The organism is Nonomuraea dietziae (assembly GCF_014195505.1).
In the GTDB taxonomy this organism is placed as follows: Bacteria; Actinomycetota; Actinomycetes; order Streptosporangiales; family Streptosporangiaceae; genus Nonomuraea; species Nonomuraea roseola.
On record NZ_JACIBV010000001.1, the window covers coordinates 2,403,249 to 2,459,397 of the forward strand.

Here is a 56,149-nt window from a genome sequence, read left to right on the forward strand (position 1 = left end):
CTTCGGCGGCGAGCCGTGCGTCATCCTCGACGAGGACGACGACGGCCTGCACATCGCCTACACCGGCCACAGCGGCATGAAGGCCGAGGCCCTCGGCTACTGGATGGTCGACCACGGCGCCTACGAGGTCGTCGTGCCACGCGAAGAGGTCTTCTCGATCAGGGTCGAGCGCCTGCCCGTCACGTAGAAAAATCTCGGCGCCGCCGTCAACCGGCCGTCCCCTCAGGGGTCTCTCAGATGTGATGGAAACACCCACCATGACGCCCGCGCCCCCGGGCCACGCGGAGCTGTTCGCCGCCCACTACGGCTCGCTCGTACGGCTGGCGGGTCTGCTGGGCGCGGACGACCCCGAGGACATCGCCCAGGAGGCGTTCGCCAGGCTGCACACCCGCCGCCTGCGTGACGAGGGGGCCGCACTCGGCTACCTGCGCTCGATCGTCTGCAACCTGACCCGCAACCGGCTGCGGCACCTGCGCATCACGCGGCTGCGCCGTCCCGAGCCGCCCGAGCACGCCCGCAGCAGCGAGCACGCCGTCCTGGTGGCGGAGGAGCACCGTGAGCTGCTGGCCGCCCTCGACGCGCTGCCGCGCCGTCAGCGCGAGGCGCTGATCCTGCGCTACTGGCTCGACCTGTCCGAACGAGAGATCGCCGAGGCCATGGGCGTGACGCCCGGCTCGGTGAAGACGCACGCCAGCCGCGGCCTCGCCGCCCTGAGGGGGAAGCTGTGAACGACCTCGAAGAGCGCCTGCGCGCCGCCCTCGACGCCAGGGCCCAGACCTACGAGACCAGCCCGACCGCCTGGCTGCGCGTGCAGGAGCGCAGGCGCGGGCCGCTGCGCCGGTGGGGGGTTGTCCTGGTCGCGCTGCCCGTCGCGCTGGTCGCTCTGCTCGTGCCCGTCCTGCTCGGCGGGTTCCAGGGGGGTCAGGTGATGACGGGACCGCCACCCAAGCCGACCCCCGTCGGCCAGGCGCTGGTCATCGACAACCCGGCCGAGAACCGGCCGATGCGGCTGTGGCTGGCCAGGGACCATGAGGGCGCACTGGTCTTCTGCAGGGCCGTCCAGTACGCGGGCGGTGCCAGCAGCGACGGGTGTGGATCCACTTTCGTCAACCGCGAGAGTGAAGCCGCCTGGCTCGAAGGGTCCACGGAGTCGGTGCCGCCGCGCGAGAAGGTCCTCGCCTACGGCGCGGCGCGCGCGAACGTCGCGAAGGTGACGGCGGTGACCAAGAACGGCAAGCGGCTCGACGGCGCACTGTACCGGCCCTCGGGGGCGCCGCTGCAGATCTGGACCGTCGCCTACCCCTCCACCGAGCGGATCGGCCGCTACGAGTTCGCCGCCGCCGACGGCGCCGTCCTCGCGCGGGAGGAGCCGAGGGCGATGCTGCCGGCGTCCGACCAGGGCGAGCCCGCCGGTCCCGCCGTGGAGATGAAGGGGATGAGCGTACGGCCCTACCTCACGCCCGACAGGACACTCATCTGGACCAGGGGCGGCCGCGAGGTCGGACTCAACTTCGTCAGGGCCAAGGACCTGATGACCGACATGGGCGGCAGGCGCTACCCGGTGGAGCTGAGGGTCAACGGCGACCGCTGGTTCGGCATCGCCCGCGCGGGCGCGGCGAAGGTCACGCTGACCCGCAGGGGCGGCGCGTCCCTGGAGGCCACGGTCAGGACCGACCCGTGGAAGGTGGGAGTCAGCCTGTTCGCCGGCGAGCTGCCCGGCTCCGGCGACCCCTACCTGGAGGGCTTCGAGCTGGTCGGCCACGACGCCTCCGGCAAGGTGCTCTGGCGGGAGGACCACCCCGCCGACAAGCCAGCCTGGGACCCGCACCCGCCGATCGGCGAGGTCGTCACCCTCGGCGAGGCGAAGGTGTGGTTCAGCAAGGTGACGCTCGCCGACGGCAGGACCTGGGACGGCCTGTGCCGCTCGATGCCCGGCAAGAAGACCACCTGCAACGCCTTCGAGCCGGTCGCCACCCACTACGCCCGCCGCCTGCCCGACCTCGGCACGATCGCGATCGGTGTGGCGGGGACCGGCATCACCCAGGTGACGGCGCAGAAGTCCGAGACCAAGGGGACGATCCACGCCCCCGCGGGCGCGCCGCTGAAGATCTGGACCGTCCCCTACCCGGGCGGTACGGAGACGTTCGACCTGCGCGACGCCAGGGGTGAACTCGGCATGGCGATCGGCGGCGAGCCGCCCTCAGGCTGCTCGGTCTCCCCTCCGGTCGGCAGGGCCGCCACGCTGGCGGGCGGGGTCACCGTCACCCACCAGGACGGCTGCCTGATCATGTGGCGGGATGGGCGGCAGTTCACCGTCGAGATGCGGGACTTCGAGGACGCCACCTACACCTACGGCGACGAGATCTTCACCGGCATCGCGATCAAGGGCACGGCCCGGGTCGAGATGGTCTACGACGACGGATCGCGTCTGGTCGCGGCGGGGACCACGCCCGACCCGTGGGGCCTCGGCCTCGTGCTGTTCTCCACGCCGGCCAAGAAGGCCGAGGGGGGAGCTCTCGTGATCGGCTACGACGCCGCCGGCAAGGAGCTCTGGCGACTGGACTAGATCCCGAGCGAGCGGTAGCGCGCGAGGCGGGCAGGCAACCTGTCCGCCTTCGGCGTCTCCAGCAGTCGCGCGATCTCGAACTCCAGCGCCCTGGCCACCCGCTCGCAGAAGGCCCTCGGCTCGTAGGCGGCGTCGGGCTCCTCGGGGATGATCCTGTCCACGATGCCGTCACGCCGCAGGTCGGTGGCGCGCACCCCCTGCGCCTGAGCGATCTCGGGGGCGAAGTCCACGCTGCGGTAGAGGATCGCCGAGGCGCCCTCCGGCGGGAGCGGCGACAGCCAGGCGTGCTGGGCGGCCAGCACCCTGTCGGCCGGCAGCAGGGCCAGCGCCCCTCCGCCCGCGCCCTCGCCGAGCAGCAGGCAGACGGTCGGGGCGTCGAGCATGACGAGGTCGGCGAGGGAGCGGGCGATCTCGGCGGCCAGACCGCCCTCCTCCGCCGCCTTCGACATCGCGGCCCCTGCCGTGTCGATCACGGTGACGAGCGGGAGGCCCAGCTCGGCGGCCAGCCGCATGCCGCGTCTGGCCACCCGGAGCCCGGCGGGGCCGAGCGGAGCTATCGCGCGCTGCCTGCGCCGGTCCTGGCCGAGCACGACGGCGGGCGCGGCGCCGAACCTGGCCAGGGCGAGCAGCAGCCCTGGATCGGCCTCGCCCTCGCCGGTGCCGTTCAGCGGGGTGACGTCGGTGGCGGCGAGCTTGAGCAGGGTCCTGATGCCCGGCCTGTCGTCGCGGCGCGAGCGGGTGATGGCGTCCCACGCCTCGACGGGGCGCAGCGCCTCCTCCGGCGCCTGCCCCGCGACCAGGCCCTCCTTCTCGGCCGCGAGGACGGTCAGCGCCCTGATCGCCACCTCGCGGGCGTCCTCGGCCGAGACGACGGCGTCGACCAGGCCGTGCGCGAACAGGTTCTCCGCCACCTGGACGCCCTCGGGGAAGGCGTAGCCGTGCAGCGACTCGAACACCCTGGGCCCGAGGAAGCCGATCAGCGCGCCCGGCTCGGCCGCGGTCACATGGCCCAGCGAGCCCCAGCTGGCGAAGACGCCGCCGGTCGTGGGATGGCGCAGGTAGACGATGTACGGCAGGCCCGCGTCGCGGTGCCGCTGCACCGCCACCGTGATCTTGACCATCTGCGCGAAGGCGAGGGCGCCCTCCTGCATGCGCGTGCCTCCCGAGGCGGGCGAGGCCAGCAGCGGCAGCCTCTCGCGGGTGGCGCGCTCGACCGCCAGCACCAGCCGCTCGGCCGCGGCGACGCCGATGGAGCCGGCCATGAAGGCGAACTCGCAGGCCACGATGGCCACCCTGCGACCGCCGAGGAAGCCCTCACCGGTGATCACCGACTCGTCGAACCCGGTCTTGGCGCGCGCGGCGGCCAGCTCGTCGGCGTAGGAGGAGCCGGACACGGCGGGGTCGGCGGGCGGCGTGTCCCATGACTTCCACGACCCCTTGTCGAGGACCGTCTCGATGAGAGTGCGCGCATCCGGCCGGCTCACCACTGCTCCCCTGCTGTCGACGAGTGCTGCAATGTTGACGCGCGGATCACCGTTCCCGTTCCGCCAACCACGAAAGCACGGCCTCGCCGTCCTGGCCGAGGGCCGGAGGGGCGGTGTGCCGCGCCCGCGGGGCGCCGTCGAAGCGCAGGGGCGGTCCCGGCAGCTCGATCGTGCCGAGCACGGGGTGCTCCACCTCCACGACCAGCCCCTGGGAACGGGTCTGCTCCCATGTGTACACCTCATCCAGCGTGCGGATGGCGCCCGCGGGCACGCCCAGGTCGGCCAGCGCGGTCAGCCAGTCCTCCCTGTCGCGACGGGCGAGAGACTTCTCCATCTGTGCGATCAGCTCGTCCCTGTGCGCGAGTCTCTGCCTGTTCGTCGCATACTTCGCGTCATCGGGGTCGATGTCCAGCAAGGTGGCCACCTTGCGCCACTGGCCGTCATTGGCGGCGGCGATCTGCAGCATGCCGTCGGCGCAGCGGAAGGCGCCGTAGGGGGCGATGGAGGCGTGGTGGTTGCCGCCAGCGACCGGGACCGTGCCGCCGACCGTCCAGGCCGTGCCGTGGTAGGAGTGCACGCCCGCCACCGCGGCCAGCAGGGAGGTGCGCACGACCTCTCCCCTGCCGGTGCGCTCACGCGCGTAGAGGGCGGCGACCACGCCGTAGGCGCCGTGGATGCCGGCCAGCAGGTCGGCGATGGAGGCGCCCACCCGGTACGGCTCGTCCTTGGAGGGCCCCGTGAGCGACATGAGCCCCGCCTCGCCCTGGGCGATCTGGTCGTAGCCCGGCCTGCCGCCCTCGGGGCCGTCGTGGCCGAAGCCGGTGATGGACAGGATCACCAGGCGCGGGTTGAGCTCGTGCAGCCGCTCGACAGGAAAGCCCAGGCGGTCGAGCACGCCGGTGCGGAAGTTCTCGATCAGGACGTCGCTCTGCCGTACCAGCCGCTCGACGAGCCGTCTGCCCTCGTCCGACTTCAGGTCGACGGCGATGGACTGCTTGTTGCGGTTGGCCGCCAGGAAGTAGGTGGAGATGTCGTGGTCAGGGCCGACGAAGGGCGGGCCCCACCCGCGCGACTCGTCGCCACCGCCCGGATGCTCGACCTTGATCACCTTGGCGCCCAGGTCGCCGAGCATCTGGGCGGCGTGCGGCCCGGCCAGGGCCCTGGACAGGTCGAGGACGACGATGTCGCCGAGGGGTCCGCGCAAGATCAACCTCCTGTGATGGTCGCCGAGCCTACGGCTTTCTAGCCTTTCAGGCGAGAGCCCCCACTCGACAGTCAGGTCCCCGTTCCGGCGTGGCAGGATCTGGTGCGTGGACCACCTGGTGAAACGCGTCATGGACCGGCCGCCCTCCTGCGGCGGGACCAGGGTGGTCGCCGTCGACGGGCCGGCGGGTTCGGGCAAGACCACGTTCGCGGCGCGGCTGGGGCGGGCGCTCGGCGCGCAGGTCGTGCACAGCGACGATTTCCCCGTGCCGTGGCAGGAGGGCCCTGGGCCCTGGTTCGCCGCGCTGGAGGAGCAGGTGCTGCGCCCCCTCGCCTCGGGCAGGGCGGGCGCCTTCCGCCGCTACGACTGGGCGCGCGGGGCCTACGCCGAGCTCGTGAGCGTGCCCGTCGCGCCCGTGCTCGTCATCGAGGGCGTCGGGACCGCCCGCCGTAGCCCCCTGGTGGCCTTCAGGGTGTGGGTGGAGGCGCCGAGGGCCGTGCGCCTGGCCAGGGTGCTGGAGCGGGACGGGCCCGAGCTGGAGCGGCGGTGGCTGGCGTGGTTCGAGGCGGAGGAGCGGTGGTTCGCCGAGGACGGCACCAGGCAGGGGGCCGATGCCGTCCTCGACGGCACGCGTCACTGACCGGCCAGCCCCGTGTGCGCGACGCCGCGGATGATCTGACGCTGGAACAGCACGAAGACCACCAGCAGCGGCAGACCGGCCAGCACGACCGAGGCCATGATCTGCGCGTAGCGCAGACCGAAGGTGCCCTGCACGACGTTGGCCAGGCCGACGGGCAGCGTCATGGTGTTCGGGTCGGTGGAGACCAGGAACGGCCACAGGAAGTTGTTCCACGTCGTGATGAAGGTGAAGATCGCCACCGCGCCCAGCACGGGCCGCGACAGCGGCAGCACGATGGTGAAGAACACCCGCCAGCGGCCCGCCCCGTCGACGAAGGCGGCCTGCTCCAGCTCGGGCGGCACCTCCTGGAAGAACTTGTAGAGGATGTAGACGATCAGCGGCGCGGCGATCTGCGGCAGGATGATCCCCCACCAGGTGTCGACCAGGCCGAGCGCGACCATCTCGGCGAACAGCGGGGCGATGAGCACCTGCGGCGGCACCATGATCCCGGCCAGGATCAGCCCCAGCAGGACCCGCCGGCCGCGGAAGCTCGTGCGGGCGAACCCGTAGGCGGCCATCGCCGACAGCAGCACGGTCATGAAGGTGACCACCAGCGTCGTGACCGCCGAGTTGATCGCCCACTTCACGATGCCGCCGGTGCCGAGCACCAGGGCGTAGGCGTCGAGGGTGATCTCGCTGCCGATCCACGTCGAGGGCACCGCCGTGGTCTCGCCCTCGGGCTTGAGCGAGGTGGCCACCGCCCACGCCATCGGCGCCAGCCACGCGGCGGCCAGCAGAACAGCCAGCACCAGCAACACCAGTTGGCCGCGCCTCATGACAGGCCCTCCTCACGCTTGCGGAACAGCCTGAGCTGGACCAGGGAGATGACGACGATGATGGCGAACAGGATGTAGGAGACGGCCGAGGCGTAGCCGATGCGATAGCCGGTGAACCCGACGTCGTAGGCGTACTCGATGATCGACCTGGTGGAGTCCTCGGGCCCGCCGCCGGTCATCAGGTAGATCTGGTCGAAGACCTTCAGCGACGCGAGCAGCTGCAACACGATGATCAGCCCGGTCGTACGGCGCAGCATCGGCAGCGTGATCGCGCGCAGCCTGACCCAGGCGTTGGCCCCGTCGATCGCGGCCGCCTCGTACAGCGGCTGAGGGATGCTCTGCAGCGCGGCCAGGTAGAGCAGGAAGTTGAAGCCCACCGTCCACCAGACGGTGGTCAGCACCACCGACCACATGGCCACGCCCGGATCGCCCAGCCACAGCACGTCGGTGCCGAGCGTGCCGTTGAGCAGGCCGAAGCTCGGCTGGTAGATCATGTCGCGCCACAGCAGCGCGACCACGGCGGACGGCAGCAGGAAGGGGGCGAAGAACGACAGCCGCCACAGCCAGCGCACGAAGCGCAGGTTGTGCACGAGCAGGGCCAGCAGCAGGCCGAGCAGGACCAGCGGGACGGTGCTGAGCGCGGTGAAGACGATCGTGTTCCAGAGCGAACGCCACATGCGGGGGTCGCCGAACGCCTCGGCGTAGTTGGCCAGTCCGACCAGCTCGTCGTTCGAGCCCGCGATGTTGACGCTCGACAGGCTCATGCGCAGGCCGTCCAGCAGGGGCCAGACCAGGAAGGCCAGGTAGACCAGCAGGAAGGGGCCGACGAACAGCAGCCCGTGCTGCGTCCACCTGCGCGCGACCTTGACCTCGGCGACGGGCTGGGTGGCGGCCGGAGCCGCGACGGTGGTGGTCATCGGCCTGCCTCCGGGAAGGGGTTGGGCGCTGACATCAGCCTGCCCAGCGCGGCCTTGGCCTCGGCCAGGCCCTGCTCGGGGGTGCGACTGCCGGCGATCACGGTGGAGAAGCAGGCCCCGAAGTCGATCCAGAGCCTGGAGGCCGAGCCGGCGAACCAGACCTGCGGGTCGAGGGCCACCTCGGTGATCACCGAGCGGTACTCCGACTGCGGCTGCAGCGCGAGGTACTCGGGCCGCTCAAGGGTTGGCAGGTAGGCGGGCACGTGCCCCGCCACTGCCCAGTCCGCGCTGTTCTTGACCAGCGCCGCGATGAACCTGTAGGTCGCCTTCTCCGCCTCGGGGTCGCGTTCGCGCTGGTGCGGCAGGACGAAGACGTGACAGTCGGCCTGCGCCGACCCGCTGCCGAACACGGCGGGAAAGCGCGCCATGCTGAACGGCATCTTGGCCAGCTTGAACGTCGTGGTCTCCCAGTCACCGTTCCACAGGAAGGCCGCCTCGCCGTTCTGGAAGGCGGCGACCGAGGCGCCGTAGTCGGTGTTCGGGTCGCACAGGCCCTCCTCGCCGAGCCTGCGCATGAAGCGCAGCGCCTGGAGCGCCTTGTCGTCGTCGATGGTGATCTGGGAGCCGTCCCGCGACAGCAGCGTGCCGCCGCTCTGCGGGTAGAGCGACCACCACACCCGCCAGGGGCCGACCGTGCCGAGCCCGAGGGCGTCGAAGACGAGCGGAGGCCTGCCTCCCGTCACCTCCTTGGCCTTGCGCAACGCCTCGACCAGGCCCTCCTCGCCCTCGGTGGGCGCGAGCCTGCCGTCGGTGCCCAGCAGGCCCGCCTTCTCGGTCAGGTCGGTGTTGTAGTACTGCACCATCGGGTGGGCGTCGAACGGCACCGCGTACAGCACGCCGTCGATGTGGGCGCGTTCCCAGATGGGCGGGCTGAAGTCCTCGGGCCTCAGCCCGTTCTCGGCCAGCAGGTCGACGTTGATCGGGTCGAGGATCTGGCCGGGGCCGATCCCCGGCAGGCGGGCGAGGTGGAAGGTGGCGACATCGGGAGAGCGACCGCCGGATCCGGCCATCGCGATCTTGGTGTAGTACGGCTCACCCCAGGCCAGGACGTTCTCCTCGACGAACAGGTCGGGATTGGCCTTGGCGAAGGCGCCCACCATCTCGTTCATGATGATGCCGTCGCTGGCGCCGAGGAAGTGCCAGTACTTCACCCTGGTCCGGGTGGAGCCCAGGTCGGTGGGATAGGAGCAACCGCCGAGGACGCCCATGGCGAGCGCGCCGCCGAGCAGTCCTCTCCGGGTCATCAGATGGTCCACTGCTTGTCTCCAGGGGACTTCGGCCGCGCCCCCCGATGGCGCGGGATCACTGGCGGGCGAGGCGGATGACGTTCCAGGAGACGGCGGGCAGCGTGATCTCGAGCGTGCCGTCGGTCAGGCGGGCGTCGGGGTTGGCGCGCGGCGCCACCGCGTCAGGGGTGTCGGCGCTGTTGCGGGCGTAGGGGTCGGGGCCCGACAGGGTGGTGACCTCCTCCAGCCGGAGCGCGCCGAGAGAGCGCAGGTCGGCGGTGAGGGTCAGCGGCTGGTCCACCGAGCGGTTGACCGCGAACACGGTGGTGAACTCGCCGTCATGGGTGGCGACGGCGTCGAGCGCGGCGACCTCGCCGAACCTGCTGGTCTCGTGGACGGGCGAGGTGGTCTCGACCCGCAGGACGTCGCCCTTGGCGTAGGCGGCGGCCTGGGCGAAGGGGTGGAAGGTGGTCTGCTTCCACGCGCGCCCGCCCGGCTCGGTCATGATCGGGGCGATCACGTTGACGAGCTGGGCCAGGCAGGCGGAGGTGACACGGTCGCTGTGGCGCAGCAGCGAGATCAGCAGACCGCCGAGCGTCACCGCGTCGGCCAGGTGGTAGTGGTCCTCGAGCAGCGGAGGGGCGACCGGCCATCCGGTCATGGGCTCGGCGTTCTGGTAGCGCGACAGGTACCAGACGTTCCACTCGTCGAAGGAGATGTTGATCTTCTTCTTGCTCTTGAGCCTGGCGCCGACGCTGTCGGCGGTGGCCACCACGGAGTCGATGAAGTGGTCCATGTCCATGGCCGAGGCCAGGAAGCTGGCCAGATCGCCGTCGTGCTCCTCGTAGTAGGCGTGACAGGAGATGAAGTCGACGACGTCGTAGGTCTCCTCCAGCACGGTGGCCTCCCACGCGCCGAAGGTCGGCATGCTGGAGCCCGAGCTGCCGCAGGCCACCAGTTCGAGGCCAGGGTCGAGCATGCGCATCGCCCTGCCGGTCTCGGCGGCGAGCCTGCCGTACTCCCTGGCGCTCTTGTGGCCGATCTGCCAGGGGCCGTCCATCTCGTTGCCGAGACACCACATGCGGACGGCGTGCGGCTCCTTGGCGCCGTTGGCGACCCGCAGGTCCGACAGGTGCGTGCCGGCGTCGATGTTGCAGTACTCCAGCAGGTCGAGGGCGGACTCGATGCCCCTGGTGCCGAGGTTGACCGCCATCATCGGCTCGACGCCCGCCTTGCGGCACCAGGTCATGAACTCGTCCAGGCCGAACTCGTTGGTCTCGGTGGAGTGCCAGGCGAGGTCCAGCCTGGTGGGACGCTGCTCGCGCGGGCCCGTGCCGTCCTCCCACCGGTAGCCGGAGACGAAGTTGCCACCGGGGTAGCGGACGCTCGTCGCCCCCAGCTGCCTGGTCAGGTCGAGCACGTCCTGGCGGAAGCCGTCCTGGTCGGCGGTGGGGTGCGTCGGCTCGTAGATCCCCGTGTAGACACAGCGGCCGAGGTGCTCGACGAAGGCGCCGAAGGTGCGGCGGTGCACGGGGGCCACCCGGAAGGCGGGATCCAGAGTGAGGTGCGCGGTCAGCACTGAGCTTCTCCTAGAGGAACGTGTGTTAGCGTTAACATTTCGTACTGTTAACGCTCACTTGGAGACGAGTGTTAACGCTGTGCCCTCGTGGGTCAACCCCCTGTTCAGTCGAGGTGGCCCACCTCGTTGAACGACACCAGCTCGAGGCGCCCGTCCGGCGCGGCCCACGTCGAGACCGAGGCGTTCCTGATCGGGGCGTGGACGTCGACGGCCGCCAGGTCGGTGTCGTGCGCCTGCTCGATGACGTGGCGCAGGACCAGCACCACCGAGTCGTGGGCGACGATCAGCACGCGCCGCCCCTCGGCCTTCGAGGCCAGGTCGGCCAGGAAGTCCCTGAGCCTGACCGCCACGTCGCCGAACGACTCGCCGCCGGGCGGGCGGTAGCCGTACTCCCCTTGGGCCAGCATCCGCGCCACCTCGTCAGGGAAGCGCTGCCCCAGCGCGGCCAGGTTGTAGTAGCGCAGCTCGCCCCACTCCCTGTCGCGCAGCCGCGCGTCGACGCCGACAGGAAGCGAGGGGGCGCCCCATGCCCGCTGGGCGAGCCTCCAGGTCTCCTTGGCCCGCAGGTACGGCGAGCACCACACGACCTCAGGCGCCTCCTGCGGGGCAAGCGCCGCCAGGTACCTGCCCAGGGACGCGGCCTGCGCGCGCCCCAGCGCGGTCAGCGCGATCTCGTCGTCGCCAGGCTCGTAGAACAGCGGGACGCCGATCGCCTCCTGGAAGGCGAGGTTGGCCTCGCTCTGGCCGTGTCGTACCGCGATGATCCGCCGGGGCCCGGTCATATGATCATTCTGCCCCCGTCGGCACCCGCACACCCGAAAGCGGTGAAAGCAGTTCAATTCGCTGAGCGCCGCCCGGGTCCGGAAGCCGACCGGTGAGACGCCGAACACACGGGTGAGCGTCCCCTGCGCGGGAGAAGCGGTCGGGACGCCGGGCGGGCGCGAGTCGCCCCCGCCCTCTCGAGGGGCGGGGTGCTTCCGTGGCGGGGAGGGAGCTGGCAGAATTACGGCCATGACCGTATCTTGGCGGGCGGCGGCTCTGGCCCTCTTACTCGCCCTCACCCCCGCAGTCCCGGCCCAGGCCGAAACCGCCGTCGCACCGCCCACCGGGTGCGGTTTCAAGAACCTCGGCACGATGCCGCTCACCGGTGCCACCACGGCGGGCACCGCGCTCGACGCGACCCACCCCGACGGCCCTCGCATCTACTCGGTGACCTCCAGCGCCTCGGGCCCCGCGATGCTCGGCATCAGGAAGGCGGGCGACGGCAGTCTCATCGCCGAGCGCCCCCTCCCCCTCGCCCTCGGCTCATGGGCGGTGACCGTCGCCCCCGACCACGCCGTCTACGTCGGCAGCTACAACGCCACGGCCGGCGCGATGGGCCGGCTGTTCCGCTACGACCCCGCCGCCGACCAGGTCAGGGAGCTCGGCATGGCCGCGCAGGGCGAGTCGTTCGTGTGGACCGTCGCGGCCTCCCCCGACGGCAGGTCCGTCTACGCGGGAACCTCGCCCAACGGCAAGCTCGTCCGCTACGACACCGCGACGGGCCAGATCACCGACCTGGGCAGCCCGGTCCCCGGCGAGCAGTATCTCAGGGACCTGGCCGTCGCCGAGGACGGCACGGTCTACGCCGGCGTCGGCGCGCAGAACATGAAGGTCGCCGTCATCGGCCAGGACGGCACCACCCTGCGCGTCATCGACCCGCCCATCGAGGGCCACGGCTACGCCTACGACGTGGACGTCATCGGCCGCCACCTGCTCGTGAGGTTCTCGACCTCCACCAACACCAACCCGATGGGCGTCTACGACCTGGAGACCGGCGCCTGGAAGGACGTCGTGGAGGACGTCGACAGCCTCACCGTCGCCGGCGGCAGACACGGCCACCAGGTCCACCTCTTCCAGAACGAGGAGCTCGTCGCCTACGACCTGAAGTCGGGCCAGGTCGTCACCAGGACCGGGTTCACCGACTACGGCGGCGGCGCGGCCAGGCCCCTCGGCTGGATCGGCAACACGCTGGTGGGCACCGGCTCCACCGGGCGGATCTGGCGCTACGACCGCAGGAGCGGCAAGGGCGAGCTGCTGGAGGGCACCCTCACGGGGCAGCCGGTCAGCGTCCGATCGATGGCCGTCGGCCCCGACGGCCGCGTCTACGGCGGCGGCTTCTTCACCGGCGGGCTGGCCGCCTACGACCCCCGCACCGGCCAGTCGCAGTTCTGGCCCAACGTCGGCCAGAGCGAGGGCATGGTCACCCACCAGGGCAAGCTCTACCTCGGCGTCTACCCGTGGGCCAGGATCTACGAGTGGACGGGCAGCGAGCCCAAGCTCCTGCTCAACCTCGCCGAGCACGAGCAGGACCGCCCCTTCGCGATGATCTCGGCAGGCGACTGGCTGGCGTTCGGCACCGTCCCGAAGGCGGGCACGGTCGGCGGCGCGCTCGGCCTGTACGACCCGGCCACCGGCAGGAGCGTCCTCAGGCGCAACCTCATCCCCGGCCACAGCATCATCGGACTGGCCTACCGCGACGGCGTCGTCTACGGCACGACCTCCGCCTTCGGCGGCATCAGCACCCCGCAGGACGACGCGGCCGTCGCCTTCGCCTACGACATCGCCACCGACTCGCTGAAGTGGCGGACCAAGCCCGTGGCGGGCGACCTGGCGCTCGGCTCGATCACCTTCGACGGCGAAGGCAGGCTGTGGGGCCTGTCCCCCGACGCCCTCTACGAGCTCGACCCCGCCACCGGCGCGACCCTGCGCTCGGTCAAGCACCAGACCTACCCGTGGGCCACCGCCACCCAGGTCTGGCTCGACACCAACATCGAGCTCGGCTCCGACGGCAGGCTGTACGGCAAGGTGCAGGGCAAGGCCTACCGCATCGACAGGGCGACGATGGCGCTGACCCTCATCGCCCGCCCGATCTCGATCCTGCTCAAGGGGCCCGACGGGCACATGTACCTGTCGCGCTTCGAGAACTTCTACACCTACAGGATCTGCTGAGTCATCCCGCCACCCGCTCCAGGTAGCGCCCTGAGTGGAACACCAGCGGCTCGCCGCACGTGCGGTCGAACTGCTCCACCGCGCCGACGAAGATCAGGTGGTCGCCGCCCTCGTGCACGGTCACCGTACGGCAGGCGAAGCTGGCCAGCGTGCCCTCCAGGACGGGCAGCCCGCCCGCCGCCGAGCTGGTCGCCACCCCCGCGAACTTGTCCTCCGCCGGGGTGGCGAACCGGCGCGACAGCTCGTCCTGGCCCGCGGCCAGCACGTTCACCACGAACCTGCCCGCCCGCAGGAACAGGTCCGCACTGGGCGCCCGCCTCGACAGGCACCACAGCACCAGCGGCGGGTCGAGGGAGACGGAGGTGAAGGAGTTGACCGTCACCCCCGCCCTGCGCCCGTCCTCCAGGGCGGTGGTCACCACCGCCACCCCCGTGGCGTACATGCCGAGCGCCTCCCTCAGCGACCTCATGACAGCGCCGCCAGGTAGGCGTGGGCCTTGGCCGGGTCCATGAACCACTCGGCGAAGTCGGAGGGGTCGTCGAAGCCGTTGACGAAGCGGGAGGCCACCTGCGGCAGAGCGCCAGCCGCGCCCAGCAGTTCGAGCACGTGCGGCGGCGGGGGCGCCAGCAGCGCGTTGGTCCAGGCGGTCGCGTGGCGGGCGCCCTGCCAGTAACGCTCGAAGGCGGCCGTCATCCACGCCGCGTCGAAGGGCCTGCCGCCGTGCTCCAGCACGCTGCCGAGGTAGGAGGCGGCGCACTTGGCCGCGTTGTTGGCGCCCTGCCCGGTGATCGGGTCGTTGAGCACCACCACGTCGGCCACGCCGAGCACCCGCGCGCCGGAGGGCAGGGTCGCCACGGGCCGCCGCACGACGGGGGCGAAGCGGCCCGACAGCACGCCGAGGTCGTCGGTCAGCTCCACCTCCGCGCACCGCTCGGCCTCCCACGGCAGGAAGGTCTCCAGCACCCACCGGCTCCTGGCCAGGTGCTCGGCGGGGGTGCGCACGTCGGCCCAGCAGTCCATGGGCCCGCCTGGCACGCCCTCGAAGACCATGATCTCGCACGGCCCCGACAGGGTCAGCGCGGGGAAGACGAAGTACTCCCCGACCCCCGGGACGAGGTTGAAGCAGACCGCCGAATGATCGGGCCGCGGCGCGAGCCCGTGCACGTAGGTGAGCGCCAGCGCCCGCTGCGGCCTGTCGTACGGCGAGCGCGCCGCGTCACGCTCGAACAGCGAGGCGATCGCCCCCTTGCCCGCGGCCACCATCACCAGGTCGTACTGCGCGGCGTAGGTCTCCAGGTCGGCGACCGTCGCCTCATGCACGACGAGCTTGCCGCCCAGCCGCTCGAACTCGGCCATCCACGCGGGAATCTTGACCCGCTGGTCGACCGAGCGCGCCGCCACGTCCAGCCTGGCGGCCCAGTCGATCACGGGACCCTCCGGGCCCGGCACGGTGAAGGAGATGCCCTCGATCGGCGGGCAGGACCCGGCCCACAGGTCGAGGCCGAGCTCGCGCTCATGGCCGAGGGCGGTTCCGAACATGGCCTGGCTGGAGGTCACCCGCCCGTCGCGGATCTCCTCCGGTGAGCGATCGGTGACGACGGTGACGTCGTAGCCGTTCTTCAGCAGTCCGACGGCCAGGTGGAGGCCGGCCTGCCCGGCGCCGACGATCAGGATTCCGCGCATGGTGAGGCTTCCCTTCGGGGGATGGATTGGGATGAGGTGGATCGGTCAGGCGCCTGGTGAAACCGTACGGGTGAGGGGCAGGCTCGGGCCATCCGCTCAGCGCGGATCCCGTCCGCCTGGCGCACGATCTCCGCGCAACGTGGCCGACGGCGGCTGCCCGAAGCGCTGCCGGTAGGCCGCGGCGAATCTCCCCTGATGGGTGAAGCCCCAGCCGGCGGCCACCGCCGTGACTGTACGGCGCGCGGGGTCACAGGCGAGCAGTTCCTCGTGCACTCTGACCAGCCGCACCTCTCGCAGGTACGACATGGGGGTGTGGCCGAGGTGGCGGCGGAAGCCTTCCTGCAGCGAACGCCCGCTGACGGCCACGGCGCGCGCCACCTGCTCGGTCGTCAGCGGCTCGTGGGCGTGCTCCCTGATGAACTGCGCCGCCCTTCCCACCACCTTGGGCAGCGCGGGCGGGCAGGGGGCGAGCAGCCGTTCCCTGTAGGTGGAGGGCTGCATGGTCAGCAGCGAGGTGAGCATGGCGCTCTCGAGATGCGCGACGGCCAGCGGCTGGGCGGCCAGGCCGTCGTCGTGCTCGGCCTCGGCGACGATCAGGTCCACCATGCCGCGCCAGGCCCGCGCCCAGCCCGCCGTCAGGTCGAGGCCGAGGTCGAAGACGAGCGGCCGGTCCATCGGCGCGCCGAGCAGCTGCTCCAGCGCCTTCTCCACCGCGGCCCGCTCGAACTTGACGATGAGCTGCGGGCAGCCCGCCGCCCACCGCATGTCCAGGTACTCCGTCGGCGAGGGCAGCGAGGCCAGCGCGGGCGTGGAGACGATCTCCTGGCCGCCGCAGCGGATGAGGCTGCGGCCCGCGAGCGGGATCTGGACCAGGAAGAACGACTCCAGCTCGCCCGGCTCGATCCGCACGTCCGCGGCGTAGTCGAGGTAGCTGATCCGCACCGCGCCCAGCTGCGCCGAGTTGAACCTGGCGTTCAGCAGGGCCAAGTCGCCCGTCAGGTCGAGGCGATGCGGGCAGAACACCCGCGCCACCTGCTCGCGTACCTCGTCCAGGTCGGCGCTGGCGAACAGCGGCCTGTTTCCCAGCAGGACCTTCTCCCGCATCTGTGACGCTCCCGCGCTCCGGTACCGGTGTCGCGGCGATCATGACGGCAGGCGCGGGAGGTGGTCCACGTACTTGTGCACACAGGCGGACGCCTTTACAAAGTAAGACTCACCCCTGCAGAACCTTGGCGAGGGCCTCGGTGATGTCGCTCGCGCGGGCGGGGTCGTCCATGAGCATCGACTGGCGGACCCAGACGACGCTCTCCGAGGCCGCCCGCGTGGCGGGGCACGGCTCGGCGCGGGCGCCCGCCTCGGTGAGGGCGCTCATCGTGCCGAGGGGCGGGTAGCCGGAGTCGAGCGGGACGCCCTCCGCGGCCATGGCCGACAGCAGGAACGACCTGTCGATCGGGGTGTCGAAGCGGAGCATCAGCAGGTGGCGGGAGTCACGGGTGGTGCCCGGCGGCTGCGGGACCAGGCCGACCGGCAGGCCGGCCGCCGCCAGTTCGCGCTCCAGCGCGGCGCAGAAGGCCTCGCGCCGGTCGAGCTCTGCCTCCAGCCGGTCGAGCCAGGGCAGCAGCAGGGCGGCCTGGATCTCGGTGAGGCGCAGGTTCCAGCCGACGGCCGGGTGGCCGTACCACTGGCCGCCGAGCTTGCGGCCGAGGTTGCAGACCGACCAGATCGCCTCGTGGGCCGACTCCTCGCGGCAGACGATGAGGCCGCCCTCCCCCGCGGTCATCGCCTTGCTGGCCTGGAAACTGTAGACGCCCGCGTCGCCGAGGCCGCCGATGGGACGGCCGCGGTAGGTGGCGCCGTGGGCCTGCGCGGCGTCCTCGACGACGACCAGGCCGTAGTCGGCGGCCAGGTCGTTGATCGGATCCATGTCGGCGGGGCTGCCCGCGAGGTGGACGGGCATGACGGCGGTGGTCCTCGAGGTGATCGCCGCTTCCACCGCGGCCGTGGACAGGTGCAGGTCCACGGGGTCGACGTCGACGATGACGGGGGTGGCGCCGGCGAGCAGGACCGAGGTGGCCGAGGCGACGAAGGTGTAGGCGGGGATGACGACCTCGTCGCCGGGGCCCACGCCGAGGCCGCGCAGGGCGGCGAAAAGGCCGAGCGTGGCGTTGCCCACCGCCACGCCGTACGGCACGCCGGACAGTGCCGCGAAGGCGGCGGTCAGGTCGGAGACGACGCTGCCGCCCTGGGTGGCGCCCCACAGGCCGCTCTCCAGCACGTCGGTGACGAGCTTGCGCTGGGCGTCGTCGATGGGCGGCGGCCAGGAGGGCCAGGGGGCGGTGCGGACGGGCGCGCCGCCGTGGATGGCGAGGGTCACGCTTGACCTCCAAGGATTCGGGCCAGGTTGCCGCCCTGGATGAGCGCCCTGTCGGCCTCGCCGAGCGGCGCAAGGGCGATGCGGCCGTAGCCGACGCGCAGGTCCAGGAAGCAGGAGTCGGAGCCGAACAGCACCCGGTCGGCGCCGGCCAGCTCGGCCAGGCGGGCAATCCAGCGGCCCGTCATCTTCGAGCCGCAGGTCTCCAGGTAGAGGTTCGGATGGTCGGCCGCCAGACGGGCGGCGCGGGCGAAGCCGTAAGGCCACAGGCCGGTGTGGCCCATGAGCAGCGGCACACCGGGGTGGCGGGCGGCGACGACGGCGAACCTGGCGGGGTCGCTCCACGGCGAGTCGGTCTGCCCGTGGGCCAGGACCGGCAGGCCCAGCTCCCACACCGGGTCGTAGCGGGGGTCGTCGAGCGGGCACTGGTGGACGTCGGGGTGGATCTTGACGCCCCAGACGCCCTCGGTGACGAGCCGGTTGCGGTGGTGGGGGTTGTAGACCTGCCAGACGCCGAACCTGCCCGGGTGCCGTTCGGCGGCCTCGAAGGCCAGGCGGTTGCCACCCTCCGCGTCGGGGCCGACGCCGAGCAGGTGGCTGATGCCCATGGCGTCGATGCCGAGCCTGTCCATGAGACTGACCAGGCCGTCGGCGGTCGGGTCGGGGATGAGGAAATCGGGCCATGAGCCGACGTGGCCGTGCGCGTCGAGGATCACAGCAGGTCGCCTCCCCTGGCGATGAGCTCGACGTCCTTCTCGGGCAGCTCCAGGTGGTCGAGCAGGAAGCGGGGCCCGCAGTCGTCGAGGACGGGCGCGCCGGTGCCCCAGACCAGCCGGCGGGCGCCGAACCTCTCGGCCAGCCACTCCACCGCGCGCTGGGTGTTGACGGTGCCGATCTCCAGCCAGATGTTCGGCGCCTCCGACATGAGCTCGGCGATCGCGCGCAGCCTGCGGTAGCCGGGGTTGAGCAGCAGGACCCTCAGCTCCGGCAGCCGCGTGGTGAGCGCGAGCAGCTGGGCGGGCGAGGTCTCCTCCAGGTCGACGGCGACGACGGCGTCGATGGCGTCCAGCCAGCGCAGGGCGACGGGTCCCGTGAGGTCGAACCTGTGCCGTTCAGGGCACAGGCGCACCATCGCGACCTGCCACGAGGGGATCGGCGCGAACGCCTCGGGCACCACGACGGGGACGGGGACCAGCCTCGGGTCGTCGAGCGCGAAGAGCGCCTGGTTGCCCGCGTGGGCGTCGGAGTAGAGGCTCAGCGTGTGAGTCACGTAGGCTCGCTCGACGCCCAGGCGGTCCATCTCGGGCCGCGGGTCCTCCGGCAGGTCGTCGAAGGGCACGGGCCCGATCAGGCGGTGCGCGTCAATCAATTTCGGCACAGACCGAAACCTAACTCTGTGGGCACCTGGGGTCAAGCCCGATTCTTGCCAGCTCCCTGCCCGACAGCGCCCAGGCCTTCCATGAGCCCGGCTCGAAGTGCAGCTGGGGGTTGGTGTACCACTCGTCGCCCAGCCCCGTGGCCAGCAGCTTGGCCTCGGTGCCCAGCTCGTAGGCGTTGCCGCCGCCGAAGAAGACCGAGGCGAAGACCCTGCCCCTGTGCACGGTCAGCTCGCCGTAGCCCGACAGGGCGCCCTGGTGCCTGACGGTCCTGGTGGCCAGGTCCAGGGCGATCCAGGCGCCGGAGTTGCGCTTGTAGACCCCGTAGAGCAGGCCGTCGTGGACCTTGATGTCCTGGAAGGTGCGGTTGCCCTGCACCGGGTCCACCTGCCAGAGCACGGTGCGCGTCTTGAGGTCGAAGGCGGCCACCGAGGCGGAGGTCCTGACCGGCGGGGTGCCGCCGCCGCCCAGCACGTCGCCGCCGAGGTAGACGACGCCCGCCGCCGGGTCGAGCGAGAGGCTCATCAGGCTCTGGTCGGGGATGACGCCCTCGTAGACGTCCATCTGCCCGGTGTCGGGGTCGACGATCGACAGGGCCCCGTCGAGCCTGGCGCCCAGCGGGGCGCTGGCGACCAGAAGCTTGTCGGTGCGGGGGTCGTACTCCAGGTCCCACGGGCGCTGCTGGCCGTGGCCGAGGAAGCCGAGGCCGGTGACCTCGTCGGTCCTCATGTCGATGGCGATGATCTGGCCGCTGGGGTAGATGGCCGCGTAGATCTTGTTGCCGCGCCGGACCAGGTCCTTGGGCTCGCCGGGGACGCGGAAGCGGCGGTGCTCGCCGGTGCGCAGGTCGCGCACGTCCATGGAGAAGTGGCCGCCGATGTAGACGGCCCTGTTGGGCACCAGGAGCATGCTCTGCGGGCGTTCGGCCCCGCTGGGCAGTCCCGCCTCGATCAGGTCGACGAACTCGGCCTTCGCGCTCGGCAGCTCGAGCGTCCACATGCCGCCGCTGCCCGAGAATCCGACGAGGGCGCCCTCACCGGTGAGCGCCAGGCGCCTGGTCTCGTCGCCGGGCGAGGGCGCGTCGGCGATCCTGGTGAGAGCCTCGTCGCCGGTACGGTAGCGGTGGACGGCGCCGTCGGGGCGCGTCGTGCCGTACACGGTGCCGTCGGGGGTGGAGACGATCGCGTCGAGGCTGCCCGCGCCCGTCGGCACCCGCCTGAGGTCGGTGCCGTCCTTGCGGACGTCGATCAGGGTCGTGCCGCTGACGGCCAGCACCCTGTCGCCGTGCTCGGCCACCACGCCGATGCCGCCGGGGCCCTGGGCCAACTCGCGCACGGCCCCGCTCGCGCGGTCGATCGCCACGAGCTTGCCCTTGTCGAGCAGGCCCGCGTAGACGTTGTCCGCGTCGGCCGCGACGGCCCTGACGTAGCGCTCCCCCGCGGCCAGCACGCCGAAGTTGCGCACCGCGCCGGTGTCGGGCCTGTACTCCCACACCCGGCCGTCGGGGTAGGTGCCGGCGTAGAGCGTGCCGTCGGGGGCGGCTGCCAGGCTCCAGACGAAGCCGCCGTTCCTGCCGAAGGAGCGCAGGTGCTTCACCTCGCCGGTGGCCAGGTCGAAGCTGTAGAGGTCAGGGACGGGGTAGGTGCCGGCGTAGACCTTGCCGCCGGAGACGGCGGTCGCCCACGCGCCCTCCGGCTCGCCGGTCGCCGGGGCGTCCGGCAGCGTGACGCTCCTGACGACCTTGCGGGTGGACAGGTCGAGCTCGGCGAGCACGGGCGGCTTCTGGCCCCTGGTCACCACGTAGGCCTTGCCCTCGTGGACGGAGGCGCCGACGATGGCGCCGGTCACCGAGGCGGGGCCGAACCTCTCCACGGTGGGGGGCTCGCAGGTGGCCGCCTGCGCGGGGGCGGTGGTCAGGAGCACGGTGGCCAGCACGGTGGCCAGCACGGCGGCCAGTGCCGCCAAGGGTGTCTTCATGGTGTCACTTTCGGGCAGCGGGGGTCGAGTCTGATCGTGGCGAGGTCTCTGCCGACGAGGGCCCAGGCCTTCCACGAGCCCGGCTCGAAGTGGAGTTCGGGGACGTTGAACCACTCCTCGCCCAGTCCTGTGGCCAGGTGCCTGGTCTCGGGACCGAGCAGGTAGGCGTTGCCGCCCTCCCTGTAGGTCGAGGCGAAGACCCTGCCCCTGTGGACGGTCATCGTGCCGTGGAAGGAGAGCCGGCCCTGCCGTTCGATGCTCCTGCCGGCCACCTCGAGCGCGATCCACGCGCCCGCGGGCCGCTTGTAGAGCGTGTACAGCAGGCCGTCGTGCAGTTCGAGGTCCTGGACGGTACGGCTGCCCGCCACCGGCTCGGTCCGCCAGAGCACCGTGCGGGTCCTCAGGTCGAAGGCGGCGACCTGCGCCGTGGTCCTGGTGGGAGGCGTCCCTCCTGGGCCGACCACGTCGCCGCCGAGGTAGGCGATGCCCCTCTTGGGGTCGACGGCCAGGCCGAGGACGCTCTGGTCGGGCAGGACGCCGACGTGGACGTCCTTCTCCCCCGTGTCGGGGTCGACGACGGAGACGGCGCCGTTGAGCTTGGAGCCGAGCGGGGAGGTGACGACCACTAGCTTGTCGGTGAGGGGGTCGTAGCCGATGTCGGCGGGGCGCTGCTGGTCGTGGCCGAGGAAGCCGAGGCTCGTGACCTCGTCGGTCCCGATGTCGATGGCGATGATCTCGCCGCTGGGGTAGATGGCCGCGTAGATCTTGTCGCCGCGCCGTACCAGGCCCTTGGGCTCGCCCGGCACGCGGAAGCGGCGGTGCTCGCCGGTGCGCAGGTCGCGCACGGTCATCGAGAAGTGGCCCGCGATGTAGACCGCGCGACCCGGCACCAGGAGCATGGTCTGCGGCTTCTCCGGGCTCGCCTCCATGCCGGCCTCGAGCAGGTCGAGGAGCTCGGCCTCGCCGGTGCGCAGGTCGAGCCACCACATGCCGCCGCTGCCGGTGATGCCGAGCATGGTGTGCTCGTCGAGCAGCTGCATCTTCCTGGTGCCGTCGCCCGGCGAGGGCGCGTCGGCCACCTTGGTGAAGGCCGTGTCGCCCGTGCGGTAGCGGTAGAGCGTGCCGTCGGGGCCCGAGGTGGCGTAGACGGTGCCGTCGGGGGCGGGGTAGATCATGTCGAGCCAGGCGCCGGGGATGGTGGTGCGCCTGTCGTCGGTGCCGTCCTTGCGGATGTCGATGAGCTCGCGCCCGCTGGTGGCCAGGACGCGGTCACCGTGGTCGGCGAGCTCGACCAGGCCCGAGGGGCCCTGGGCCAGCTCCTTGATCGTGCCGTCGGCGCGGGTGATGCGCATGAGCTTGGCCTTGTCGAGCAGGCCCGCGTAGACGTACTCGGCGTCGGCCGAGATGCCCCTGACGTAGCGCTCCCCCTCGGCCGGCACGTCGAACCTCTTGATCGCGCCGGTGTCCGGGTCGTACTCCCACGCCCTTCCGTCGAGGGAGGTGCCGAGGTAGATCATGCCGTCGGGGGCGGTGGTCAGCGTCCAGACGAAGCCGCCGTAGGCGCCGAAGGTGTGCAGGCGCTTCACCTCGCCGGTGGCGGGGTCGAAGCTGTAGAGGTCGGGCGAGGGGTAGGTGCCGATGTAGATCCTGCCTCGGGAGACGGTGGTGGCCCAGCCGCCCTCCGACTCCCCGGGGAGCCTGACGTTCCTGATCACCTTGCGGGTGGCCAGGTCGATCTCCGACAGCAGGGTCGGCTTCTGCCCCCTGCCGACGATGTAGGCCCTGCCCTCGTGGACGGTCGCCCCGACGAGGGCGCTGGTGAGCGAGGCGGGGCCGTACCTGGTGATCGCGGGTGCGTCGCAGGTGGCGGCGTGCGCGGGTGTGGCGAGGAAGACTGTCGGGACCAGCAGAAGGGCTAAGAGCAGTCTCGGCACGGCCGGGCCTCCACCTGGTTGCTCGATTTTGGCCCAGACCGTAATCTGCTGAACGCGAATAGTCAATGGAGGCGGTTGTGACGGCGTTCGACGCGCGTGGCTTGATCGGCGAGCTCACGGTGACGCTTGACGTGGACGTGCTGGTGGGAGCCTACGCCGACAGGGACGGCCCGCCGGGCGACCCGTCGTCGGTGCTGGCCGTGCTGGGCGAGAACAGGATCGGCGTGGGCGCGGTGGCCTCGCTGCGGGCCGCTCTGTTCGACCTGCGCTCCGGCAACGACGAGGTGCTCGCCCTGCCAGGCGTCGTCCCCGTGGGCGCGCTCGACCTGCGCGACCCGATCGGCTCGGTGCGCGAGATGGAGCGGCTGGCCGCGCGCGGGGTGAGGGCGGTCAGGCTCTTCCCCGACGAGCAGGGCGTCGAGGCGGGCTTCCCCTCCGTGCGGCACGTGGCGAGGAGGGCGGCGGCGCTCGGGCTGGTGGTGCTCACCGGCGGGGACGTGCGCCGCTTCTGGCAGCCGTTCTCCGGCCTCGAGGCCAAGGTCGTCTTCCTGGACACCCACTTCTACCACCTGGGCGACTTCCTCGTCGTCGCCGCTGACGAGCCCGGCTTCCACACCTCGACGCGGCTGCTCAACTCGCCCGACGCGCTGGAGACCGTACCCGCCGACCGGCTGCTGTACGGCTCCCGCACCCCCCACTACGAACCGCTGGTCCCGCTGCTGCGGCTGGCGACCAGCGGGCTGAAGCCCGAAGAGATCACCGCCGTCGCGGGCGGCAACGCGAGGAGGCTGCTCGGATGATCGTCGACGTGCACGCGCACTGGGGGCCGTGGTTCTTCACCATGGACGTGGCCGAGCTCAACCTGGCCACCATGGACCGCTACGGCATCGGCGTGTCGATCGTGTCGGCCACCGAGGCGGTCATCTACGACGCCTCCGCGGGCAACAGGGCGCTGGACGGCTGGCTGGCCACCACCGAACGCCACTACGGCTACGTCACGGTCAATCCGCGCAGGCTGGCCGAGGCCGAGCGGGACCTCGACGAGTACCTGCCGAAGGGGCGCTTCGTCGGCGTCAAGATCCACACCGACTACACGGGCTCGCCCGTCACCTCGCCGCAGCTGCGTGAGGCTCTCGCGCTGGTGGCCTCGCGCGGCGTGCCCGCCCTCGTCCACACCTGGGGCGCCTCCGTGCTCGACCTGGCCCAGGCCGTCATGGACACCCCCGGCCTGCGCGCGATCGCGGGCCACATGGGCGCGGACGGCCATCGCTACGCCGTCGAGGCCGCGCGCTCCTGCGACAGGCTCTGGCTGGAGCCCTGCTACTCCCACGCGCCGGCGGGCCGGATCGCGCAGGTGGTGGCAGGCGTCGATCCAGAAAGGCTGCTGTTCGGCACCGACTCGACGCTCATCGACCCCGCCTCGGCCTTCGGCGCCGTCGCGGCGGCCGGCCTCTCCCCCGGCGTCGCCGAGCTGATCGCTTGGCGCAATGCCGTCCAGCTCTTCGGTCTGGACATTACGGCCTAGGCCGTTATAGCGTCCGGCAGATGATCCCGCGTCGCCGTTTCCTCCAGGTAGCAGCCGCCGCGTCCGCCGCCGCTGTCACCCTTCCGGCCACCCCCTCCCTCGCCGTCGCCCGCGAGCCCGAAGGCACGCTCACCGACCTCGGCCCCGCCAGCGTCGCCAGCCCGCTGGGCAACGGCGAGTTCGTCGGCAACGTGCTCTACATGGGCTCGCGCGGCCTGTCGCCCAACGTCGTGGGAGCGTGGGACCTCGGCGCCGACAAGGTCACCACCCACTTCGAGATCCCCACGGGCGTGGGCATCTGGGCCATGTGCAAGGTGGGCACCGACCTGTACGTCGGCACCCACTCCAGGTCCGACCTGTACAAGATCGACACGGTGACGGGCACGACGACCAAGCTCGCCGAGTACCCCGACCACTTCATCTGGACCATGGCCTCCTCGCCCGACGGCAAGATCTACATGGGCATGTCCGAGCCCGGCAGGGTCGTGGAGTACGACCCCGCCACCGGCGTCAGCCGCGACCTCGGCCAGCCCGTGGCGGGCGAGTCGTACGTGCGCAGCATCCAGGCCGACGCCACCCACGTCTACGCCGGCATCGGCACCAACGCCCACCTCATCGCGATCGACAGGAAGACCGGCGAGAAGCGCGACCTGCTGCCCGCCGAGCTGGCCGACCGCGACTGGGTGTCGAGCATGTCGAGCTCCGACACGCACGTGGCGGGCGGCGTGCTGTCGCTGGCCGAGCTGGTCGTGGTCGAGAAGGCAGACCCGGCCAACTACAAGATCGTCAAGGCGACCGCGCCGGGCGAGAAGTACGTGGTCGCGGTGCTGATCCACGACGGCTGGGTCTACTTCGCGGGACGGCCCTCCGGCACCCTGTACCGCTACCACATCGCCACGGACAAGCTCGAGGTCCTCGGTGTGCCGTTCTTCGAGGCGGGGACCGGCAGGATCCTGGAGCACGAGGGCCGCATCTACGGCATCCAGGACCCCGGCGTCTTCGTCTACGACCCCGCCACCGGCAAGCTCGACTACCTCAGCCACGTGCAGCGCGGCTACCGGGCCGCCGCCGAGGCGCCCATGTCGGTGCACTCCGACGGCTCGTACGTCTACGTCGGCGGCAAGAGCGGCGCCGACCTGCACGAACTGGCCACCGGCAAGGTCACCAGGCTCTCCATCCCCGGCGAACCCAAGACCATGATCACCGTCAGGGACACCACCTACCTCGGCATCTACACCCAGGCGGCGCTCTACTCCCACCGCATCGGCGACCCCGAGGCCAAGCTGCTGTTCCGCACGGGACACAACCAGGACCGCCCGCGCGACCTGGCGTACGACAGGCGCACCCGCCTGATCGTCATGCCGACCCAGTCCGAGCCTGGGCACCCCAACGGCGCGCTCGACGTCTACGACCCGCGCAGCGGCAAGGTCGACACCTACCGCCCGATCGTGGAACGCCAGACCGTCGCCTCGGTGACCGCGCTGCGGGGCATCGCCTACCTGGGCACCAGCACCCAGGAGGGGCTCGGCTCTCCCCCTGTGACGCCCACGGCCCGGCTGGCCGCCTTCGACCTGCGCTCGCGCAAGCTGCTGTGGGAGATCGAGCCGCTGCAGGGTGTCGCCTCCATCACCGGCGTGAAGCACACCGCCACGGCGGTGTACGGCCTGACCAACACCGGCGTGCTGTTCGAGTACGACCTGCGGCTGCGGAAGGTGACGCGGACGCTCAAGGTCAACAACAGGGGCGGCGACCTGGTGATCGCCGGCTTCACGGCCTACACCAGCGACGTGGACGGGGTCTACCGGATCGACCTGGTGCCGTTCACGGCCAAGAAGATCGTGACGGGGCTGGCCAGCGACTGGTTCGGCGGCGGCTCCAAGCTGAACATCGACCCGTCGGAGCGGGCGCTGTACGGCATCAAGGGCCGCAACCTCGTGCGCATCGCCATCTCCCCCCGCTGACCCTCACTCGCCGAGCCGGGCCCTTTGGGCTCTCCCGCCGGGGCTGCCCCGCCGCAGCGGGGCGGCCCTGCCGCGTCGTGCGGGACCGGCACGTCCTGCGGGACCGGCACGTCCTGCGGGACCGGCACGTCCTGCGGGACCGGCGCGTCCTGCGGGACCGGCACGTCCTGCGGGACCGGCACGTCCTGCGGGACCGGCACGTCCTGCGGGACCGGCACGTCCTGCGGGACCGGCACGTCCTGCGGGACCGGCGCGAGAAGGTTCAGCGCACGGAGGTTCAGCTTCAGCGCACAGGGGTTCGAGCGCACGGGGGGTTCAGCGCACAGGGGGTTCAGCGCACAGGGGTCAGGCGGAGGACGGCCTTGCCGCTCGACAGCGAGAGCACGCGCACGCCGATGCCGTTGACCGACCCCGTCGTGCCCTCGCCCAGCAGCGCCTGCGAGCTCACGCCAGGCCCCGTGCCCTTCACCCTGACGGAGTGGCTGGTGAAGGAGATGGCCAGCCTGGTGATGCCGAACCTGGAGCTGACCCTGAAGGACACAGACTTCCTGAGGGTGAGACTGCACCTGCCGTCATGGCAGGCCCGCAGGTTGGGAGCCGTGGCCGCCGCGGGCACTACCGAGGTGCCGGCGCCCGCCGCCGCGCCGGGCACGGGCGAGGAGGGCAGGCCGGTCAGGGCCGTGGCGAGCAGCACGGAAGCGGCGATCATCACAGGCATGTCCGTTCATTCGTCGCTGTCACAGGGGATGTGCCGACGCGCTCAACCCTTTGTCAACGACGCCGTGATGTCCACCGGTTCGGCGAAATCCCCTTCCGCGACCCTCTGGACGAGCGGTTCGGCAGATCCCCCCTCCGCGCCCCTCTGGACGAGCGGTTCGGCAACTCCCCCCTCCGCGCCCCTCAGGACGAGCGGTTCGGCGACTCCCCCCTCTGCGGCCCTCAGTCAGGACGAGGCGGCGAGGACGTCGGCGCGCTCGGCCTCGGCAAGGCCCGGGCCGAAGGGGTCGTGGGCGTGGGATTCGGGGATGAGGCCCTCGGCGGCGGCCAGCCACAGCATGCGCTGGACATAGCCCTCCATCGGCGCGGTGAACGTGGCGGCGGCGAGCCTGTCCAGCCGGGCCGAGGCCTTCTCGAAGGCGCGCAGGTCGTCGCCCTGGAAGGCGCGCATCACCGCGCCCGTCGCCTCCACCGAGGCCGCGGCGATGCCGACCAGGGCCGCTTCGGCGCCCCACAGCAGGGAGGGGCCGAACATGCGGTCCTCCCCCGTGATCGCCAGCCTGCCCGCAGCGCGGGTCAGGGCGATCGTCTCCTGGCAGCCCATGGCGTCCGACAGCAGCGCGGTCTTGAGCCCCGCCACACCGGGATGGCCGAGGATCTCGCGCATGACGGCCGGCGGGCACGGCGAGGTGTAGAGGTCGAAGGCGATCATCGGCAGCCCCGCGGCCCGCCAAACCGCGTCGTGCAGCGCGACGCGGTCGCCCTCCGAGGGGAACAGCAGGAGGCCGTCGGCGCCGAGCTCGGCGGCCGTCATGGCGTCGGCCACCGTCCGCTCGACCCCTGTGCCCTCGGCGGCCGTCGCCCCGGCGGGCGCCTCGCGGCCGGAAGGCGTCGCGGCGCTCCGGGCGTGGACGGCGTTCGGAGCCGCACCGCCCGAGCCGCCGACGCCCACGACGACGGGGACGCCCGCGCGCCTGGCGCGCACGATCAGGCCGCGCCGCACGTCGGCGGACAGGAAGGGGCCGCGGCCCGTGTGGGCGAGCACGGCCAGGGCGTCGGCGCCCGAGGCGACGAGCCGGTGGAAGTAGCTCTCGGCGAGGTCGAGGTCCACCTCGCCGGAGCGGGTCATCGGGGTCGCCGCCGCGGCCACCAGCGCGCCGCGCAGGCGGTCGCGCAGGCGGGCGGCGCGCGTGTCGATTGCCGTGCTCATGATCGCTCCCTCACCGGACGTTTCGGGGCGTCCAGCGTAGGACGTCCCGTCACGAAGCGGTACGCCCGCCTTCCCGATGAGCCAGGGCCGGTCACTCCCCGGCGCGCGGGAGCCCCGTCACTTGAGGCCGGTCATCGCGATGCTGTTGACGAGGTAGCGCTGCAGCAGGAAGAAGACCAGCAGGCACGGCACCGCCGAGATCGCCGCCGACGACATCACCATGGACCACTGGAGCTCCTCGGTCCTCAGGATGGTGAGGCCGACCGTCAGCGTCCTGGTCGCGTCGCTCTGGGACAGCACCAGCGGCCACAGGAAGTCGTTCCAGTGCCACAGGAAGACGAACACGCCCAGCGTCGCCATGATCGGCTTGGTCAGCGGCACCACGATCGTCCAGTAGACCCGCAGCTCCGAGGCCCCGTCCACCTTCGCGGCGTCGAACAGCTCGTCGGGCAGCCCGAGGATGAACTGGCGCATCAGGAAGACGGCCTGCGAGTTGGCCAGCGTCGGGACGATCAGGCCCCAGAAGGTGTCGACCCCGTTCAGGTTCGAGATGAGCACGAAGACGGGGATCAGCGTCGCCTGGAACGGCACCATCATCGTGGCGAGGAACGTCCAGAGCATGGCGTCGCGTCCGGGGAAGCGCTTCTTGGCGAAGGCGTATCCGGCCATGGAGGCCGTGATCAGGATGACGACGACGGACACCGCCGAGTAGATCAGCGAGTTGAGCGTCCACTGGGCGAAGCCCGACGCCGACAGCACCTGCGTGATGTTGTCGAGGGTCAGCGACTCCGGCCACTGGACCGGCACCGTGGGCTTGCCCCTGGGGCTGAGCGCCACGATGATCATCGCGGCGAACGGCGCGACCGTCAGCAGCGACATCAACGCCAGCAGCGCGAACAGCCACCACCTGCCGCGCGGACGGCGGGGCCTGGTCGCGGCGCGGGCGCTGGTGGCCGCGGGGCGGGTGGCGGTGAGCGTCACGTGTTCCCCCTCCCGAGGAAGCGGCGCTGGATCAGCGAGATGGCCAGCACGATGGCGAAGAGCACCATCCCCCACGTGGCCGCGTAGCCGAACTCGAAGAAGCGGAAGCCGCGCTCGTAGATGCCGTAGATGAGCGTGTAGCTGGCCTTGGCGGGGCCGCCGCCGGTCATCACGTAGATGGTGTCGAAGACCTGGAACGAGCTGATCGTCTCGATCACCAGCACGAAGAAGAGCGCGGGCTTGAGCAGCGGCAGCGTGATGCTGCGGAAGCGCTGCCAGGCGCTCGCGCCGTCGACGCGGGCGGCCTCCATGTACGAGCCGGGGATCGCCTTCAGGCCGGCCAGCAGGATCAGCATCGAGTAGCCGAACCCCTTCCAGCAGGAGACGACCGCCAGCGCGGGCAGCACCAGCGAGGAGCTCTCCAGCACCTGGACGGGGCCGAGGTCGACCTTGGTGAGCAGGCCGTTGAGCAGGCCGTCGAACTCGTAGATCCAGCGCCAGATGATGCCGGCGAAGACGAAGCTCGTGACGTAGGGCAGGAACAGCATGCTGCGGAACAGCCCCCGCATGAAGATCACCGCGTTGAGCAGCAGCGCGGTGCCCAGCGAGACGAGCACCGTCAGCGGCACGAAGATGGCCGCGTACACCAGGGTGACGCGCAGACTGGCCCAGAAGTTCGGGTCGTTCCACAGCCGGACGTAGTTGTCGGCCCCGACGACGTCCCACTCCCCGCCGATGTTCCAGTTGGTCAGGCTCATGCCCGCCGCACCCAGCGTGGGGAAGATCCGGAAGATCAGGAAAAGGACGAGCACGGGCAGGACGAACAGCAGTCCAGTGACCGGATCACGCAGGCGATGACGCACCGGGGTTCACACCTTTCCAGAAAAACAGGGCCTTCCCTCGGGAAGGCCCCAATCGTGTCAGCTGCCGCTGGACAGCAGCTCGTTGGCCTCCTTCGCCGCGGCGTCGAGGGCGGTCTTGGCGTCCTCCTTGCCGAGCAGCGCCGCCTGGATGTGCGACGCGATCATCGCCATCACCTGACGGGCCTTCGGGTGGGTGTCGCCGGGGAAGGCGAACTCCAGGGACTTGGCGAACTCCTTGGAGGCGGCCGACTGCCCGGGGATGGTGACGTCGGTCCTCGCCGAGAAGAAGCCGGACTCCTTGGCCAGCTCGGCCGCCACGGTGGTGGAGGCGAGGTAGCCGGCGAACTTCTTGGCCGCGTCCTTGTCGGCGGCGTGCTTGGCCAGCACGAGCCCGCCCGGGATGCCGAAGGCGACCCGCTTCGTGCCCTCGAGCGGCAGGCCGACGCCCACGTTCTCCTCGCCGATCGCGGCGGCGAGCTGCTCGACCATGCCCGCGGTGGCGGCGTGGTACATCGCGGACTTGCCGCCCGCCAGCGGGCCGCCCTCGATGTCGTTGCCCTTGCTGGCGGTGTTCTCCGGCAGGCCGCCCGCGGCCTTCAGGTCGAGCAGGTACTGCAGGCTCTGCACGCCCTCGGGGCCGTTGAAGGCGACACTCTTGCCGTCGGGGGCGAAGACGGTGCCGCCGTTGGCCCAGAGGATCGGGTAGAAGCTCTGGTTGAGCGAGACCTCGGGCTTGCCGGGGTAGTCGAGCACCGCCACCTTCTTCGCGGCCAGCTTCGGCGCCGCCGCCTTCAGCTCCTCCAGGGTGTCGGGCACCTCCGTGACGCCCGCCTCGGCGAACAGCTTCTTGTTGAAGATCGGGGCGGTGATCGTCTGGTAGATCGGAACACCGTAGAGCTTGCCGTCGACCGTCAGCGCGGTCAGCGCGTTGGACAGGTAGGCGGCCTTGTCCTTGGCGATCACGTCGTCGAGCTGCTCGAGGGTGCCCTGCTGGGCGTACTGCGGGATCTGGTCGGGCCCGAGGACGACGAGGTCGAAGCCCTTCCTCGAGGCGAGGGCCGTCGTGATCTTCTCCTGCCGGCCGTCCCACGGCTGCTGGTCGATCTTGACGTCGATCGTGGGGTTGGCGGTCTCGAAGTCCTTCTCGACCTTGCCCCAGAAGGCCTGGTTCTTGGCCTGGTCGGCGATCACGGGGTACATCCAGAGGGTCACAGTGCTCTTGTCGGATCCTGAGCCACCGGACCCGCACCCGGCGATCACGACGCTCATGGCGGCCGCGATTCCGGCTGCCGCTACCTTCCTCATCGGCGGCTTCCTTTCATGAATACCGGTCCTGACCGAAACCTAGTGAGTAAGGGACGGTCGGTCAATGCCCGATACACGAACTTGACATCCACCCTGGCGTGAAAGCCAGGGACTCCCCCACGTCGCCGCAGGGTCCTTACTGCTTCCTCTGCGCCGCTCGCGCGTCGCAGCTTTCGGGCTGAGCCAGGGTTGGAGTTGCCGCACCTGGTCTTACCTGCCCTCCACAGTCGTTTTTGCCGTGTCCAGCCAGCCCGGCGACCACGGTGACGCGTTGTCCTTGCAGCAGGATGTTGATCGCTGCGGCGATGTCCCTGTCATGGTGCTCACCACAAGACGAGCAGTCCCACCCCGCACCCCCAGGGGAAGCCGCCCGACCCTCCACCCGCAGCAGGGACACAGCTGGGAGGAGGGGTAACAGCGGCCGACCCTCGCCAGGATCCGCCCGTACCGGACGGCCTTGCCCTCCAAGAGTGCGAGGAAGGCGCCCCAACTCGCGTCGTTCACCGACTTGGCGTGACAGCCCCGCGCCAGGCCCCGCACCGAGAGCGTCTCGACATGCACCGCTTGGTTCTCACGGATGATCGAGGTGCTCACTTGGTGCAGAAAATCGTGGCGCGCGTCGGCGACCTTGACATGCTGGCGGGCGACTTTGGCTCGTGCCTTGTCCCGGTTCTTCGACCCCTTCTCCTTGCCCGACAGCGCGCGCTGCAGCTTGGCGAGTTTCTTCTCCCTCCGCCGCAGCCACCGCGGATTGGCGATCTTGTCGCCGCCGCTGAGGATCGCATAGTGCGTGAGCCCGAGGTCGACCCCGGTCTCGGTTTCGAGTTCGGGCAGCATCTGGCTGTCGTCGGCGATCTGGAGGCGAAGTAGCGCCCGGCCGCGTCCAGGATGACGGTGACCGATGAGGGGGCTGCGGGCAGCGCTCGCGACCAGCGAACTTCCACCTCACCGATCTTCGCCGAATATAGGCGGCCCTGAACGGTCAGAGAGAAGGCCTTGGTGGTGAACCTGACCGACTGCCGGCGGTCGTGACGCGACTTGAACCGGGGCAGCCCCATATGCGGCCCCTTGCGCCTGCCACTGATGGAGTCGAAAAAGTTTCGGTAGGCGGTGCTCAGATCCCGGACCGACTGCTGGAGCACCACCGACGAGACCTCGGCCAGCCAGGCCCGCGCGGAAGTCTTCTTCGCAGCCGTCAGCACCAAGCGCTGTAGCTCAGCATCCCCAATAAACGCCAGGCCGGCCCTGCGGGCGGCCTTACGCGCGGCCAGTGCGTCGTTTCACACCACTCGCGCGCATCCGAATGTCTTGGCCAACATCTGGCGTTGTGACAGGTCGGGATAGAGCCGATAGTTGCAGCGCAGCTTCACTTTCGGTCACCACCGGTGCCTTACAGTCACTCGAACACACTATCGGCCAGCTGCGCCTGCCGCAGGCGAATGTCGGCGCGAGCGAATATCGATCTCCGCGTCGCGCCTCTTCCCGGTTCTGGTGACGAAGTCCGGGCGAGCTGCTGAGAAACCGCCCCTATGGCCTGTTCCTGATTCGCTCCGCGATGAGCTCGACGTGCTCGTCGGTGTAGCGCTCGTTCCAGTCGATGACCAGCAGCGTCTCTGCCACCAGCCGCTCCGCCTCCGGGCAGGCCGCGGGCGTGTAGCCCTCCAGCGGGTAGCGGGAGCCGCCGTAGACGGGCCCCTTCCACACGGGCGCCCTGTTCAGCGGCTCCCCGAGGTAACCGGCCCGTGCCGGAATCCCGGCGGCTCCCAGGTGGGCGGCCAGCTCGCCGGCCCCGCCGTCCGGAAGGACGAGGGGGAACAGCCACCATGCGTGCCCCTCGGGGCGCGGCAGCCGCAGCCCCTGCAGCCCTTCCAGGGCCTTCAGCAGGTGGGCGGCGGTGCGCCGCCTGGCGGCCAGCACGCCGTCCAGCTTGGCCAGCTGGGCGCGGGCGACGGCGGCCTGGAGCTCGGTCATGCGGTAGTTGAGGCCCAGGCTGGCGTGCGACCGCCCGGCGGCGCGGTCCCATCCCTTGTCGGAGAACAGGCGCATCCTGCGGGCCAGCTCGTCGTCCTGGGTGATGACCACTCCGCCGTCGCCGCAGGTGATGTGCTTCCACTGCTGGAGGCTGAAGGTGCCGACGTCGCCCACGGTGCCCGCGAGCCTGCCGCCCCCCACGCCCCGCGCACCGCCCCCGAGCTGCTCCCCCGGCCCCTGAGCGGGAACCCCCGGCCCCTCGGCGGGAACCCCCGGCCCCTCGGCGGGAAGCCTCGGCCCCTGGTCGGGGAGCCCCGGCCCCCGGGCGGGGAGCCCCGGCCCCCGGGCGGGGAGCCCCGGCCCCCGGGCGGGGAGCTCGGTGAGCCAGGCCTGGGCGCAGTCCTCGATCAACGCCAGCCCGTGCCTGTCGGCCAGCGCCCTGAGCTCGTCGATGCGCGCGGCGGCGCCGAACAGGTGGACCGCCATGATCGCCCGCGTCCTCGGCCCGATGAGGGCCTCGACCGCGGAAGGATCGAGATTGCCGTCGGAGGGGTCCACATCCGCGAAGACAGGAACGGCGTTCTGCGCCAAGATGGGGGCCACAGTCCCGAAGTCCGTGATCGGCGTCGTGATGATCTCGTCTCCGGGGTCCGGCGCAGCCGCCACGACCGACAGATGGAGAGCCGCGGTGCCGGAGCTGCACGCGATCGCGTGGCGGGAGCCGTACAGCTGCACCATCTCGCGTTCGAGCGCCTTGGCCTCGGTTCCCCACACGGAGTTGAGCATGCCCGAGCGGATCACCCGCTCCAGGGCGGCCACCTCCTCGTCGCCGAGCGTGCGGCCCTCGGGATCGGCCATGGTTGGAAAGTTCAGAGTCACGAGTTACCCTTTCGGTCTTGACCGTAATATGCAAGAGGGAGGCGTGGGTGGGAATCGTCATCGGGGTCGTCGGCCCGCACGATCTGGTCGACGACGTCGCGGCCACCTGCGAGGAGCAGCCGGGCGTCACCGCGCTGCGGCTCGACTACGACCACGAGTCGCAGGCTCCCGCGATCGTCGAAGCGCACTCCTCCACCGTGGAGGGCTGGCTGTTCACCGGCATCGTGCCGTACATGCTGGCCAGTGACGCCGAGGCGCTCACCCGCCCGGCGGCGTTCGTCGACTACTCCGGGGCGACGCTGCTGACCGCTCTGGTACGGCTGCAGCACGAGGGCCAGGACATCACCCGCCTGTCCATCGACACGATCTCGGCCGCCGACGTCCACGCCACCTTCGAGGAGGCGGGCCCTGCCCACCGAGCAGGTGCGCACGCTGCCCTACCGGCCCGAGATGACCTCCAAGAAGGCGGTCTCCTTCCACCGGCGCGGCGGCGACCACGCGGTGATCACCTGCCTCAGCTCGGTGCACGAGGCGCTGCGCGACGACATGCACGTGCTGCGCCTCGCGCCTTCGGTGCACTCGGTGCGGGTGGCGCTGCGCCAGCTGCTGCTCACCGCCGAGGGTCAGGCGCAGGAGGACGCGCAGATCGCGCTCGGGCTGATCGAGGTCGACAGCGAGGAGGGCCTGCTGCGCGAGGCGGCGGCCCTCGGTGGCACGCTGGCCGCCTTCAGGGGCGGCACGCATCTGCTGGTCACCACCAGGGGCCCGCTGGCCGACGCCACGGGCGGCTTCTCCTGCCTGCCGATGCTGTCGCGGCTGACCGTGACGAGCCAGGTGGTCAGGGTGGGCTTCGGGCTCGGCCGCAGCGCGGCGGAGGCCGAGAGCCTGGCGCGCAGGGCGCTGGCCAGGGCCAGGCGCATCGGCGACGTCGCCGCGGTGCTGTCGCTGCGCGCCGACACCGACATCGTGCTGGAGTCGGTCGGCGCGACACCCGCCGGCGAGCAGAACCTGTCGGTGATCGCCCGCAGGGTCGGCCTCTCGGTGCCCACGCTGGAGAAGTTGCTGGAGGCCCGTGAGGCGGCCGGCGGCGAGCCGCTGACCACCAGGGAGATCGCCGAGCGGCTCGCGGTGCAGCAGCGCACGGCCCGCCGCATGCTGCACCGCCTGGAGCTGGCCGGGCTCGCCGAGCGCACCGGCAACCTGACCAGCGGGACCAGTGGCCGCCCGCTGACCCTCTACCGGCTGACCCTCTAGCCGGCACACCCGGGCCGGCCGGCACCCCGTCCCGGGGTCCGGCTCGCCCTGTGGCCGGCGCGCCTTCCGCGGATCCGGCGTGTCCGCTAGGCCAGCCACCGGTCGAGGCCCTCGGCGACGAACTCGTCGTCGCGCAGCCACGGGTAGGCGGCCCACACGCGGTCGATCTCGGCGAGCTGTCCTGGAGACAGCTCCTCGGCGGGGTCCAGGCACCAGCGCCCGGCCAGCAGCCCCTGGCGGCGCAGGATCTCGTGGATGCCGGGGATGCAGCCGTGGAAGCCGTTGGCCGAGTCGAAGATGGCGGCGTTGGCGTCGGTGAGGTGACCGTCGAGCCCGAGCAGCCTGCGCACGGCCGCGTCGTCGCCCGCACGGGCCAGTTTGGCCTCCTCCAGCAGCTCGACCGCCTTCTTGACCCAGACCGCCCACTGGCCGAGCAGGCCGCCGACGAACTCGACCTCGACCTCGCGGCCGTCCACGATCACCCGGTGGGTCGTGATCAGGTCGGCCAGGATGTGGTCGTCGTTGCCGGTGTAGAGCGCCACCTCGCCGGCGCGGCCCGCCCTGACCACCCCGTGCAGCACGTCGAGCGTGCGGTAGCGGTCGAACGGCGCCACCTTGATGCCGACGACCGACTCGATCGAGGCCAGCCTCGTCCAGAAGCTCCTGGACAGCGTGCGACCGCCGACGGCGGGCTGCAGGTAGAAGCCGATGACCGGCAGCACCTCGCCGACCGCGCGCGCCCGCTCGATCAGCTGGTCCTCGTTCAGCTCCCTGTGGGGGCTGAGCAGCACCATGTGGTAGCCGAGCGACCTGGCGAGCTCCGCCTCGGCCACGGCCTGCTCGGTCGGGCCGGTCGCGCCCGCCACCATGACGATCTCGCGGCCCGCCTCGCGGGCGGTCTCCGCCGCCAGCTCGAGCACCGGCGGCAGCAGCTCGGTGCCGTGGATGGCGAACTGCGTGGTGTGGACACCCACGGCCAGGCCGCCCGCGCCGGCCTCGACGTAGTAGCGGGTCAGCGCCCGCTGGCGGCGCTCGTCCAGCTTGCGTCCCGCGTCGAGCGCCAGCGGGTGCGCGGGGATGACCAGGCCACGCCTGAACAGGTCGCGGACGGACGTCTGAGCCTCTGGAGCCGTGCTGAGCACGTCACTTCCCCCTCGATCGATGAGCATGCTGATCAGAACCGGCCGTCGCGGCGCTCGAACTTGGTCGGCTTGCCGAGCAGGGGGCCGCCGTCGGCGACCCAGCGCGCGGTGAGCTCGATCAGCTCGGCGGGCGCCAGCTCCGGGTAGCCGAAGAGCCTGTGACACCTGGCGGCGTTCGACAGCAGCGCCGTGTTCGCCTCCTCGCCCACGAAGGAGGGCTCCTTGCCCATGGCCCTGCCGAGGTCGGTCGCGGCCTGCCGTACCGAGATCAGCTCGGGGCCCGTCAGGTTGAGCGTGAACGGCGGAGCCTGCGCATGCAGCAGCGCGCGGAGCGTGACCTCGTTGACGTACCCCTGCCAGACCACGTTGGCCATGCCCGTCGAGACGTCGATGGGCTCGCCCGCGTGGACCTTCTGCGCCAGGTCGACCAGCACGCCGTAGCGCATCTCGACGGCGTAGTTGAGCCTGATGAGGGCCAGGCGGGTGCCGTACTTCTCGCTGAAGTGCGACATCACCCGCTCCCTGCCCAGGCAGCTCATCGCGTACTCGCCCACGGGGTCGGCGGGGGTCTCCTCGGTCGCGCCGCCGCTGGTCACGGGGACGAGCGGGTAGACGTTGCCGGTCGACAGCGCCGCGATCCTGCTGTCCCTGAACCGGTTGGCGACCCGTCCCGGCAGGTAGGAGTTGGTGAACCAGGTGGCGTGCTCGGCGCCCTGGGTGCCGAACTTGGCGCCGACCAGGAAGACCACGTTCTCCACGTCGGGCAGGTCGCGCAGGGCCTGCTCGTCGGCCACGTCGGCGCTGACGACCGTGGCGCCCTCACGCGTGAGGTTTTCGGCCAGGCCCGGCTCGGAGAACCTGGAGACGGCCACGACCCGCCTGCTCCCCTTCGTGGCGTTGAGGGCGAGCCTGACCAGGCTCGGTCCGAGCTTCCCTCCCGCACCAAGGATCATGATGTCGCCGTCGAGCCTGGCCAGGTCGTCGACGAGACCGTCGCTGGGTCTCGCCAGCCGTTCCTCGAGCTCTGCTACCGTCCGCACCCCGAACTCCTCTCATTTACGGTCCAGACCGTAACTTCGCGAGTGTTTTCCTGTCAATGGGGCGCCGTTTTTAGCGAGCCGGAACGGCCTCGCGGGCCTCTACCAGAACGCCCAGAATCGCCCTGGTCTCGGCCCACGGCACGGGGCTCGGCGCCCCGCCGACCATGGTGAGAAAGGCCTCGACCGTTCCCTCGTAGCCCAGGCCCTTCAGGACGTCGTCGCCGCTGTCGATGACGATGTCGCGCGAGCCCTGCCGGGTGTGCACGGTGACGGTGTACGCCTCGGAGTCCGAGACGCCGATGATCTCGACCGTGCCCGTGACTCCGCTGTCCCACCGCAGCGCCATGACGCCGGTGTCCTCCGAGCGCAGGCCCTCGTAGTGGCGGACCGAGCCGGCCGCGCCCGCCAGCCGTACGGCGGGGCCGAGCAGCGCCACGAGCAGCTCCACCCCGTGGATGCCCATCGTGACCATGGTGCCGCCGCCCTCGCCCGGCGTGTCCTGCCACGGGTTGTAGCCGGTGGCCCAGAGCCCGACGTCGTGCCTGACGGTGGCGCGCACGGACAGCACCTCGGCGGGGTCGATCCGCGCGGCGGTGAAGGCGGGCGCGAACCTCAGCACGGAGCTGGACAGCACCCGATCGGTAATCTCCAGCCGGTCGAGGGCGTCGAGCTGGGCCCTGGTCGCGGCGGCGGGCTTGTTCATGAACACCGGCGTGCCCGTCTCCAGCACCGCGCGCAGGGCGTCGGGCGCCTGGGGGTTCGGCACGGTGAGCACGACGCCGTCGGGCCCGGTGGCGAGCAGCTCGGCCAGGCCGGCCGCGACCTTCGCCCCCGGATGCTCGTCGGTGAAGCGCCGCAGCCTCTCGGCGTCCTGCTCCCATACGACGAGCTCGGCGTGGCGGGCCAGCGTACGGGCGTCGGTGTAGGGGTGACTGGTGGCCAACCCGGCCAGGGCAATGCGCACAGCGTCCTCCAGATCCGGAATGTGCGCCATCATGACACCCTCGCCCCCGGCCGAGGCGAGCCAGTCTCCCGGTTCCCCGCGGCTACCGCTCGTCCACCTCGGCGTGGGTCCTGCCGTCGGCGAGCCTCGGATAGCCGGGTCCCCTGTCGAAGAAGCTGACGGGCTCCTCGGCCAGCCTGGCGCGCAGGGCGGCCGTGGCGGGCACGTCCACCCTGCCTCCCTCCGGCCCTGCGCCCTCCTCGAAGACCACCCCGTAGTCGGTCCTGGCGCCCTCGACCGAGACCTTCCCGTCGCGCACGTCGGCGGCCACCCTCTCCGGATCACGCTCGTACGGCGAGCCCCAGCCGCCCCCTCCCGTGGTGCGGACGCGGATGACCTCGCCCGCCCGCACCGGATGGTCGTCGACCAGCCCCTCCATCTCCTGCCCCGCCACCGACACCGTGAAGGGACGCCCCGCCCTGCCCCCGTTGACGCCCCAGCACGACAGGATCGACCGGTCGGCGATCGACATGTACGAGGCGTCCCTGAGCATCCTGATGTGCTTGTCGTAGCCGAGCCCGCCCCTGAACAGCCCGGGACCCCCCGAGTCGACCGCGAGCCCGAGCCGCTCCACCCTGAAGGGCCAGCGCGCCTCGGCGAACTCCACGGGGATGTTGCGGGAGTCGGGCACCACGTGGATCGTGTCCTCCCCGTCGGCGTACCACCGGCCGCCCGAGCCGCCGCCCAGGACCTCTCTCATGAGGTACGGCACGCCGCCGCCGTCCTCGCCGTACACGCCGGTGTAGCGGATGGTCTCCTGGTCGGCGGGCATCCGCCCGTTCGTCGCCTTGGCCAGCACCCCCGCCAGCACACCGAGCAGCCGCAGGATGACGAAGGTCCTGGCGTTGGTGGGCGCGGGGAAGATCGGCGTCAGCAGCGTCCCCTTCTCGGGGAAGCGCATCTCGATGAGCGGGACCACGCCCTCGTTGACGTCCAGCTCGGCCATCCGCTCGGGCGTGTCGGCCAGGTTGCGCAGGATCGGGGCCAGCCACTTCTTCAGGAACACCCCGTCGGCGTAGTCCCCCGCGTGGTTGATGGGGCCCTTGGCCTGCGGCGAGGTGCCGGTGAAGTCGATGACGAGCCTGTCGTCCACGCGCGTGAGCGTGATGCGCTGGGCGTGCAGGCGCGGCTCGTCCACGCCGTCGTGCTCGGCGTAGTCCTCCCAGACGTAGGTGCCCTCGGGGATCTTCGACAGCAGCTCTCTGCGGAAGGTCTCGGTGGTCTTGTCGATGATGGCGTCGAAGCACCGCTCGACCTCGGTCCTGCCGTAGCGGTCGAACAGCTCGGCCAGGCGGCGCGCCCCCATCAGGCAGGCCGAGCACTCGGCGTCGAGGTCACCGGCTAGCGAGTCGGGCATGCGGGAGTTGCGCGTCATGATGCGCAGGGCGGCCTCGTTGGGCACGCCGCGCTCCCACAGCCTGATCGGCGGGACCATCAGGCCCTCCTCGAAGACCGAGCGGGCGTGGGAGGGCATGCTGCCCGGCACCGATCCGCCGATGTCGTCGTGGTGGCCGAAGGCCTGCACGAAGGCCACCACCTCGCCCCGGTGGAAGACGGGCACGGTGACGCAGAGGTCGGGCAGGTGGCCGATGCCGCCTTCGGAGAGGTAGACGTCGTTGTGGAAGAAGACGTCGCCGGGGTTCATCGTCTCCGGCGGGAAGTCGCGCACGACGGGCTGGACCAGGGCGGAGTAGGAGCGGCCTGTCAGCTTGCGCAGCCTGATGTCGTGGATGCCCGCGCGGAAGTCGTGGGCGTCGCGGATCATCGGGGAGCGGGCGGTGCGGGCGATCGCGGTCTCGACCTCCTTCTCCACGGAGGCGAGCGTCCCTTCGACGATCTCGACGAGGATCGGGTCGACGGCGGTCACCGGCTCTGTCCCTTCGTGCTCGTGCTCGTGCCCGGTTCGCCCGCGCCGTGCCTGCGGATGACGAGGTTGCCGTGCGCGTCGCACTCGGCGGTGAAACCGGGGTGCAGCGGCAGGGTGGAGCCGTACTCCTCGATCACGGCAGGGCCGCTGACCACGTCGCCCCTGCGCAGGTCGGCGCGCTGGTGGACGGGGCGCTCGGTCCAGCCCTCGCGCTCGTCGAAGCAGACGGGCCGCCCGCCCCGCGCGGTGAGGGCGGCTTCGGCGCGTCCGGGGCGCTCGGGGATGGCGGGCCGGGTGATGGGGCCGATGCCCGACACCCGCAGGTTGACCCACTCCACCGCGTGGCGGGGATCGTCGCGGTAGGCGTAGCCGTAGAGCCGCTCGTGCGCCTCGTGGAAGCGGGCGAGCACCTCGGCGCGCCACTCCTCGCCGAGCGGGCCTGGCGGCGCCGCGACGCGCACCTCGTAGGCCTGGCCGTAGTAGCGCAGGTCGGCGCTTCGCCGGCAGACGGGCGAGGTGAAGCCTTCGCGCTCGAGCGCGGCGACCGCCTGCCCCTCCAGCTCGGCGAAGATCCCCGCCAGCACCCCCAGGTCCGGATCTCTCGTGACATGGGTGCGGACGTAGTCGTTCTTGACGTCCACGGTGAGCAGGCCGAACGCCGACACGTTGCCGGGGTCGGGCGGCACGATCACCGCGGGCAGCCCGAGGATGTCGATGAGGCGGCAGGCCAGCAGCGGCCCCGAGCCTCCGAAGGTCACCAGCGGGAAGTCGCGCACGTCCAGGCCACGTTTGACGGTGATCTGCCTGATCGCGTTGCACTGGTTGAACGCGCTGATCTCCAGGATCCCCGTCGCGGTGCGCTCAGGGGTGAGGCCGAGCTTGGCCGCCAGCGCCTCGACACCCTCCCTCGCCGCCTGCCCGTCCAGCGGGATCTCCCCGCCGAGCAGGTGCGGAGGGATCCTGCCGAGGAAGACGTGCGCGTCGGTGACCGTGACGTCCCCGCCGCCCTTGCCGTAACACAGGGGCCCTGGATCGGCGCCCGCCGACCTCGGACCGACCTTCAGCGTGCCCTCGGGCGAGATCCACGCGATCGAGCCGCCGCCCGCGCCCACGGTCACGATGTCGATCATCGGGATCTTGCAGGGGTAGCGGCCGATCGACCCCTCGGTGGTGAGGGAGGGCTCGCCGTCCACGACCACCGCCACGTCCGTGGAGGTGCCGCCGCCGTCCAGCGTGATGACCGAGGGGTGCCCCGCGGTGGAGGCGATCAGCGCCGCCCCCAGCGCCCCTGCCGCCGGTCCCGACAGCACCGTGGTGATCGGCTGGTGCACCACCTCGGCGGCGCTGAGGATGCCGCCGTTCGACTTCATCACCGAGTACGGCATGCGCAGCCGCTCGGACAGGTTGGCGATGTAGCGCCGCATCGTCGGCTTGACCGCCGCGTCGACCAGCGTCGTGACCGAGCGCTCGTACTCCCTGTACTCCCTCAGCACGTCGCTCGAGAGCGAGACCACGGCCTCAGGATGCTCCCTCTCGAGCACCCCCCTCATGCGCTCCTCGTGCTCGGGGTTGGCGTAGGAGTGCAGGAAGCACACTCCGATCGCGGTGATGCCGCGCTCCCTGAACCACCGCGCGACCCGCGCCGCCTCCTCCTCGTCGAAGGGCCTGACCTCGGCGCCGAGGTGGTCGAGGCGCCCGCCGACCGTCTTCACCCTGTGCACGGGCACGATCCTGGGCGGCTTCACCCAGAAGTAGGAGTTGCCGTAGCCGTCGGGCACGCTCTGCCTGGCGATCTCCAGGATGAACTCGAACCCCTCGGTGGTCACGAACCCGAGGTCCTCGATCCTGTCCTCGAGCAGTTGGTTGGTGGCCACCGTGGTGCCGTGCACCAGCCCGGTGACCTCCGCGCCCGCCTTCGCGGCGCCGACCTTCCCGAGGCCCGCCATGAACCCGTCGGCCGGGTTGGCGGGCGTCGAGGGGGTCTTGGTGGTGAAGATCTCGCCGGTCCGCTCGTCGACCGCCACCACGTCGGTGAACGTGCCGCCGGTGTCCACTCCGATACGCATGGCTTCAGTCTCCACCCGTGGACCTGCCTGCGGGGATCAGCGAAACCTGCCGAACAAGCGGCGTTTCTTCATCGTCTCCTGCTGCCGAGCACGTCGTCGATCACCTTCGGGGCGTGCTCGGTGCCGACGTAGGCGGCCAGCCGTACGGCCAGCTCGTGGGCCTTGGTCAGCTCCATCTCCACGCGTGCCTTGCCAGACTGTCCGGCCTGGATGCCGAAATAGGCGCCGATGATGGTGCCGATCACGCCGCACACCCCCGCGAACATGGTCGCGAACTCCTTGGTGGCGAACACCGCGGCCCCGAACGCGACGAGGATCACGATGATGCCGGTCAGGACCACGAAGAAGCCGTAGCGCCAGCGTGCGGCGTCGGCCTGGGCGGCGGTCAGGTCGTCGGGGGTCATCAACGCGTCGAGCGCCGCGGGGTTGTCCGTGGCCACAGTTGCCTCCTGATAGCGATGGGACCATAGGTGATGCCCAGTAAGCTAGCGGCCTGTGACCGAATTGTCCGCGCTCTCTGCCGTGCCAGCCGCCGCCCGCGACGCCGTGCTGAAGTTCTACTTCGGCCCCATGGACTGCGGTAAGTCCACGCTGGCGCTCCAGATGAACTACAACCACGGACGGCAGGGCAGGCGCGGGCTGGTGCTGACCAAGCACGACAGGTCGGGAGGGCCGAAGGTCACCAGCAGGATAGGGCTCGGGCTCGACGCCATCGAGGTGGACGACTCCCTCGACCTGGTGGAGCTGGTGCGGGGTCACGACAGGATCGACTACCTCATCTGCGACGAGGCGTGCTTCTACACCATGGAGCAGATCGAGCAGCTGGCCGACCTGGTCGACGGGCACGGGGTGGACGTCTACGCCTTCGGCCTGGCCTCCGACTTCAGGTCGCGGATGTTCCCCGCCGCGCAGCGCCTGTTCGAGCTGGCCGACGAGGTGTGCAGGCTGCAGGTCGAGGTGCTGTGCTGGTGCGGGCGGCCAGGGCTGCTGAACGCCCGCGTCGTCGGGGGCGCGATGGCGCGCAGCGGCGAGCAGGTCGTGATCGGCGACACCGACGCCTCGCCCGTCCGCTACCAGGTGCTGTGCCGCCGTCACCACCGCAGCGGCCAGCTGGCCATGCCCGCCGCGGACCAAGCGGTGCCCGCCGAGGGCGCGGCGGTGCCGCCGGCCGACAGGGCGATGCCCGGAGGGGGCGGGGCGGCCAGGACGCAGGAGAGCCTGACCGCCTCCGCCTGAGGGTCAGCGCGCCCGCGGCGCGGCACGCCTGCCGGTGCGCTCGGCGACCTCCTCGAGCGCGGCGAGGAAGGTCTCCTCCGGCTGCGCGCCCGAGACGCCGAACTCCCCCTCGAACAGGAAGAACGGCACGCCGGTGATGCCGAGCTCGCGGGCCCTGCCGAGCTGCTCGCGGACCTCGTCGCCCGCCTCGCCCGTGTCGCTCACCCCGACCTCGGCGGCCAGCTTGGCCAGCACCTCGGAGTCGGCGATGTTGAGCCCGTCGGTGAAGTGGGCGGCGAACAGGCGCTCGGTCATCGGGGCGCCCAGCCCCCGACGGGAGGCCAGCTCGATCAGCCGGTGGGCCTCGAAGGAGTTCGCGCTGACCGCCCTGTCGAAGTGGAGCTCCAGCCCCTCCTCGGCACCCACGGCCGCGACCCTGGAGGTCATCTGCGCGACGTCGCCGCCGAACTTGCGCCGCAGCGCCTCCAGCAGCGGCTCGCCCTCGGCCGTGGCCGTGGGGTTGAGCTCGAACGGGCGGTAGGTGACCTCCACCACGCCCGCGTGACGCGCGGCCGCCCTGGCGAAGCGCTTGTGCCCGATATAACACCAAGGACAGACCACGTCCGAGAAAATCTCTACCTTCATGACGTGCTGTAACACTCAACCAGCCGCGAGTTCTTCCAAGCGGTGGGGCAGGTAGCCCGAATCGTCAACGAGCGCCGAGGCGCCCCGCCACCAGCCGAACCACTCCCCGCTGCGCCACATCCAGTCGACCCGTTCGATCGCGGCCACCACGTCGCCGACATCCGACCACGACTCGCCCAGCTGTTCCGGCGTCGCGCCGTGTCGCAGCGCCCACTCCCTCAGGATGCGCACCGCGTCGCCAGGCACCGGCCTGGCATAGGGGTCGGGGTCCTCTCCCGGCAGCCGGTGGGGGCCGAGACCCGCCGCCACTCCCCAGCTCCACTGCGCCTCGGCGGGCTTGGAGTAGCGCAGGGAGGAGAAGTCGAGGTTGGAGCCGAGATCGTCGTCGGGACGCCTGGTCACCAGCGCGTCGAGCCTTCCTCCCGCGTCGAAGTGGACGACCAGGCGCTGGCCGGGCCGTGCGGTGTCGGGCAGTTCGATGCGGTCCTCCGCCTGCCAGGAGTTGAGGTCGACCTCCGCGACGGCGGGCCCCCACAACGCGTCGGCCGCGTCGTCGGCGATCCACGCCGCCAGCATCTCCAGCAGGGTCAGATCGGTCCACGGGTCGATCGCCGTCGAGGTGCGCAGCACCTCCATGGGGGCGGGCAGCTTGCCTCCCCGCTCGTTCTCCCACCAGCTGTCGCCCAGCTCCCGCACCCCGACCACGAGCGCGGCGATGGACGACAGCTCCGCCGATCTCCTGGTCAGTGAGGCGCCCAGAGCCAGCTCCAGGCACTGGGATGCGCGCTCGTCGCCCAGCGTGGCGCGCGCGTCGGCGATCAGCGTGGCGGCCGTCGGCCGCTGCTCGCCGAGCAGATTGTTGATGACTCGTCTGGCCTCGGTCCTCGCGTCTTCAGCATGTGCCTCGCGCATACAGCCACGCTACGCCCGTAGATCCTTTCTCGACAGCTTGTACGGAGAACCTGTATGACGATACGGTCACCCGCGTCAGCGGTTCCCACCTGCGGATGTTCCACTGGTGCCGTTGAGGAGGTCACCGATGCGCTTGACACCGACCGAGCAGGACAGACTCCTGCTCTTCACCGCCGCCGAGCTGGCCCGCGCCAGGCGGGCGCGCGGGCTGCGCCTGAACGTGCCCGAGGCCACCGCGCTCATCGCCGACGCGGTGTGCGAGGCGGCCAGAGACGGGGCGAGGCTGGCCGAGGCCATCGCGGCGGGCCGCGAGGTGCTCGGGCCGCAGGACGTGCTGCCGGGGGTGGCCGACATCGTGACCCAGGTGACGGTCGAGGCGGTCTTCGACGACGGCAGCAGGCTCGCGGTGGTGACCGACCCGTTCGGCGGCGGCTCCATGGGCGAGGCCGCGCCGGGCGCCGTCGTGTCCGCGGGAGACTGGACCCAGCCGCCCGCCTCCGCGCGGGTGCGGGTGCTCAACACCGCGCAGGTCCCGGTCTCCGTCACCTCCCACTTCCACTTCTTCGAGGCCAACCCGCGCCTGCGCTTCCCCCGCGAGGAGGCCTACGGCATGCGGCTCAACATCCCCGCGGGGGCCACGGTGCGCTTCGACCCGGGGGCCACGGTGGAGGTCGAGCTGGCGCCGATCGGCGGCGGCCGTACGGTGATCGGCTTCGCCGGGCTGGTGGACGGGCCGCTGGACGCGCCGGGCGCGAAGGAGGAGGCGCTGCGCAGAGCGCGCGCCTGCGGATACGAGGGGGCTTAGGATGCACGACTACATCGGGGTGCACGGACCTCGCCAGGGCGACCTGGTACGGCTCGGCGACACCGGCCTGGTCGTCCAGGTGGAGCACGACTCGCAGCAGCCGGGCGAGGAGTTCCTCGCCGGGTTCGCCAAGACCGCCCGTGACGGGCTGCATCTGAAGGCCGCCTCCATCCGCGAGACCTGCGACCTGGTGATCAGCAACGTGCTGGTGATCGACGCGATGCTCGGCGTCAGGAAGATCTCCATCGGGGTGCGCGAGGGGCGCGTCCACGCGATCGGCCGCGCCGGCAACCCCAACACCCTCGACGGCGTGGACGTGGTGGTCGGCACCGGCACCACGATCGTCTCCGGCGAAGGGCTGATCGCCACGGCGGGCGCGATCGACACGCACGTCCACCTGATGTCGCCGCGCATCATGGAGGCGTCGCTCGCCTCGGGGGTCACCACGATCATCGGGCAGGAGTTCGGGCCCGTGTGGGGCGTGGGCGTGAACTCCCCCTGGGCGCTGCGCAACGCCTTCGCCGCCTTCGACGCCTGGCCCGTCAACATCGGCTTCCTGGCGCGCGGCTCGTCGTCGTCGGCCGATCCGCTGGTGGAGGCGCTGGTCGAGGGCGGCGCGTGCGGGTTCAAGGTGCACGAGGACATGGGCGCGCACACCACGGCGCTCGACACCGCGCTGCGGGTGGCCGAGGAGCACGACGTCCAGGTGGCCCTGCACACCGACGGGCTCAACGAGTGCCTGTCGGTGGAGGACACGCTCGCCGTCCTGGAGGGCAGGACCATCCACGCCTTCCACATCGAGGGCTGTGGCGGAGGCCACGTCCCGAACGTGCTGCGCATGGCGGGCGTCGCCAACGTCATCGGCTCCTCCACCAACCCGACGCTGCCCTTCGGCCGCGACGCGCTCGGCGAGCACTACGACATGATCGTCGCGGCGCACGGGCTCAAGCCCGACCTGCCCAGCGACCAGGTGATCGCCCGCGACCGGATCAGGGCGGGCACGATGGGCGCCGAGAACGTGCTGCACGACCTGGGCGTCATCGGCATCACCTCCTCCGACGCGCAGGGCATGGGCAGGGCGGGCGAGACCTTCAGGCGCACCTTCCAGCTCGCCTCGCGCTTCGCCACGGAGGGGCCCGACAACGAGCGCGTGCTGCGCTACATCGCCAAGCTGACCATCAACCCGGCGATCGCGCACGGCCTCTCGCACGAGGTCGGCTCGATCGAGGTCGGCAAGCTGGCCGACATCGTGCTGTGGGAGCCCTCCTCCTTCGGCGCCAAGCCGTGGCTGGTGCTCAAGGCGGGCTTTCCCGCCTGGGGCGTCACCGGCGACCCGAACGCCTCCACCGACGCCTGCCAGCCCCTGGTGTACGGCCCGCAGTTCGGCGGTCACGGCGCCACCCCCGCCGAGCTGTCGGTCGCCTTCGTGAGCCGGGTCTCGCAGGCCCTGCCGACCAGGCGCCGCCAGGTGCCCGTGCGCGGCACCCGCGGGATCGGCCCGGCCTCGCTCGTGCGCAACGACCGTCTGGGTCAGGTGCGGGTGGACCCGCGCACGGGCCAGGTGACGCTCGACGACCGGCCGATCGGCGCCGAGCCCGTCTCCTCGGTGCCCCTCAGCCGCCTGTACTTCCTCTGACCCGCCGACCTCACGACATCCGCGCTTCGCGGTTCCCGCTAGGAGCCCTCATGACCCCCGCAGACCACGGTTTCCACATGCCGGCCGAGTGGGAGCCGCACGCCCGCACCTGGATGGCCTTCCCCACCGCCAACCCGACCTTCACCGACCTCGAGGCCGCGCGCAGGACGTGGGGCCAGGTGGCCAACACGATCGCCGCCTACGAGCCGGTCGTGATGATCGCCAACACCGGTGAGAGCGCCGACGCCCGCTGCTACCTCGACCCCGGCGTCACCGTGGTCGAGCGTCCGCTCGACGACGCGTGGCTGCGCGACAGCGGGCCCACCTTCCTGGTTGACGGCAGGGGCGGCCTCGCCACGGCCAACTGGGTCTTCAACGGCTGGGGCCAGCAGAGCTTCGCCCGCTGGGAGAACGACTCCAAGGTGGGCGCGCTCGTCTCGGAGCTGGCAGGGGCGGCGCCGTACAGCTCGGCGATGGTCAACGAGGGCGGCGGCATCCACGTCGACGGCGAGGGGACGGTGTTGCTGACCGAGACCGTCCAGCTCGACCCGTTCCGCAACCCCGGATGGACGCGCGAGCGGGTGGAGGCCGAGCTGCGGGCCTTCGTCGGCGCGGAGAAGTGCCTGTGGATGCCGCGCGGGCTCACCGCCGACTACGGCCTGTACGGCACGCGCGGCCACATCGACGTCTTCGCCGCCTTCGTCCGACCTGGCCTGGTCGTCGCCCACAGCCAGCCCGACCCCTCCCACCCCGACCACGAGGTGTGCAGGGAGAACATCGCCCTGCTGCGCTCCTGCACCGACGCGAGGGGACGGGCGCTGGATGTCGTCGAGGTGCCCGCGCCCACGGTCACCGAGGTGGACGGCGAGCCCGTCGACTATTCCTACATCAACCACTACCTGGCCAACGACGCGGTCGTGCTGTGCGCCTTCGACGACCCGCGCGACGCCGAGGCGGCCGCGCTGTTCGCCAAGCTGTTCCCGTCGCGGACGGTCGAGCTGGTGGACGCCAGGGAGATCTTCGCGGGCGGCGGCGGCATTCACTGCATCACCCAGCAGCAACCGGCCGTCTCCCGCCCCTGACCCACCCGGCCACCAGAAGAGCGCCGGAGGCCCGGCCTCGCGGACGCCACGGCGCGACCACCGGATGGCTGGTCTCGTGGATGCCATGGCTGAGCGGTCGTTCGCCCAGCGACTGCGAGGGCAGTCGGGGGTTGGGGCTCGAATGCGCGGCAGGTAGGGTGGGCCTGTGACGACGTTCCGGATCAGCGAGGCCGCCGCGTTGCTCGGGGTCAGCTCCGACACCGTCCGCCGCTGGGTGGACGCGGGCCGGCTGGTGGCCGAGCGGGACGAGCACGGCCACCGGCAGGTCAACGGCGCCGACCTGGCCGCCTTCGCTCGCGCCCAGGTCGGGACGGCGGGCGACGGCGGGCGCTCCTCGGCGCGTAACCGCTTCCGCGGGATCGTGACCGAGGTGATCAAAGACGCGGTGATGGCGCAGGTGGAGATCGCCGCGGGGCCGTACCGGGTGGTGTCGCTGATGAGCCGGCAGGCCGCCGACGAACTCGGCCTGGAGATCGGCGTCGTGGCCGTCGCCGTCATCAAGTCCACCAACGTCGTCGTCGAGATCCCCGACCACGAACGCGTGACCGGCAGCCAGTGAGGAGCCCCCTTGGTGTCCAGGCGTCTCTCCCGTCGGGCCCTCGCCCTGCCCGCCGCGCTCGCGATCGCCGTCGTCCTGTCCGGATGCGGCTCCGGCCGGCCGTCCGCGTCCACCGCCTCGGGCTCAGCGGCGGCCGGTGACGGCGCCAAGGAGGTGACGGTGTTCGCCGCGGCGTCGCTGACCGGCACCTTCACCGAGCTCGGCAAGGCCTTCGAGGCCGCCCATCCGGGCACGTCGGTGCGGTTCAACTTCGGCTCCAGCGCGACGCTGGCCCAGCAGATCGTCCAGGGCGCGCCCGCCGACGTGTTCGCCGCGGCCAGCCCTGCCACCATGAAGACCGTCACCGACGCCTCGCTGGCCGGCGCGCCGGCCACCTTCGTGCGCAACAAGCTGCAGATCGCCGTCCCCGCGGACAACCCGGCCGAGGTGGACGAGTTCGAAGACCTCGCCGACGCCAGGGTGAAGGTCGCGCTGTGCGCCCCCCAGGTGCCGTGCGGCGCGGCGGCGGTCAAGGCGCTGGACGCGGCCGGGCTGAAGGTCACCCCGGTCACCCTGGAGCAGGACGTCAAGGCCACCCTCACCAAGGTCGAACTCGGTGAGGTGGACGCGGCGCTGGTCTACCGGACCGACGTGATCGCCGCGGCGGGCAAGGTGAAGGGAATCGCCTTCCCCGAGGCGGACCAGGCGATCCACGACTACCCGATCGCGACGCTGACCGAGGCGCCCGCCGGTGATCTGGCCCGGCGGTTCGTCGACCTGGTGCTGTCGCGGCAGGGCAAGGACGTGCTGACCAAGGCCGGCTTCGAGACCCCCTGACGCCCATGACCTCCTCGGCCTCGCCCAGCCCCGACCGCGCGCCCTCGCGCGGCCCCGACCGCGCGCCCTCGCGCGGCGGGCCCGCCGGCCGCCGGGACTCGCCCCGACGGGTCACCGGCCGCCTGCCCTGGATGCTGCTGGTACCCGCCGTGCTCGGGCTGGCCTTCCTGGTGCTGCCGCTCGCCGGGCTGCTGGTGAGGGCCCCGTGGCCGACGCTGCTGCAGCGGCTGGCCGAGCCACAGGTGCTCCAGGCGCTGCGGTTGTCGCTGGTGACCGCCAGCATCGCCACCGCGGTGTGCCTGGTGCTCGGGGTGCCGCTGGCCTGGCTGCTCGCCCGGGTGTCCTTCCCCGGGCGGCGGGTGGTGCGGGCGCTGGTCACCGTCCCGCTGGTGCTGCCGCCGGTGGTCGGCGGCGTGGCGCTGCTGCTGCTCCTGGGACGACGGGGGCTGCTCGGGCAGTGGCTGGAGTCCACCTTCGGTCTCACGCTGCCGTTCACCAGCGCGGGAGTGGTCGTCGCCGAGGCGTTCGTGGCGATGCCGTTCCTGGTGATCAGCGTCGAGGGCGCGCTGCGCGGCGCCGACCAGCGCTTCGAGGAGGCCGCCGCCACGCTCGGCGCTTCACGCTGGACCGTGTTCCGCCGGGTCACGCTGCCGCTGATCATGCCGGGCATCGTGGCAGGGGCGGTGTTGTGCTGGGCCCGGGCGCTCGGCGAGTTCGGCGCCACCATCACCTTCGCCGGCAACTTCCCCGGCACCACCCAGACCATGCCGCTGGCGGTCTACCTGGCGCTGGAGACCGAGCCTGAGGCCGCCATCGTGCTCAGCCTCGTCCTGCTCGCCGTCTCGGTCATCATCCTGGCCAGCCTTCGCGACCGGTGGGTGAACACCCCATGACACCCGACGGTCTGCGTGCCCGGCTGGTCGTCACCCGGCCCTCGTTCGCCCTCGACGTCACCCTGGAGGCCGCCCCCGGCGAGGTGGTCGCGCTGCTCGGTCCGAACGGCGCGGGCAAGACCACGGCGCTGCGCGCCCTGGCCGGGCTCACGGCCCTGTCCGGCGGCAGCCGGATCACCCTCGACGGCGAGCCGCTGCACACCACCGCCGCCGAGCGGCGTCGGATCGGCATGGTCTTCCAGGACTACCTGCTCTTCCCCCACCTGTCCGCGCTCGACAACGTGGCCTTCGGGCCACGCTGCCACGGAGCCTCCAAGGCCGAGGCCCGCCGCACCGCCGCCGCCCTGCTGGAGCGCGTCGGGCTGGCCGAGCACGCCGCAGCCAAACCCCGCCGGCTGTCCGGCGGCCAGGCCCAGCGCGTCGCGCTGGCCCGCGCGCTGGCCGTACACCCCCGGCTGCTGCTGCTGGACGAGCCCCTGGCCGCGCTCGACGCCCACACCCGGCTGGAGATCCGCTCCCAGCTGCGCCGCCACCTCGCCGACTTCGACGGAGCCACCGTGCTGGTCACCCACGACCCGCTGGACGCCATGGTGCTCGCCGACCGGCTCGTGGTCGTCGAGCAGGGCGCCGTCGTCCAGCAGGGCGCCCCCGCCGAGGTGGCCCGCCGCCCCCGCACCGACTACGTCGCCCGCCTGGTCGGGCTCAACCTCTACCGCGGCATGGCCGACGGAGCGCGGGTCACGGTGGGCGAGCTGCTGTTCAGCACGTCCGAGCATCTTGAAGGGCCGGCGTTCGTCGCCTTCCCGCCCGCCGCCGTCGCCCTCTACCGCTCCCGCCCCGACGGCAGCCCGCGCAACCTGTGGCAGGCCACGATCGAGGGCATCGAACGGCACGGCGACAACGTCCGCGTCCACCTCGACGGCCTGATCGCCGCCTTCGCCGACATCACCCCTGCCGCCGTCGCCGACCTCGACCTCGCCCCGGGTCAGCAGGTCTGGGCGTCGGTCAAGGCCACAGAGACACACGCCTACCCGGCATGACCGCGCACCCGCCCGCGGTTCAGGCGCCCTGGCCGGTCTCCCCCTCCCGCCGGACGCGGGCCCGCACGACGCCGGGATACCACGCCGTGAAACGCACGGCGGCGACGATCGCGGCGATCTGGATGATCCAGCCGGTCCAGAGGTTGTCAGGGTCGCGAAGGACGAGATCCCCGTAGGCGCCGGCGACCGCGGCGACCAGGAACGCCAGCCCCCAGACGCCGGTGATCACGTAGTTGGTGCGCAGGAAGGCCGGCGACTGCCAGTGCGCGCGGTCGACCTGCTCGCGGGCGTACTGGAGGGTGAACGGCATCCGCACCGCCATGGAACCGAAGGCGATGAGGACCAGAGCGATGTTCGACACCTCACCCGCGTACGTCTCCAGCCAGCGGCGCGTGCCCGCGCTCGCGACCAGGCCCACCGCCGCCATGGCGGCGAAGAAGACCACCTCCGCGACCTGGAGCAGCTTCGGGGCGCCGCCCCGCCGGACGATCCGGTCGGCCACGATGAGAAGGACGGACACGGCCAGCGCGAGCACCACGGACAGCTCGAACCGGCCTGGCCCGACGAGCACGGAGAAGATGATCCACGGGGCCATTCCGACGACAGGGTTGTCCAGGACGCCGGCCGGCTTCCCGTTGGCTTGGCTGTCCATAGGTGAACCTTCCGCGACGGGATCCTCACTCCCAGTGTGCCCCCTGTCCCGCAGGCGGCACCATGCCGCCCCCGGCGGCGTCCACCTGGTCGGATGATGCCGAACGGGGATCGGCACCCGCCGGCGCGCGGCTCACCGGCCGTCTTCTCGCGCTCGCCCGCGCAGCCGGCTCCGTCCCTGAGAGTAGGAGCAGGGTCCTGGATCGGCTCTGACGGGATGGTTCCGAGGCAGGAAGAGACCGGCCGCCCGCGACGGCACGCTGGGATCATGACCGCGATTCGCGCAGTGAACCTGCACAAACGCTACGCCGGCACCCCCGCGGTGGCCGACCTGTCCTTCGCCGTCGAGCCCGGCAGGGTGACCGGCTTCCTCGGCCCCAACGGGGCCGGCAAGTCCACGACCATGCGCATGATCCTCGGGCTCGACCGGCCGTCCGGCGGCACCGCGCTCGTGGACGGGCGCCCGTACCACGAGCTGCGGCACCCGCTGCGCAAGGTCGGCGCGCTGCTGGACGCCAAGGCCGTGCACGGGGGGCGCAGTGCGCGCAACCACCTGCTGGCGATCGCCCAGAGCAACGGCATCCCCGCGAGCAGGGTGAACGAGGTGCTGGAGGCCGTGGGCCTGCGGGAGGTGGCCAGGCGGCGGGTCGGCGGCTTCTCGCTGGGCATGTCGCAGCGGCTCGGCATCGCCGCGGCGCTGCTCGGCGACCCCGAGATCCTGATCTTCGACGAGCCGGTCAACGGCCTCGACCCCGACGGCATCCTGTGGATCCGCAGGCTCATGCGCAAGCTCGCGGCCGAGGGGCGGACGGTGTTCGTCTCCAGCCACCTCATGAGCGAGATGGCCCAGACCGCCGACCACCTGATCGTGATCGGCAGGGGCAGGCTCATCGCCGACACGAGCGTGGAGGAGTTCATCGGGCGCAGCTCGCAGGGGTACGTGCGGGTGCGCTCGCCCCGGCTGGCCGAGGTGGCCGAGCTGATCAAGGCGGGTGAGCCGGACGGCGACCACCTGCGGGTGACCGCGATGAGCACGCTCGAGATCGGCACGATCACCGCCGGCGCCGGCATCCCGCTGGAGGAGCTGACGTTCGTGCAGCCCTCGCTGGAGGCGGCCTACATGGAGCTCACCAAGAACAGTCTGGAGTTCACCTCATGATCGACATTCTCCGGTCCGAATGGACCAAGATCCGCTCAGTCCGCTCCACGGTATGGACGCTGGCCGTCACCGCCGTGCTGATGCTGGGCTTCTCCGCCCTCACCAACGCCTCGGCCAGGGGCGCGGCCGGCGGGCCGGTCCCGGGCTGGCAGGCGATCATCCTGGGCCTGACCGGTACGATGCTCGCCTCGCTGTCCATGGCCACCCTGGGTGTTCTGGTGATCTCCAGCGAGTACCGCACAGGGGGGATCCGCACCTCGATCATGGCCGTGCCCAGGCGCATGAGCCTGCTGACCGGCAAGATCGTGCTGTTCGTCGCGGTCTCGCTGGTCGTCTGCACGGTCGCGTCGGCCGCCGCGATCGGCGTCGGCGTGGCGATCTCCCAGCCGCCGTCGATCGAGATGGGAGAGGTGGCGCGCTCCTCGCTCGGGTCGGGTCTCTACCTGACCGCGTGCGGGCTGTTCGGACTGGGACTGGGCACGCTGATCAGGCACACGCCGGGCGCGATCGTGTCGGCCATCGCGCTGATCCTGGTGCTGCCCACGATGGCCAACCAGCTTCCGGGAGAGTGGGGCGCGAGCGTGGCCGCGTACTTCACCACGAACGCCGGCCTGCTGGTCGTCTCCGGCCAGGGCAACGGCACGTTGGGCCCGTGGAGCGGGTTCGCGGTCTACCTCGCCTGGGTGGCCGCCGCGGTGCTCGCAGGCGCCGTGCTGATGCAACGCCGCGACGCGTAGCCCACCCGAGTGGAGATGCTCATGATCGCAGTATGAGTTCGGCCCTGCCGGTTGATCTCGAAAGTGCCGCCATGGTTAATGGGTTCCGGCACCATCGTCACAAGATCCGAGGAAGTGGCGCATGCAAGGCTGGTGGGGGAACCTGTTACAGGGCGCACTCTCGGCGGTCATCGGCGGCGTCGTGGCGGCGCTGACCGCATGGGCCGTCGTCACAGCGACAAGGCGGCACGAGAGACAAGCCGCGCTCGAGATCGAAGCCCGGACAAGCGCCGTCGATTTCTTTCTCCTCTTGGCCGACATGGACATACAGCTGACCAAGGCTCTCGACAGCGGCGTCGCATTGCCCCGTATGACAGAGGGCAGGGATTGGACGGTCAAGGCGCTGAAGGCCGAGATCGCCATGTTCTCCCTCGGCAGGAAGGCAGGCAACGCCTTCTCCCAGAAAGTCGGCGATCTGAGACGGGCACTGGAGCTGGTTGAGGGCGATGATCCTCCCAGGGAGGAGCCGGTGAAGGCGGCGATGGCCGCGCTGCATACGTTGAGCGATCACCTCGCCGATTGGCTGATGCAAGGGCGTCACCAGCCGGATGCGTCCGGCTGAACGGCCGCCTGGCCAGGGTGGACGAGCACCGTCTCGGTGCCGTCGTGCCGCAGTAAGGAGGCGCGCAGATCCTCGGGGAGGCGGAAGCCGAGCGCTGCCTCGGCCTTCGCGACCCGGCGCGGTGTGGCAGGCGGACGAAGCCTTCGGTGTCGGCCGGCGCGTTCCTGGCAGCGCGACGGTCTTGCGGTCAGTGCGGATTCGCCTCCGTCCCAGGGCGCTCGGGGGCGGGGGTGCGGGGGATGAGGGTCAGGGCGGCGGCCAGGCAGGCCAGGGGGATCGCGGGCAGGACGTAGCGGGGGTCGTAGTCGGCGGAGGCGGCGGGGATCACGAGCAGGGCCCCGGCCATGAGCCAGGCCGTCAGCGCCTCGCCGTCCCGCCCCCGCGCACCCGCTTCCGTCCCGGGTCGCCGGCGCTGCCGCCACCTCGCCGCGACGCCGACCACGGGGATGAGCATCAGGACGGCCAGCGCCGGGCCCGGCAGCGACAGGCGGGCCTGGTAGGCGCGGACCCACCGGGCGTAGGGCTGGACCACGAGGGTGACGCCGGTGGCGCCGCCGTAGGCCTCGGCGAGCTCTGTCTGGCGTACCGCGGCGGCGCTGTTGAGCGCCCTGCGGGCGCTCTTCGGGAAGTGGTACTTGGCCTCCGTCCAGGTGGTGGGGTACGGAGACCGGCCCGGCTCGAAGGCGCGCAGCGTGTCGCGGGCCACCACCCGCAGATAGTCGCCCGGCTGGGCCTTGATCGCCGCCCAGAGGAAGCGGCGGGCCAGGTCG

Annotated in this window: 53 protein-coding genes (2 of these 53 only partly in view); 20 read left to right on the forward strand and 33 right to left on the reverse strand. The window is 71.4% G+C overall.

Annotation, left to right across the window (positions count from 1 at the left end):
* From FHR33_RS11590 to FHR33_RS11600, 3 genes are all read left to right on the forward strand, one after another.
* Nucleotides 1-187 carry the end of a UCP033725 family protein gene (locus FHR33_RS11590; RefSeq protein WP_183645986.1) on the forward strand. It extends 209 nt beyond the left edge of the window, so only the last 187 of its 396 coding nucleotides appear in the window; its start codon lies off the left edge, out of view; the stop codon is at nucleotides 185-187.
* Nucleotides 188-257: 70 nt separating this feature from the next.
* Nucleotides 258-728, forward strand: a complete 471-nt coding sequence (locus tag FHR33_RS11595) for an RNA polymerase sigma factor (RefSeq protein WP_183645988.1) — start codon at nucleotides 258-260, stop codon at nucleotides 726-728.
* The gene (locus FHR33_RS11600; RefSeq protein WP_183645990.1) at nucleotides 725-2,566 is read left to right on the forward strand and encodes a hypothetical protein; all 1,842 of its coding nucleotides are present in this window, start codon (nucleotides 725-727) and stop codon (nucleotides 2,564-2,566) included. The genes FHR33_RS11595 and FHR33_RS11600 overlap by 4 nt, the downstream gene beginning before the upstream one ends.
* On the opposite strand, the gene FHR33_RS11605 is transcribed toward FHR33_RS11600, so the two are convergent.
* Entirely contained in the window at nucleotides 2,563-4,053 is a 1,491-nt protein-coding gene (locus FHR33_RS11605) for a carboxyl transferase domain-containing protein (RefSeq protein ID WP_312895477.1), read from the reverse strand. The two genes, FHR33_RS11600 and FHR33_RS11605, sit on opposite strands and share 4 nt — an antisense overlap.
* Nucleotides 4,054-4,096: 43 nt before the next feature.
* Nucleotides 4,097-5,254 (reverse strand): CaiB/BaiF CoA transferase family protein, encoded by a 1,158-nt coding sequence (locus FHR33_RS11610; protein ID WP_183645994.1) that lies wholly within the window; start codon nucleotides 5,252-5,254, stop codon nucleotides 4,097-4,099.
* 106 nt (nucleotides 5,255-5,360) lie between these two features.
* Between FHR33_RS11610 and FHR33_RS11615 the strand changes: the two genes are divergently transcribed.
* Nucleotides 5,361-5,894, forward strand: coding sequence for a uridine kinase family protein (locus FHR33_RS11615; protein ID WP_312895479.1), 534 nt, complete (start codon nucleotides 5,361-5,363; stop codon nucleotides 5,892-5,894).
* Here the strand turns inward: FHR33_RS11615 and FHR33_RS11620 are convergent.
* From FHR33_RS11620 to FHR33_RS11640, 5 genes are all read right to left on the reverse strand, one after another.
* Nucleotides 5,888-6,709, reverse strand: coding sequence for a carbohydrate ABC transporter permease (locus tag FHR33_RS11620; RefSeq protein ID WP_183645996.1), 822 nt, complete (start codon nucleotides 6,707-6,709; stop codon nucleotides 5,888-5,890). The genes FHR33_RS11615 and FHR33_RS11620 overlap by 7 nt on opposite strands.
* The gene (locus FHR33_RS11625) at nucleotides 6,706-7,626 is read right to left on the reverse strand and encodes a carbohydrate ABC transporter permease (RefSeq protein WP_183645998.1); all 921 of its coding nucleotides are present in this window, start codon (nucleotides 7,624-7,626) and stop codon (nucleotides 6,706-6,708) included. Before FHR33_RS11625 ends, FHR33_RS11620 begins: the two co-directional genes overlap by 4 nt.
* Nucleotides 7,623-8,930, reverse strand: coding sequence for an extracellular solute-binding protein (locus FHR33_RS11630; RefSeq protein WP_183646000.1), 1,308 nt, complete (start codon nucleotides 8,928-8,930; stop codon nucleotides 7,623-7,625). Before FHR33_RS11630 ends, FHR33_RS11625 begins: the two co-directional genes overlap by 4 nt.
* Before the next feature lie 58 nt (nucleotides 8,931-8,988).
* Nucleotides 8,989-10,491 (reverse strand): arabinosylfuranosidase ArfA, encoded by a 1,503-nt coding sequence (gene arfA, locus FHR33_RS11635; protein WP_183646002.1) that lies wholly within the window; start codon nucleotides 10,489-10,491, stop codon nucleotides 8,989-8,991.
* Nucleotides 10,492-10,595: 104 nt separating this feature from the next.
* A complete protein-coding gene (locus FHR33_RS11640; RefSeq protein ID WP_183646004.1) occupies nucleotides 10,596-11,273 on the reverse strand; it encodes a histidine phosphatase family protein in 678 nt (225 codons plus the stop codon).
* A gap of 229 nt (nucleotides 11,274-11,502) precedes the next feature.
* On the opposite strand from FHR33_RS11640, the gene FHR33_RS11645 reads away from it, so the two are divergent.
* Nucleotides 11,503-13,482, forward strand: a complete 1,980-nt coding sequence (locus FHR33_RS11645; RefSeq protein ID WP_183646006.1) for a hypothetical protein — start codon at nucleotides 11,503-11,505, stop codon at nucleotides 13,480-13,482.
* A 1-nt stretch (nucleotide 13,483) separates the two neighbouring features.
* Here the strand turns inward: FHR33_RS11645 and FHR33_RS11650 are convergent, their stop codons facing one another.
* From FHR33_RS11650 to FHR33_RS11685, 8 genes are all read right to left on the reverse strand, one after another.
* Nucleotides 13,484-13,951, reverse strand: a complete 468-nt coding sequence (locus FHR33_RS11650) for a flavin reductase family protein (RefSeq protein WP_183646008.1) — start codon at nucleotides 13,949-13,951, stop codon at nucleotides 13,484-13,486.
* Nucleotides 13,948-15,165: a styrene monooxygenase/indole monooxygenase family protein gene (locus FHR33_RS11655; protein ID WP_183646010.1), complete on the reverse strand. Its 1,218-nt coding sequence runs from the start codon at nucleotides 15,163-15,165 to the stop codon at nucleotides 13,948-13,950. The genes FHR33_RS11650 and FHR33_RS11655 overlap by 4 nt, the downstream gene beginning before the upstream one ends.
* A 96-nt stretch (nucleotides 15,166-15,261) precedes the next feature.
* Nucleotides 15,262-16,269, reverse strand: coding sequence for an AraC family transcriptional regulator (locus FHR33_RS11660; RefSeq protein ID WP_183646012.1), 1,008 nt, complete (start codon nucleotides 16,267-16,269; stop codon nucleotides 15,262-15,264).
* 109 nt (nucleotides 16,270-16,378) lie between these two features.
* Nucleotides 16,379-17,539, reverse strand: a complete 1,161-nt coding sequence (locus FHR33_RS11665; RefSeq protein WP_183646014.1) for a DegT/DnrJ/EryC1/StrS family aminotransferase — start codon at nucleotides 17,537-17,539, stop codon at nucleotides 16,379-16,381.
* Nucleotides 17,536-18,252, reverse strand: a complete 717-nt coding sequence (locus FHR33_RS11670; RefSeq protein ID WP_183646016.1) for an amidohydrolase family protein — start codon at nucleotides 18,250-18,252, stop codon at nucleotides 17,536-17,538. The genes FHR33_RS11665 and FHR33_RS11670 overlap by 4 nt, the downstream gene beginning before the upstream one ends.
* On the reverse strand, nucleotides 18,249-18,914 hold the full coding sequence (locus tag FHR33_RS11675; RefSeq protein WP_183646017.1) for an amidohydrolase family protein: 666 nt from the start codon (nucleotides 18,912-18,914) through the stop codon (nucleotides 18,249-18,251). The genes FHR33_RS11670 and FHR33_RS11675 overlap by 4 nt, the downstream gene beginning before the upstream one ends.
* A 10-nt stretch (nucleotides 18,915-18,924) precedes the next feature.
* On the reverse strand, nucleotides 18,925-20,889 hold the full coding sequence (locus FHR33_RS11680) for an outer membrane protein assembly factor BamB family protein (RefSeq protein WP_183646019.1): 1,965 nt from the start codon (nucleotides 20,887-20,889) through the stop codon (nucleotides 18,925-18,927).
* Nucleotides 20,886-22,823, reverse strand: coding sequence for a hypothetical protein (locus tag FHR33_RS11685; RefSeq protein ID WP_221241060.1), 1,938 nt, complete (start codon nucleotides 22,821-22,823; stop codon nucleotides 20,886-20,888). The genes FHR33_RS11680 and FHR33_RS11685 overlap by 4 nt, the downstream gene beginning before the upstream one ends.
* Nucleotides 22,824-22,900: 77 nt before the next feature.
* Between FHR33_RS11685 and FHR33_RS11690 the strand changes: the two genes are divergently transcribed.
* From FHR33_RS11690 to FHR33_RS11700, 3 genes are read left to right on the forward strand one after another with little or no spacing between them, the layout of a single operon-like run.
* Nucleotides 22,901-23,623, forward strand: a complete 723-nt coding sequence (locus FHR33_RS11690; protein WP_183646021.1) for an amidohydrolase family protein — start codon at nucleotides 22,901-22,903, stop codon at nucleotides 23,621-23,623.
* On the forward strand, nucleotides 23,620-24,348 hold the full coding sequence (locus FHR33_RS11695) for an amidohydrolase family protein (protein WP_183646023.1): 729 nt from the start codon (nucleotides 23,620-23,622) through the stop codon (nucleotides 24,346-24,348). The genes FHR33_RS11690 and FHR33_RS11695 overlap by 4 nt, the downstream gene beginning before the upstream one ends.
* Before the next feature lie 20 nt (nucleotides 24,349-24,368).
* Complete coding sequence (locus FHR33_RS11700) at nucleotides 24,369-26,309, forward strand: ligand-binding sensor domain-containing protein (protein ID WP_183646025.1); 1,941 nt, start codon at nucleotides 24,369-24,371, stop codon at nucleotides 26,307-26,309.
* Nucleotides 26,310-26,640: 331 nt separating this feature from the next.
* Here FHR33_RS11700 and FHR33_RS11710 read toward each other — a convergent pair whose 3' ends face one another.
* The 8 genes from FHR33_RS11710 to FHR33_RS50120 form a co-directional block, all read right to left on the reverse strand.
* A complete protein-coding gene (locus tag FHR33_RS11710) occupies nucleotides 26,641-27,027 on the reverse strand; it encodes a hypothetical protein (protein WP_183646027.1) in 387 nt (128 codons plus the stop codon).
* Between the two features lie 225 nt (nucleotides 27,028-27,252).
* Nucleotides 27,253-28,236, reverse strand: a complete 984-nt coding sequence (locus FHR33_RS11715; RefSeq protein ID WP_183646029.1) for a dihydrodipicolinate synthase family protein — start codon at nucleotides 28,234-28,236, stop codon at nucleotides 27,253-27,255.
* A 117-nt stretch (nucleotides 28,237-28,353) separates the two neighbouring features.
* Complete coding sequence (locus FHR33_RS52550) at nucleotides 28,354-29,217, reverse strand: carbohydrate ABC transporter permease (RefSeq protein WP_312895480.1); 864 nt, start codon at nucleotides 29,215-29,217, stop codon at nucleotides 28,354-28,356.
* Nucleotides 29,214-30,080: a carbohydrate ABC transporter permease gene (locus FHR33_RS11725; protein ID WP_183646031.1), complete on the reverse strand. Its 867-nt coding sequence runs from the start codon at nucleotides 30,078-30,080 to the stop codon at nucleotides 29,214-29,216. Before FHR33_RS11725 ends, FHR33_RS52550 begins: the two co-directional genes overlap by 4 nt.
* Before the next feature lie 57 nt (nucleotides 30,081-30,137).
* Complete coding sequence (locus FHR33_RS11730; protein WP_183646033.1) at nucleotides 30,138-31,385, reverse strand: extracellular solute-binding protein; 1,248 nt, start codon at nucleotides 31,383-31,385, stop codon at nucleotides 30,138-30,140.
* Nucleotides 31,386-31,595: 210 nt separating this feature from the next.
* Entirely contained in the window at nucleotides 31,596-32,222 is a 627-nt protein-coding gene (locus FHR33_RS53235; protein WP_425567623.1) for an RNA-guided endonuclease TnpB family protein, read from the reverse strand.
* Nucleotides 32,223-32,665: 443 nt separating this feature from the next.
* Nucleotides 32,666-32,755 carry a helix-turn-helix domain-containing protein gene (locus FHR33_RS52555; RefSeq protein WP_312895481.1) on the reverse strand — a complete coding sequence of 30 codons (90 nt, stop codon included), beginning with the start codon at nucleotides 32,753-32,755 and terminating at the stop codon, nucleotides 32,666-32,668.
* 157 nt (nucleotides 32,756-32,912) lie between these two features.
* A complete protein-coding gene (locus FHR33_RS50120; RefSeq protein WP_246451775.1) occupies nucleotides 32,913-34,214 on the reverse strand; it encodes a DegT/DnrJ/EryC1/StrS family aminotransferase in 1,302 nt (433 codons plus the stop codon).
* Between the two features lie 471 nt (nucleotides 34,215-34,685).
* On the opposite strand from FHR33_RS50120, the gene FHR33_RS11750 reads away from it, so the two are divergent.
* A complete protein-coding gene (locus FHR33_RS11750; protein WP_183646035.1) occupies nucleotides 34,686-35,489 on the forward strand; it encodes a response regulator in 804 nt (267 codons plus the stop codon).
* An 86-nt stretch (nucleotides 35,490-35,575) separates the two neighbouring features.
* On the opposite strand, the gene FHR33_RS11755 is transcribed toward FHR33_RS11750, so the two are convergent.
* The 6 genes from FHR33_RS11755 to FHR33_RS11780 all read right to left on the reverse strand — a co-directional run bounded on the left by FHR33_RS11755 (nucleotide 35,576) and on the right by FHR33_RS11780 (nucleotide 43,047).
* Entirely contained in the window at nucleotides 35,576-36,658 is a 1,083-nt protein-coding gene (locus FHR33_RS11755) for a dihydrodipicolinate synthase family protein (RefSeq protein WP_183646037.1), read from the reverse strand.
* A gap of 5 nt (nucleotides 36,659-36,663) precedes the next feature.
* Nucleotides 36,664-37,671 carry an NAD-dependent epimerase/dehydratase family protein gene (locus tag FHR33_RS11760; RefSeq protein WP_183646039.1) on the reverse strand — a complete coding sequence of 336 codons (1,008 nt, stop codon included), beginning with the start codon at nucleotides 37,669-37,671 and terminating at the stop codon, nucleotides 36,664-36,666.
* A gap of 70 nt (nucleotides 37,672-37,741) precedes the next feature.
* Entirely contained in the window at nucleotides 37,742-38,635 is an 894-nt protein-coding gene (locus tag FHR33_RS11765) for a Gfo/Idh/MocA family protein (protein ID WP_183646040.1), read from the reverse strand.
* Nucleotides 38,636-38,717: 82 nt separating this feature from the next.
* Nucleotides 38,718-40,541, reverse strand: a complete 1,824-nt coding sequence (locus FHR33_RS11770) for a hydantoinase B/oxoprolinase family protein (protein ID WP_183646042.1) — start codon at nucleotides 40,539-40,541, stop codon at nucleotides 38,718-38,720.
* Entirely contained in the window at nucleotides 40,538-42,607 is a 2,070-nt protein-coding gene (locus tag FHR33_RS11775; RefSeq protein ID WP_183646044.1) for a hydantoinase/oxoprolinase family protein, read from the reverse strand. The genes FHR33_RS11770 and FHR33_RS11775 overlap by 4 nt, the downstream gene beginning before the upstream one ends.
* A 68-nt stretch (nucleotides 42,608-42,675) precedes the next feature.
* A complete protein-coding gene (locus tag FHR33_RS11780) occupies nucleotides 42,676-43,047 on the reverse strand; it encodes a hypothetical protein (RefSeq protein WP_183646046.1) in 372 nt (123 codons plus the stop codon).
* Nucleotides 43,048-43,102: 55 nt separating this feature from the next.
* Between FHR33_RS11780 and FHR33_RS11785 the strand changes: the two genes are divergently transcribed.
* On the forward strand, nucleotides 43,103-43,843 hold the full coding sequence (locus tag FHR33_RS11785; protein ID WP_312895482.1) for a thymidine kinase: 741 nt from the start codon (nucleotides 43,103-43,105) through the stop codon (nucleotides 43,841-43,843).
* Nucleotides 43,844-43,846: 3 nt separating this feature from the next.
* Here FHR33_RS11785 and FHR33_RS11790 read toward each other — a convergent pair whose 3' ends face one another.
* Entirely contained in the window at nucleotides 43,847-44,467 is a 621-nt protein-coding gene (locus FHR33_RS11790; RefSeq protein ID WP_183646048.1) for a DsbA family oxidoreductase, read from the reverse strand.
* 15 nt (nucleotides 44,468-44,482) lie between these two features.
* Nucleotides 44,483-45,379 (reverse strand): hypothetical protein, encoded by an 897-nt coding sequence (locus FHR33_RS11795; RefSeq protein ID WP_183646050.1) that lies wholly within the window; start codon nucleotides 45,377-45,379, stop codon nucleotides 44,483-44,485.
* A gap of 127 nt (nucleotides 45,380-45,506) precedes the next feature.
* On the opposite strand from FHR33_RS11795, the gene ureA reads away from it, so the two are divergent.
* The 7 genes from ureA to FHR33_RS11830 all read left to right on the forward strand — a co-directional run bounded on the left by ureA (nucleotide 45,507) and on the right by FHR33_RS11830 (nucleotide 52,231).
* Nucleotides 45,507-46,184 (forward strand): urease subunit gamma, encoded by a 678-nt coding sequence (ureA, locus tag FHR33_RS11800; RefSeq protein ID WP_183646052.1) that lies wholly within the window; start codon nucleotides 45,507-45,509, stop codon nucleotides 46,182-46,184.
* 1 nt (nucleotide 46,185) lies between these two features.
* A complete protein-coding gene (locus FHR33_RS11805) occupies nucleotides 46,186-47,820 on the forward strand; it encodes an urease subunit alpha (RefSeq protein ID WP_183646054.1) in 1,635 nt (544 codons plus the stop codon).
* A 50-nt stretch (nucleotides 47,821-47,870) separates the two neighbouring features.
* Nucleotides 47,871-48,902 (forward strand): agmatine deiminase family protein, encoded by a 1,032-nt coding sequence (locus FHR33_RS11810; protein ID WP_183646056.1) that lies wholly within the window; start codon nucleotides 47,871-47,873, stop codon nucleotides 48,900-48,902.
* A 166-nt stretch (nucleotides 48,903-49,068) separates the two neighbouring features.
* The gene (locus FHR33_RS11815; RefSeq protein ID WP_183646058.1) at nucleotides 49,069-49,482 is read left to right on the forward strand and encodes a TOBE domain-containing protein; all 414 of its coding nucleotides are present in this window, start codon (nucleotides 49,069-49,071) and stop codon (nucleotides 49,480-49,482) included.
* Nucleotides 49,483-49,491: 9 nt separating this feature from the next.
* Nucleotides 49,492-50,298, forward strand: a complete 807-nt coding sequence (gene modA, locus FHR33_RS11820; protein WP_221241061.1) for a molybdate ABC transporter substrate-binding protein — start codon at nucleotides 49,492-49,494, stop codon at nucleotides 50,296-50,298.
* A gap of 5 nt (nucleotides 50,299-50,303) precedes the next feature.
* Nucleotides 50,304-51,191 carry an ABC transporter permease gene (locus FHR33_RS11825; RefSeq protein WP_183646061.1) on the forward strand — a complete coding sequence of 296 codons (888 nt, stop codon included), beginning with the start codon at nucleotides 50,304-50,306 and terminating at the stop codon, nucleotides 51,189-51,191.
* Complete coding sequence (locus FHR33_RS11830; protein ID WP_183646063.1) at nucleotides 51,188-52,231, forward strand: ABC transporter ATP-binding protein; 1,044 nt, start codon at nucleotides 51,188-51,190, stop codon at nucleotides 52,229-52,231. Before FHR33_RS11825 ends, FHR33_RS11830 begins: the two co-directional genes overlap by 4 nt.
* Before the next feature lie 19 nt (nucleotides 52,232-52,250).
* Here the strand turns inward: FHR33_RS11830 and FHR33_RS11835 are convergent, their stop codons facing one another.
* Complete coding sequence (locus tag FHR33_RS11835) at nucleotides 52,251-52,883, reverse strand: DUF3159 domain-containing protein (protein ID WP_183646065.1); 633 nt, start codon at nucleotides 52,881-52,883, stop codon at nucleotides 52,251-52,253.
* A 267-nt stretch (nucleotides 52,884-53,150) separates the two neighbouring features.
* Between FHR33_RS11835 and FHR33_RS11840 the strand changes: the two genes are divergently transcribed.
* From FHR33_RS11840 to FHR33_RS11850, 3 genes are all read left to right on the forward strand, one after another.
* A complete protein-coding gene (locus FHR33_RS11840; RefSeq protein ID WP_183646067.1) occupies nucleotides 53,151-54,041 on the forward strand; it encodes an ABC transporter ATP-binding protein in 891 nt (296 codons plus the stop codon).
* Nucleotides 54,038-54,778 (forward strand): ABC transporter permease, encoded by a 741-nt coding sequence (locus FHR33_RS11845; protein WP_183646069.1) that lies wholly within the window; start codon nucleotides 54,038-54,040, stop codon nucleotides 54,776-54,778. The genes FHR33_RS11840 and FHR33_RS11845 overlap by 4 nt, the downstream gene beginning before the upstream one ends.
* 121 nt (nucleotides 54,779-54,899) lie before the next feature.
* Entirely contained in the window at nucleotides 54,900-55,379 is a 480-nt protein-coding gene (locus FHR33_RS11850; protein WP_183646071.1) for a hypothetical protein, read from the forward strand.
* A 187-nt stretch (nucleotides 55,380-55,566) separates the two neighbouring features.
* Here the strand turns inward: FHR33_RS11850 and FHR33_RS11855 are convergent, their stop codons facing one another.
* Nucleotides 55,567-56,149, reverse strand: the 3' portion of a protein-coding gene (locus FHR33_RS11855; protein ID WP_183646074.1) for a hypothetical protein. It continues 1,010 nt past the right edge of the window; the window shows 583 of its 1,593 coding nt (coding positions 1,011-1,593); its start codon lies beyond the right edge, outside the window — the gene reads right to left on this strand; the stop codon is at nucleotides 55,567-55,569.

Excerpts from the sequence above, each read along its gene's own strand:
- FHR33_RS53235 (WP_425567623.1), bottom strand. The coding sequence starts at position 32,222 with ATGCTGCCCGAACTCGAAACCGAGACCGGGGTCGACCTCGGGCTCACG.
- FHR33_RS11710 (WP_183646027.1), bottom strand. The coding sequence starts at position 27,027 with ATGCCTGTGATGATCGCCGCTTCCGTGCTGCTCGCCACGGCCCTGACC.
- FHR33_RS11595 (WP_183645988.1), top strand. The coding sequence starts at position 258 with ATGACGCCCGCGCCCCCGGGCCACGCGGAGCTGTTCGCCGCCCACTAC.
- FHR33_RS11805 (WP_183646054.1), top strand. The coding sequence starts at position 46,186 with ATGCACGACTACATCGGGGTGCACGGACCTCGCCAGGGCGACCTGGTA.
- FHR33_RS11680 (WP_183646019.1), bottom strand. The coding sequence starts at position 20,889 with ATGAAGACACCCTTGGCGGCACTGGCCGCCGTGCTGGCCACCGTGCTG.
- FHR33_RS50120 (WP_246451775.1), bottom strand. The coding sequence starts at position 34,214 with ATGGCCGATCCCGAGGGCCGCACGCTCGGCGACGAGGAGGTGGCCGCC.
- FHR33_RS11640 (WP_183646004.1), bottom strand. The coding sequence starts at position 11,273 with ATGACCGGGCCCCGGCGGATCATCGCGGTACGACACGGCCAGAGCGAG.
- FHR33_RS11630 (WP_183646000.1), bottom strand. The coding sequence starts at position 8,930 with ATGACCCGGAGAGGACTGCTCGGCGGCGCGCTCGCCATGGGCGTCCTC.
- FHR33_RS11845 (WP_183646069.1), top strand. The coding sequence starts at position 54,038 with ATGATCGACATTCTCCGGTCCGAATGGACCAAGATCCGCTCAGTCCGC.
- FHR33_RS11620 (WP_183645996.1), bottom strand. The coding sequence starts at position 6,709 with ATGAGGCGCGGCCAACTGGTGTTGCTGGTGCTGGCTGTTCTGCTGGCC.
- FHR33_RS11755 (WP_183646037.1), bottom strand. The coding sequence starts at position 36,658 with ATGCTCATCGATCGAGGGGGAAGTGACGTGCTCAGCACGGCTCCAGAG.
- FHR33_RS11830 (WP_183646063.1), top strand. The coding sequence starts at position 51,188 with ATGACACCCGACGGTCTGCGTGCCCGGCTGGTCGTCACCCGGCCCTCG.
- FHR33_RS11840 (WP_183646067.1), top strand. The coding sequence starts at position 53,151 with ATGACCGCGATTCGCGCAGTGAACCTGCACAAACGCTACGCCGGCACC.
- FHR33_RS11835 (WP_183646065.1), bottom strand. The coding sequence starts at position 52,883 with ATGGACAGCCAAGCCAACGGGAAGCCGGCCGGCGTCCTGGACAACCCT.
- FHR33_RS11645 (WP_183646006.1), top strand. The coding sequence starts at position 11,503 with ATGACCGTATCTTGGCGGGCGGCGGCTCTGGCCCTCTTACTCGCCCTC.
- FHR33_RS11790 (WP_183646048.1), bottom strand. The coding sequence starts at position 44,467 with ATGAAGGTAGAGATTTTCTCGGACGTGGTCTGTCCTTGGTGTTATATC.
- FHR33_RS11825 (WP_183646061.1), top strand. The coding sequence starts at position 50,304 with ATGACCTCCTCGGCCTCGCCCAGCCCCGACCGCGCGCCCTCGCGCGGC.
- FHR33_RS11850 (WP_183646071.1), top strand. The coding sequence starts at position 54,900 with ATGCAAGGCTGGTGGGGGAACCTGTTACAGGGCGCACTCTCGGCGGTC.
- FHR33_RS11650 (WP_183646008.1), bottom strand. The coding sequence starts at position 13,951 with ATGAGGTCGCTGAGGGAGGCGCTCGGCATGTACGCCACGGGGGTGGCG.
- FHR33_RS11700 (WP_183646025.1), top strand. The coding sequence starts at position 24,369 with ATGATCCCGCGTCGCCGTTTCCTCCAGGTAGCAGCCGCCGCGTCCGCC.
- ureA (WP_183646052.1), top strand. The coding sequence starts at position 45,507 with ATGCGCTTGACACCGACCGAGCAGGACAGACTCCTGCTCTTCACCGCC.
- FHR33_RS11695 (WP_183646023.1), top strand. The coding sequence starts at position 23,620 with ATGATCGTCGACGTGCACGCGCACTGGGGGCCGTGGTTCTTCACCATG.
- FHR33_RS11715 (WP_183646029.1), bottom strand. The coding sequence starts at position 28,236 with ATGAGCACGGCAATCGACACGCGCGCCGCCCGCCTGCGCGACCGCCTG.
- FHR33_RS11810 (WP_183646056.1), top strand. The coding sequence starts at position 47,871 with ATGACCCCCGCAGACCACGGTTTCCACATGCCGGCCGAGTGGGAGCCG.
- FHR33_RS11655 (WP_183646010.1), bottom strand. The coding sequence starts at position 15,165 with ATGCGCGGAATCCTGATCGTCGGCGCCGGGCAGGCCGGCCTCCACCTG.
- FHR33_RS11795 (WP_183646050.1), bottom strand. The coding sequence starts at position 45,379 with ATGCGCGAGGCACATGCTGAAGACGCGAGGACCGAGGCCAGACGAGTC.
- FHR33_RS11660 (WP_183646012.1), bottom strand. The coding sequence starts at position 16,269 with ATGCGGGAGAAGGTCCTGCTGGGAAACAGGCCGCTGTTCGCCAGCGCC.
- FHR33_RS11625 (WP_183645998.1), bottom strand. The coding sequence starts at position 7,626 with ATGACCACCACCGTCGCGGCTCCGGCCGCCACCCAGCCCGTCGCCGAG.
- FHR33_RS11750 (WP_183646035.1), top strand. The coding sequence starts at position 34,686 with ATGACCTCCAAGAAGGCGGTCTCCTTCCACCGGCGCGGCGGCGACCAC.
- FHR33_RS11730 (WP_183646033.1), bottom strand. The coding sequence starts at position 31,385 with ATGAGGAAGGTAGCGGCAGCCGGAATCGCGGCCGCCATGAGCGTCGTG.
- FHR33_RS11775 (WP_183646044.1), bottom strand. The coding sequence starts at position 42,607 with ATGCGTATCGGAGTGGACACCGGCGGCACGTTCACCGACGTGGTGGCG.